The sequence below is a fragment of the Anaeromyxobacter sp. Fw109-5 genome, from assembly GCF_000017505.1.
Taxonomy (GTDB): Bacteria; Myxococcota; Myxococcia; order Myxococcales; family Anaeromyxobacteraceae; genus Anaeromyxobacter.
Window position 1 is genome coordinate 3,972,501 of record NC_009675.1, and the last position, 56,640, is coordinate 4,029,140.

Below are 56,640 nucleotides of genomic sequence, written 5' to 3' on the forward strand. Positions count from 1 at the left end.
TCTTCGCCCGCACGAGCTCGCCGAAGGTCTGCCGGCCGGCGCGCTCCTCCACCACGCCGGTCATGCCGCGGGCGAAGGTGAAGCGGTACTCGCCGTCCTCGAAGCGCAGCACCGGGAAGTCGTCGACCGGGAGCCCCTCGAGCCGCACGTCGCACTTCGGGCTCTCGCCGAGCAGCACGGGCGCCTTCGGCTGGACGAACGTGCCCGCCTCGAGCAGCGTCTCTCCCCACAGCACGCGCAGCTCCACGCCCAGGTCGGACTCGCCGGACAGGTCCTCGACCTCGGCGGCGCCAGCGCGGGCACGCGGCTGCTTCCTCGCGGCGGACGCCGCGTGAGTCGGGGCGCTCGCGGCGGGCGCCGCGGCGACGGGCGCCGGGGCGGGTCGCGCGGGCTCGGCGGCCTCCTGCGGCGCGGGGGCCGCGGCCTCCGGGGCCTCGCGCGACGCGGTCGCCACGGGCGCCTCGACTGCGCGCCCGTTCTTGCCGTTCTTGCCGTTGGCGTGGCCGTTCGTCCTCGCGGGCGCGGGCGCCGCGACGACGGGGGCCGCGACCGCATGGTTCGGCGTCGCGGCGGCCTCGGAGAGCGCGGCGCGGGCGTCGGGCGACTCGAGCACGATGCGCAGCCCGCCGAGCGTGATCTGGTCGCCCATGCGCAGCGTGCCGCGGCTCACCTTCTTGCCGTTGACGAACGTCCCTTCGGCGCTGCCCATGTCGATGATCGAGATCGCGCCGTCGGGCGAGACCTCGATGACCGAGTGGATGCGGGAGATCTTCTCGTCGTCGAGGCAGAGGTGCGCCGACGCGAGCCGCCCGATCTTGATGATCTCCCGGTTGAACTGCTCGCTCCGGACGAGCTCGCTGCCGCGGAAGACCGTGAGGGTGATGGGGGTGGCCATGGGTTCCCTAGAGGTCGCCGGACGCCTGCATCACCTTGTCGCGCCAGTTCTCGCGGATCTTGATGAGGTTCGAGTGATCGACCCGGCGGCGGGCTTCGACGTACTCGCCGTCGGGGCGCTTCAGGTCGCCCTCGATCGTGTCGTCCTCGAAGTTGATGACGGTCTTCTTCTCGTACTCCACCCTCGGCTCCTGCGCGGGCGGCTGCGCCCGCTCGGGCTCGCGCTGCGCGGAGGCGGCGAGCGGGAGCGCGATCGCTGCTACGACGAGAAGGTTACGCATCGTTCGGTTCCTGATCCTCTCGAGAGCTTACCACTAGGCAGAGCGGGCACTAAGTGCTCGCCCCCTCGCCTCATCTCGCTTCCTGCGTCGATGTGGGCGGCACGCCCGCATCGGCGGCACCGGTCGCCTGCTTCCCCGCCTTCTTGGCGGCCTCCTCGGCGGCCTTCCGCTCGGCGTCGAGCTGCATCTGCTTCGCCGCGTCGGCCGCCCGGCGGTTCTCCTCCAGGATCTGCACGCACTCCCGCTCGAGCCGAAGGGCCGGCGAGTCGGCCGCCGCCACCGGTCCCGCGGCCCGCGCGTAGGCGCGGAACGCCTCGACGGCCGGCTTACAGTCGTTCTTCACCCGCATGTACAGCACCCCGCGCGCGAGGTGGACCTCGGGCAGCGCGTCTCCCGCAAGCTTCTCCGCCTCGGCGTAGGACGCGAGCGCCTCGTCGGGCTTCCCGATGTGGCGCCTCGCGACGCCGAGCGCCAGGTGGACCGGGCCGTTCCTCGGCTCCACCCGGAGGATGGCGGACGCGTGCTCCGCGACCGCGCCCCACGCCTGGTTGCGGATCGCAGCCTCCAGGAGGGCATGGCGCGCCGGGAGGTAGTCCCCGGCGAGCGCGAGCGCCTTCCGGTACTGCGCGGCCGCGCCCACCTCGTCGCCCCGGCGGGCGAGCACCAGCCCGGCGACGAAGGGGAGCTCGGGGTCCTTGGGGGCGAGCTTCTGCGTGCGGAGCGCGATGAGGTTGGCGAGATCGAGCTCGCCGCGCTGCAGCGCCACCCGCGCGAGGACCTTGTTCGCGCCCACCGAGGTGGGATCCCGCAAGAGCGCCTCGCGCGCGAGCCGCCACGCCTCGTCGAGCTGTCCCGAGGCGCGGTAGAGCGCCGCGAGCCGCTCGCGCGCGATCGGGTCCTCGGGGAAGTCGCGGACGGCGGCGGCGTAGACGGTGGAGGCGGCGCGGGCGTCGCCCTGCTTCTCGAGCAGGACCCCGAGGTTCACCGCGGCGTGCCGCAGCGAGGGCTTCGCGGCGAGGGCGCGCTCGTAGGCGGCGCGCGCGCCGGCGAGGTCGCCCTGCTGCTCGAGCGCGACGCCGAGGTTGTAGCGAGCCTCGGGGATCTCCTCCGCGTCGAGCACGGCGCGCCACTTGCGCTCGAGGTGCTCCCAGTCCGTGGGGACCCCGAGCTTCTTCTGATCCTCCTGCGCCTTCAGCGCCTCGGCGAAGAGCCGCTGGCCGCGCGGCCCGACCGCTTCGGCGGTGGCCTGCGGCGTCGAGGCCGCCGGCGAGGCCGCGTGCTCCGAGGCGGGATCGGCCTGCCCGCCGGGGCGGGGACCGGAACCGGCGCAGCCGATCGCGCCGGCGAGCAGCATCGCGGGGACGATTCGTCGGGTCGTCGTCACGGCAGCAGGTCCTCGTCTTCCTCGTCGGCCTTCTGGCGGTCCTTCCGCGACGGTAGCGGCGCCTCCTCCACGACCCGCCGCTGCGGGTCCGCGGGCGCGGCGCGCGGATCGCCGCGCTGGGCGGCGGGGGTGACGCGGAGCGGCGGCAGCGCCGGCTCGGCGTGGCGCACCTGCCGCGGCGCGGGCGCGGCCGCCGGCTGGAGCTGCGCGAGGATGCCGTGGCCGTGCGGCGCGTCGCGGAGCTCCGGCTGGGCGATGCGGGGCAGCGCCTCCGGCGACGGCCCGTACTCGTCCGGCTTGTACTTCACCAGGATCGCGGTCGCCTGCTTCGCGCAGTCGTTCACGACGCCGTAGTCGCGCGAGGCGTTCATCGCGAGCTCGAGCCCCTCGACCGCCTTCTGCTCGAGCGGCTCGGCGAACTGCGCGAGCTGCGCCTTGTACTCCTCGACGAGCTCGCGCTGCCCCCGGATCTCGCGGGGGATCGGCGCGGCGAAGAGGGTCTGGGCGAAGTGCTTGTACCCCAGCCCGATCTTGTAGAGGGCGCAGATGGCCGGCTCGGCCTGCTTGAGCTTCACCACCTGGCCGTATCGCTCCTCGAGCTGCTTCAGCTTGCGGCCCTTCACCTGGAGCTGCGCCTTGAGCTGCTTCGGCGCGACGTTCAGCGTGATCCGGCCGTACTCCTCGAAGTCTTGCTCGAGGTCGAGGTACATGGCCTGCGCGACCACGGGCAGGCCGCGCTCCTTCACGCGGCTGCGGTTCCGCTTCCAGTAGCCGAGCGCCTCGGCGTAGGTGTCCCGGGCCAGCCGCGCGCTCCGCGCCTTCTCGTACAGCGCCGCGATCCGCTGGGTGATCGCGAGCCACTCGTCCGGATCCTTCGCGTAGCGGCCCCGGTACTCCTGGAGCTGCTTCAGCTCCTTGGAGGGCTGGCCGCGCCGGCCGTACAGGTCGGCGAGCGAGAGGAAGATGCGCGGAGCGTCGGCGCCCCTGGGCCAGGTCTCGAGGTAGGCCTGGCTCGCGGCCTCCGCCCGGGCCCACTCGCGCAGGCCGGCGCGGATCACCGCCGCGTTGATGATCGCGTCGTTCGCCTTCTTCTCTTCCCAGCGGGCGGTGGCCTCCGCCGCGGGGGCCTTGCCCTTCTTACCGCGCGGGCGCGGCTCGGCGCCGCGCTTCCACTCGCGGAAGTAGCGCTCGTAGAGGTCGGCCGCGCGCGAGAAGTCGGCGATCGCCTCGAACGCCTCGGCGTTGTCGTAGAGCGACTTCGGGGCCAGCTCGTGCCCGGGGTACCGCGCCAGGAACTGCTCGCGCACCTCCATCGCCCGGTCCAGCCGGTGCGCGCGCCCGTAGTCGACGGAGGCGTTGTAGAGCGCGGTGGGCGCGAGGCGCGACTGGGGCCAGTCGCGCGAGAAGGCGATGTACTCCTCGGCGGCGGCCTCGTAGTCGCGCGCCTTCTCCCGCTCCTCGATGATCTTGAACGCGCTCTGCTCGATGACGCGCGCGAGATCGTCCTTCAGCGCCGGGTGGGCCTTCACGAGGGCCGCGTTCGCGTAGAACCGCTTCGCCCAGCCGTTCACGTTGCGCCAGTCGCCGAGCAGGTTGTACGCGTCGAGGACGAGGTTCGTGGAGTAGCCGGCGAGCTCGTGCGACGGGTGGTCGAGCGCGATGCGCGTGAAGAGGTCCGTCGCCTCGGCGAACGCGTTGTGGCGGTAGTGGATGTTCGCCGCCTTGTAGGCGATCTCGACCCACTTCTCGCCCTTCGGCTGGTACTCGAGGTACCGCTCGCAGGAGGCGAGGAGCTTCTGGCGGGCCGGGGCCAGCGGGAGGCGCTTCCTGGGATCGGTGGGGACGCGCTTCTCGGTCTCGTCGAGCTTCTTCGCGACGAGGTCCCACGCGAACACCGCGTTCTCCAGCGCGTCCTTGAAGAACTTGCCCGGCTTCCCGGGGGGCTTCGCGCGGACGGCCTTCACGTCCTGCAGGGCCACCGCCTCGTACTCGGCGCCCGCGCCCTCGAAGTCCGCGAGCGCGTAGCGCAGCTCCGCGTGGAAGAAGCGCATCTCGTACGCGGTCGGCTCGTTCGGGAAGACGTCGAGGTAGTCGCGGTACACCGCGGCGGCGAAGCCCGCCACCGGCTCGTCGCGCGTCTTCTTCCACTCGTTGTGGTACTGGACGGCCAGCACGCGCAGCGTCTGCTCGGCGTCGCGGCGCGCGTCGGCGAGCATCTTCTTGCCGTGCTCGTCCTTGGCCACGGGCGACGCCTCGATGTCCCGCAGCATCTTCACGAACACGTGGGCCTGCTGGACCGCCGCCTCCTTGCGGCCCATGCGTCCCGCGGACGTCACGATGCGCGACTGGTAGTACGGCGCCTCGGGCGCGAGCGGCTTCTCGCGGATGAGGCGCGCGTACACGAGGATCGCGTCCCGGTCCTTGCCGTCCCCGTAGTAGAGGTCGGCGAGGGACCGCAGCATCTCCCACCAGCCCTTCTCGCCGCCGACGCGCCGGAACTCCTCCGCGGCGCCCTCGGCCGAGCCGATGTGGCTGTAGGTCCGGACGTAGTCCTTCCGCGCCTCCTTCACGAGCGCGAGCTTCTTGTCCGCGGGGACGGTGCTCGTCGGGAGCTCGCCGAAGTAGATGACGGCCCGGAAGAGCTCGAGCGACTGGTCGTAGGCGCCGAGGTTGTAGTGCACCCACGCCTGCTTGTAGAGCGCGTAGGCGTAGACCGAGCTCTCCTGGTACTCGGCCGCCTTCTTGTAGGCGTCGAGCGCCTTCGTCAGGTTCCCGGTGCGGTCGCTCTTGTTCGCCTTCTCGAAGTAGTACTCGCCGAACGCCATCCAGGCGTCGGGCACGTAGCGCGAGCTCGGATAGCGCTCGATGAGCGCCCGGTACGCCTTCAGCGCCTCGGGATCGAAGCGGTCGCGCTGGGAGAGGTTCTCCGCGAGGAAGTAGAGCACCTCGTCGAGGCGCGGGTACTTCGGGTACTTCGCGATGATCGCCTTGTAGAGCGCGACCGCCTGCACCTGCAGCTTGCGCGACTGGTCCTCGAGGTCCGCCTTCTCGCTCTTGAGCCGCGCCGCCTCCGCCGGGTTGCCCTTGCCGAGCGCGATGAGCTGGTCGTCCCGCCGGTTCGCCTGGAAGAAGAAGTACTGCGACTCCTCCCACAGCAGCTCGGCGAGCCGGTAGTACCACTGCGGCATCTCGGCCTGGGAGCCGCCGCCGAGGTCGATGAGCTTGCGGAGCGACGCGATCTCCTCGCGGCGCTTGTCGGAGACCTGGATCTCGATGGTCTTGCGGAAGGTCTCGAACGCGAGCGCGGGGCCGCCCGCGTCCTTCGCGCGCGGCCGCGCCGCCTCGAGCGTGCCGCCGAGGGCGGCGTCCGGCGCGATCGACCGCTTCTGGCCGAGGTCCGCCTCGCGCGGCGGCGCCTGGGTGGCCGCACCCGCCGTGGAAGCGCCGAGCGCCATCAAGACGGCGGCGACGAGAGCACGCTGCATGCTCGAGGCTCCTCTCCGGACCGGTTACCGGGCCGCCGCGCGGGACCGCGGCAGGCGGTCCTTGCAGCCCTTCGTGAGGGTGTACGAGTAGGTGCCGAGCTCGTCGCGCCAGAACTCGCCCTGGTAGGGCCAGTACAGGTGCTCGTCCGAGACGGCGGTCGAGTACTTCAGATCGCGCACCACCTCGACCTGGCTCCCCCGCGCGAGCGCGCCCTCGAGGGCCTCGCGCTCCTTGCGGGAGACCTCGATGCGGATGCGCAGCGACTGGGCCAGGAGGGTGCGCAGGGAGTCGCGCTCGTACTCGAGCTTGCCGCGGGCGCGGGCGCCGGCCTCCTGGACGAGCGTGGCCTTGTCCGCGCCGAGCTTGTCGAGCAGCTCCTTCGCGAGCGCCGACTCGCGGAACTCGGGGCGGCGGCCGCCGATGCCCCGATCCATCTCGTCCTCGATCTCGCGGATCGACTCCGCGAGGCGGCGGATGTTCTGGTCGGTGTAGGCGACCTTCAGGATGCGCCGCATGATCGCCCCGCCCTTCTGGCGCGGCGACTGCTCGATCACCTCGAAGTACGCCTCGGGCGTCTGCGGACGCGTGGTGATCCCCGCGAGCTCCTCGTACACCGGCTCGTACAGCCGGGAGAAGGACTCGAGCACGCGGCGCGCCTCGGGGTAGCGGCAGTTCTCGTAGTAGACGATCGCCTCGAGGACGTACGACTCGGGGAAGTACTCGTCCTGGAAGTACGGCGACTGGAGCGTCAGCAGGTTGCCGAGCGTCTTCTCGTAGTCGGCGATCCGGTAGTGGGCGTACGAGGCCTCCCACAGCCCCTCGAGCCAGCGCTCCCCACCCCAGGGCATCTTCCCGTAGTACCAGATGGCGTAGCGGTTCTGCCGGTTCTGGTAGTGGATGCGCGCGAGCTGCAGGAACGCGAGCTCGCGCAGCTCCGGATCCGGGTGGCGGCCGCGCTTCGGGTTCGTGAGGCGCACGACCTCCTTGAACGCCTCGACCGAGGCCTGATCGTCGCCCTGGGCGAACAGCACGAGGCCGTCCACGAAGCGCGCCTTCGCGTAGACGTCGCCGGCGTCGTCCCCGGCGGAGGGGGCGTCGGGCGAGACGGGCGGCTTGGCGCCCGCCTCACGGCGGACCATGGACGCGAGCCGGCGCGCCTCGGCCCACGCGGACTTCGCGTCGGCGGTGCGCCCGGCGTCGGCGAGCGCCCGGCCGCGCTCGAACTCGTACTTCGCGAGGAGGAAGTGGAAGCGGTCCTCGTACGCCGGCGGGAAGCCCCACTGCGCGTGGCGCGCGACCCGGTTCAGCACCGGCTGCTCGTTCTTGAGCTTCCGTCCGACGTGGAACACCCACTCCATCGCGGAGTGGTAGAAGCGCGAGCCGCGCGGCCCCTTCTCGAGGACCTCGTCGAACGCCGCGAGCGCGGAGTGGTGCAGGCCCATCCGCACGAGCGCCTTCGCGCGCTGGTAGCGCGCCTCGTCGTGCACGCCGGCGAAGGTGGGCTCGCGCAGGATCTGGTCGAACGCGAGGGCGGCGGTCTCGGTGGCCTTCTCGTCGAGGAGCTTCTTCGCCGCGGCGAGGCGCTCCTTCGCGATCGCCGTCGCCTTGGGATCGACGGGCGCGAGCTTCAGGCCGGGGAGCTCCTGCGGCTGGGCCGCGGGCTGCTCGGGCGGCTCGCCCGGGAGCGCCTCGACCGGCTTCTCCGGCTCGGGCGCCGGGACCGGCGGCGGCGCCTCGCGAGGCGACTCGGGCTCGGGAGGCTTCGCCGGCGCGGGCTTCTTCGCCGCGGGCTTCTTCACGGGGGGCTTCTTCGCCGCCGGCTTCTTCTTCGCCGGCTTGCGCTCCTCCTTGGGCGGCGCGGACAGATCGATGCCGAGCTGCGCGTGGGCGGCGGGAGCGACGGCGAGCGCCGCGAGGAGGACGGCGAGGCAGCCCTTGGACGGCAGGAGGGGACGACGGGTCGGGCGCGTCATGGGCGGGCTCACGGGAGCGGACGGTTGCTGAACGGAAGGAAGAAGGAGAGTCCGACCTCGGTGAAGATCTGGTTCTGCCAGTCCTTGCCGCTTCCGTTGTTCGGCACCTCCACGCCGTACACGTAGTCCTTCACCTCGAGCCGCACGGCTAACCATTCCGTGAGGAACAGGCGCGCCCCGAGCCCCACGTGACCGCCGACCGTGCTGACGAGCGCAGGGTCGTCGCCGCTCGCCGCGAGCGCCTCGGCCTCGCTCGGGCCGAGCACCTCGTCGTGGGACACGAGGTCGGCCCCGACGAGGATCGACAGGTCGAAGTGGGCGACCTTCTCCGCGAAGACGTTCAGCTTTCCGTACACCGGCGACCAGGCGACCTCCGCGCCGATGATCCGCTGCAGCTTCCCGGGCACCTGCAGCAACATGGCGTCGGCGGCGTCGACGCAGCCGGTGTCCTTCGGGCACACCACGGCGGAGCCCGTCTCGGACGTGGTGCCGGCCGCGGCGTGCAGCGAGACCGACCACGCCTCGCTGAGGTGGTACCCCAGCTTCAGGCCGCCGAAGTACTTCGAGTAGAACGCGTCGTTCAGCGAGAGGTCGCCGGTGGCGGTGAGCTCGAACCGGCCGGCCTTGCGGAACAGCTGGCCGGAGACGGGCGGGATCTTCCCCGCGAACGCGTCCGCTCGGGTCTGCGCGTGGGCGGGGCGAGGCGCGGCCGCGGCCAGCGTGACGAGCGCGGCGAGCGCGAGGACGCTTCTGGAGGCGCGGCGCGCGATCATGGGTAGACGTACTCGAAGCGCGGGGGGAAGAAGAACGACAGGCCGACGTTCGCGACGAACACCTTCTGCACCGTGCCCGGGACCGACAGGATGGGCTGGTCGGGGTACAGCGTCGCCATGAGCCCGAGCTCGAAGGCGAGCCACTCCTTCGGATAGAACCGGACGCCTCCGCCGAGATCGGTGGCGAGGTGCGGACCCTCGTTGCGGGGCTCGCCGCTCGTGGCGCTCCAGACGACCCCGAAGCCGCCCGCGAGGAACAGGTCGAAGTGGAGGATGCTCGATCCGAGGAAGGAAGCCTTCCCGTAGATCGGCGACCAGACGCCGTCCACCATCACCTGTCCGTCGAGCTGGGACGTGAGCAGCTGGCTCTGGAAGGCGATCTTGCCCTCGCGCACGTTGTCGGTGCGGAGCGGCTCGTAGTAGGTGCCGCGGACGGCGATCGCGAAGCTGTCCTGGACGTTGTAGGCGAGCCGCAGGCCGCCGCCGAACTTCTGGTAGAAGGCGTCGTTCACGGTCGCCGAGAACATCGGCGTGAGCTCGAGGCGCCCGCGCTTCAGGAACCCCTTGCGCTGGACCGCCTTGACCCGATCCCCGAGCGCGACGTCCTCGTCGCCGAACGGCAGGAGCGGCCGGCCCTCCTTCCCCTTCTCCTTCTCGGCCGCCGCAGCCGGCTCGCGCGAGGCGGGCGGCTGTGAGAGGTCCATCGGCGGTTGCTCTTCCGGCTCGGAGGGCGGCTGCTGCGCCGGCTCCTCCGCGGGCGGCTGGGACAGATCGATGCCGGGCACCTCCTGCGCGAGCGACCGGGCAGGAGAGAGCACGACCGCAAGCCAGGTAAAGGCGACGAGCGTTCTCATATGAGTTGGCGTGGGCAGCGCCCGGTGGGCATCCTAGCCAAAGGGCGGTGGAGGGGCAACGAACCGGCCCGCCAGAAAACCGCGTCCGTACGCGGCTGTAGGCGCCTGTCGGCAGTCGGGCGCCCTCTCGCCCCCTTCCTTGTCGGAGGGCCGATCGCGTGCTAACGATCCGCCGACCCATGCGCCCTGCCGCCATCAAGCTCGCCGTCGCGCTCGCCACCGTCGCGCTCGCCGCTTGCCAGGATCCGGACGTGGGCGAGCGGTGCCCCCTGCAGTGGGGGACCGACAGCTCGCTCCCCCGCCCGACGCCGGCGACGGCTGCCGGTGATTACTTCGAGTCCGGCAACCCCGCCTGCGACGACCTCGTCTGCATCGTCTCGCCGGCGTCCTCGGGATCGAAGTACGCCGAGTGCGAGGGCGAGAACTGCGGCTACTGCTCGAAGCCGTGCGTCTCGAACGACGACTGCTACACGGACGACACGGGCCTCGTGTGCGATCTCGTCCTGCTGGATCCGGCGTTCCTCGCCGCGCTCGACGCGAGCAACAAGTCGTGCACGACGAGCACCGACTGCGCCGCGGGCCAGCAGTGCGGCGCCGACGGTCAGTGCACCCCCACGGTCCGAGAGCGCTACCTCGGCGACATCGCCTTCTCGTCCTTCTGCGTCGTGCCGAGGTGACGGCTCGCCTCGCGCGCGCGCTCCCGGCGCTGCTCGTCGTCCTCTGCTGCGTGAACGCGAACGGCTCCGATGCGCGCACGCCGGCCCCCCGCGTCCTGGTGGAGACCGCCTCCGGCGCTCGCCACGCCGTGCGCGTCGAGCTGGCGCGCACCGACGCGGAGCGCGCGCGCGGGCTCATGTGGCGCGAGCGGCTGGAGCCGGACGCGGGCATGCTCTTCCTGTTCGAGGAGAGCGCGGCGCACGGGTTCTGGATGAAGAACACGCTCATCCCTCTCGACATGGTCTTCATCGGGGAGGACGGGCGGATCGTCGGAGTCGTCGAGCGCGCCGAGCCGGGGACGACGACGCAGCGAGCCGTGGGCGCGCCGAGCCGCTACGTGCTCGAGGTGAACGGCGGCTGGTGCGCCGCGCGCGGCGTCCGCGCCGGCGACCGGGTGCGGTTCGAGAACGTCCCCAGGTTCTAGCAGCTCGCGCTTCGACGGGCCGGCGCGAGGGGGACCCGTTCGATCAGATCTTCCGCAGGAGCTTCCGCGCGAGCTGCGGGCCGAGGCTCTCCGACATCAGCTGCTCGACGGTCGTCTCGAAGGCGCCCCGCTCGCGCGGATCGGCCCAGACGAAGCGGATGCCCATGCCGGCCGCCTCGCCACCCGCGGCCGCGTGGACCACCTCCCCGGCGAGCTCGAACGGGGCGGGCAGGCCTGGCACGGTGAGCCGGAACAGGAAGCGGGTGCCCACCGGGAGGGCCTTGCGCGTCTTGATGAAGGTGCCGCCCTTGGAGATGTTCTTCGTGTAATCGGCGAAGAAGCTGTTCAGCTTCTTGTAGTCGACCTTGAGCTCGATGGGCGCGCGGGCGTGCTCGCGATTCTCCGTCATCCCGCGCCATGTTATCCCGGGGGCGGCGCGCCCGATAGCTCGCGCCCGGGGGCACTCGCGTGGAGCCGCGCTTCGTCCAGATCGCCGCCGCGCTCGCGCGCCGCCGCGCCGTCCGGGCGGGAGGCGCGCTCCTCCTCGCCGCCGGGTTCGCGGCGGGATCGCTGCCGCTGCTGGACGCCCCGGGTTACGAGCTCGGCCAGGCGGGCGCGCTGCTCGCCGCGGCGCTCGCGCCGCTCCTCGCCGTCCCCGCCGTCCGGATGGAGCGGGCGCGCCCCGACGCGTCCCCCGCGGCGGCCTTCGGGGGCGCCGCGCTCGTGCTGACGGCGCTGCTCGCGCTGCTCCTCGCCGGAGGGGTCGTGCGCGCGGCGCTGGGGCCGTGCTCGGCCTTCACGCCCGCGGCCGCGTTCTTCCCGCTCCTCGCCCTCCCCTCGGCGCTCCTCGCGACCGCGGTCGCGACCCTCTCCGCGCTGGCCGCCCGCGGGCGCGCGCCGCCGGCCGCGCTCCTCTACGCCGCCGCGCTCGCCGCCTCGCTCGCGTGGACCCTCGTCGCCGCCTACCGGGGCCCGGCCGCCTTCCTCTTCGACCCCGTGCTCGGCGCCTGGCCCGGGCCGCTCTACGACGAGGCGCTCCCGGTGGACGCGCGCCTGCTGCTCTTCCGCGGCGAGGCGGCGGCCTGGGCCGCCGCGGCGATCGCGCTCGCCGAGGGCGCGGCGCGGGCGCGGCGCGCCGGGCTCCGCGCCGCCACGACGCCGGCCGTCGTGCTCGCCCTCGCCGCCGGCGCGGCGGTGGCGGCCCGCGCCACGCGAGACGCGCTCGCGCTCTCCGGCGAACGCGAGGGCATAGCCCGCGCGCTCGGCGGGCGACGCGAGGGGCCGCGCTGCACGATCCTGCTCCCGGCCGAGAAGCCGGCCGCCGCCGCGGGCGCGCTGCTCGCCGAGTGCGAGTTCCACGTGGCGGACCTGGCGCGGGCGCTCGGCCTCGCCGCGCCGCCGCGCGTGACCGTGCACGTGTACCGGAGCCCCGCCGAGAAGCGCCGCCTCGTGGGCGCCGCCGCGACCGAGTTCGCGAAGCCGTGGCTCGCGGAGGTGCACGTCGTCGACGCGCCGGCGCCCCACCCATCGCTCCGCCACGAGCTGGTCCACGCGGTGGCCGGCGCGATCGCCGCGGGGCCGCTGCGGATCCCAGCCCGCGCGGGCGTCGTCCCGTCCGCGGGGCTCCTGGAGGGGCTCGCGGTGGCGCTCGAGATCCCGCGCGGCGACTGGACCGTGCACGAGTGGTCGCGCGCGGCCCGGGAGCTCGGGCTCCTGCCCGACGTCGCGGCCATCGTCGGTCCCGCGGGGTTCTGGACGCAGGCGCCCGCGCGCGCCTACACGGCGTCGGGGAGCTTCCTCGCGTTCCTGCTCGAGCGCCACGGCCCGGCGAAGGTCGCCCGCGCCTACCGCGACGGCGACGTCGCCGCCGCGCTCGGCGCTCCGCTCGAGGCGCTCGTCGCCGAGTGGCAGGCGTTCCTCGACGGCGTGGCGGTGCCGCCCGGCCTCGAGGCGGCCGCGCGCGCCCGGCTCGGCCGCAAGAGCCTCTTCGCCCGGCGGTGCGCGCGCGAGGCGGCGGCCCTCGCCGCGGACGCCGCCGCGGCGGCCGGGACCGGGCGCGCGGACGAGGCGTGCCGGCTCTGGCGCCGGTGGGGCGCGCTCGCCGACGCGGCCGCCGCAGAGAAGGCCGCGGGGGACGCGCTCGCGCGCGGCGGCGAGCTCGACGGCGCGTCCGCCGCCTACGCGCGGGCACGGGCGTGGGCGGCGCCGGAGGACGAGGCGCTGCGCGCCTCCCTCGCCTCGGCGGAGGGCGATGTCGCGTGGCGGCGCGGCGATCTCGTGGCGGCCGAGCGCGGCTGGTCCGAGGCGGTCGCCGCGCATCCCGACCGCCCCGAGGCCCGCCTCCTCGCGGCCAAGCGCGCCGCGGTCACCGACCCGGCGCTGGGGGCGGCCGCCCGCGCCTACCTGCTCGCCGAGGGCGACCCTGCGCTCGCGCTCGCGCGGCTCGCCCGCGCGGAGCACCCCCTCGCGGCGTACCTCGTCGGCCGGGCCCTGCTCTCGCGCGGCGAGGTCGGGGCGGCCCTCCCCGAGCTCGCGCGCGCGGACGCGCAGCCGCTCCCTCCGCTCCTCGCCGCGGAGGCGCGCGCGCTGCGGGCAGAGGCGCGCTGCCGCGCTGGGGAGACGGACGCAGGCGCGGGCCAGCTCGCGGCGCTGGCCGCGGCCGCGGACGGGGAGGCCGAGCGGCTGCGAGCCGAGGCGGCGCTACGCCGCTGCCGCTTCGAGGCGTCCGAGCGCGCGGGGCTGGGCGCCGCGCCCGCCGGCGCGCGGCTCCTCCCCTGACCGCCCGGGGGATGTCACGGTCCGTGACGCAGCCGGTCGATCGCCGCCTTCGGGTTCTTCACCCCGTTCTTGAGCAGCCACCAGGTCACCTTCATGCCTCCGACCGCGAGCACGCCGAGGTATCCGTGCCCGAGGAGCTGCGTGGTGGGGGCGTCGATCTTCACGCGCACCTTCAGGGCGGGGTCCCGCTCGAGGACGAGCTTGAAGAACTCCACGCCGAACTCGCCCACGTCCTGGGAGCCGAGCGAGGTGATCCGCTGCACCGCCCCCGCCGGCAGGGTGAGGGTGAAGTCGGGGTCCGCCGCCGCCTCCACCCGCACCTCGGGCGCGCCGCTCTCCATGGTGAAGTGCGCCGGGCCGGAGTCGAGCGCGAGGTTCACGCGCGCACCGCGCGTGAGGGGCCGCGTCGCCTTGCGCGCCGCGGGAGAGGTCTCGAAGAAGGCCTTCAGGGAGTCGAAGCTCGCGCCGGTCATCGTGCGCCCAATCTAAACCGGCCCCGGGGACACGGGGGGTCCCGGCGCGGGGCCTGCGAAGCGCGGTGGCGCTTGACCGGTGCGCTCGCCCGGGCCACAGTCCCGCGCATGACGACCCGCCCCGTGACGCAGCTCGCGCTCTGCGCCGTCATCGCCCTCGCCGCCGCGTGCGGCACGAAGCGGATCCCCGGCACGGACATCCGCGACACGGCGGACAACCGCGCCGTCTACGAGGTGGTCCGCGGGTACCACAGGGCGCTCGAGGCCCGCGACGCCGCCGGCCTCCTCACCCTCGTCTCCCCGGACTACTTCGACTCCGCCGGTACGCCGGACCCCGCAGACGACCTGGATCGCACCCGCCTCGAGCAGACGCTGGCAGCGGATCTCGCACGCCTCGAAGGGGTGCGCGTGGACATGACCCTCCGCAGCATCGAGGTGCAGGGGGACACCGCCACCGCCGAGGTCTTCTACGAAGGCTACTACCGGGTGCAGACGCCGAGCGGCGCGGTGCCGCGCCGGGACGCGGACGTCCACCGGCTCCTGCTGAAGAAGCTCGACGGTCAGTGGAAGATCGCGGCGGGGCTCTAGGCCCGCCGCGGCGACCTCACGCGGGGCCGAGCAGCGCGAGGAACCCGCGCTCGCCCAGCTCGCGCAGCGCGACGAGCCGGTCGCGGTACCGCGTCCAGTCCTTCCGCGCGAGCCGGTCCGCGCCGACCTCCGCGAGGTGGAAGGCGTGGATGCGCGAGGCGGTGAAGCGCAGCGCGGCGTAGCTCGCCCACGCGTGGAGGGCGTCGACGGTCTCGGGCTCGACGCGGCGCTTCGCGCGGTAGCCCTGGACGAGCGCCGCTGCTCGGGCGGGCTCGTAACGATCCGTGTAGCACCACGCGTTCAAAGCGACGGCCAGGTCGTAGGCGAACGGCGCGACGCAGCTCATCTCCCAGTCGAGGATCGCGCTCACCCGGTCGCCGATCCACAGGACGTTGTCGGCGAAGAGGTCGCCGTGGACGAGCCCCTGCGGCGCCCCGGGGAGGTGCGCCGCGCGGGCGAGCTCGTCCTCCAGCAGCGGCAGCGCCGCCGCGAGCGCCGCGTCGGCCTCGGCCTCCTGCCGGAGCGGAGCGATCCAGCCTTCCACGCGGGCGAGGCCGTACGGGTTCTCCCGCGACGCGGTGAACCCGGCGGCGAGATCGTGCAGCCGGCCGAGCTGCTCGCCCACCCGCCGGCAGCGCTCCGGTCCCGCGTCCTGGCGGGAGATCTCCTCGCCCGGCGCGTAGGCGAAGAGCATCGCCTGCTTGCCGGCGACCGGCACGAACGGGCGCCCGTCGGCGGCGAAGTGCAGGCGCGGCACGGGGAAGCGCGCTTCGTGCAGGTAGCGCTGCACCTCCGCCTCGAACCGCACGTCGCCCTCGGTCTTCCCCTCGCTGATGCGCAGGAAGAACCGCTGCCCTCCGGCCCAGAGGTGGAAGTTCGTGTTGACGGCCCCCTTCAGCTCGGGCCGGACCCGCTCGGGCGCGGGGAGGCCGAACGGCCGGACCGCGGCGGCGAGCTCGTCGGGGGAGAGGTCGGTGTAGAGCGCCATGCGGAGTGGGTCGCGAGGATGCCCGCTCGCCGGCGCGCCCGTCAACGACTGGGCGGCGGAGGGCCCGCGATGGCGTCCGCGAGGGAGATGGGACGCCAGCGCGCCCCGGTGACGCGCCAGCCCTCGGGCTCGCGCTCGAAGGCGAGGTCGAAGCGCTGGGCGCTCGCCTCGCCCGGGAGGAGATCGGCGAGCGCCTTGCCGGCGCCGAGCGAGCGCGAGAGGACCGCGTCCGCGACCGCCCTCGCCCGCGCCCCGTCGACCGCGACGGAGACTCCGGAGATCGAGACCCCCACCCACTCTCCCCGCAGGACGTGCGCGGCGACGAGCTGCTTCACTCCTCGCCGATCGAGCCCCTCGCCCCGGAAGCGCTCCGACACGGCGGCGACCACGTCGCCGATGCGCCGCTCCACCGCGGCGCGGGCCGCCTCGTCGAGGAGCGCGCGGATCAGCTCCTCGTCGGTCGGAGGAGGCGGCGCGGCGAGGCGCGCGACGGCCACCGCCCCGAGGGCGGCGGCCAGCGCGAGGACGGCGACGAGCGTGCCACGGCGCATGCTTCCACCTTCCGCTCCCGGGCGTACGTCCGGGCGAGCGCTCGCTCCGCGCGAGCGGGCGCGGACGAGCGAGTTAGATCCGGAGGTGGCATCCGCCGCCCCCGCCGGGTCGAAACACAAGTACACTCCACCGCCGTGAGCCGGGACAAGAAGGACCACATCGCGCTGTCCGACGCGCACAACTCGCGCGGCATCGAGCTGGCCGACCGCGGCTGGCTGGACGAGGCCATCCGGGAGTTCAAGAAGGCGATCGAGCTCGACCCGAGCTCCGCGCACGCGCACGACAACCTCGCGACGGTCTACTCCGAGAAGAAGCTCTTCAGGGAGGCGCTCTCGGAGTACCTCACCGCCATCCAGCTCGAGCCGGAGAGCGCGACCGCCCACTACAACCTCGCCTGCTTCCTCGCCACCCATGGGCACGACATGGCGATCGCCGAGTACCGCGACGCCATCGAGCTCGATCCCGAGTACCCGGACGCCCACCTGAACCTCGGCCTCACGCTCGCCGACCAGGGCAAGGCCGACGAGGCGGTGAAGGAGCTCGAGACCGCGATCCGGCTCGACCCGAAGGACCCGTTCCCGCGGCACGAGCTCGCGGCGCTGCTCATGGACGAGGGCGACTACCGCAGCGCCATCACGCAGCTCAAGGAGGTGGTGCGCCTCGAGCCGGACAACTTCGAGGCGCACCTCGATCTCGGGATCTCCTACGCGCAGAAGGGCTTCTACGCCGAGGCGGAGCGCGCGTACGCGCGGGCGCGCGAGCTGAAGCCCGAGGACCTCCTCCTCAACTACAACGTCTCGGCCCTGTACGCGCTGTGGGGCAAGCCGCGGGACGCGCTCGAGGCGCTCCGCAAGGCGGTCGCCGCGGATCCGCCCAAGGTCCGGGGCTGGCTGCAGTCCGATCCGATGTTCGACGCGCTGAAGGGGACGCCGGACTTCGACGACCTCGCCCACGGCTGAGGGGTTGGTTTCACGGCCTCCGAGCCGGGGTGCGCCCGGGTGGGCGAGTGACCCACGGTGACGTTCGCCCCGCCGTGACGGTTCGGCCTTCACGGATCGTCGCCGTTTGGCTAGGCTCCGCCGCATGCCCGAGCTCGCCTTCTTCCGCCACGGCGAGGAGCTCCTGCGCGTGGCGCTCACCGGCCGGACCGAGATCGGCCGCGCCCCGGAGTGCGACGTGTCGCTCCCGGACCCCGCCCTGTCGCGCGTCCACGCGGTGGTCGAGCCGCGCGGCGGCGGGTGGCTCCTCGTCGATCGATCCGGCCGAGGCGCGCGGATCGGCGGCGCGGAGGTCCCCGAGGCCGTCCTGTCGGACGGCGACGAGATCGCGCTCGGCGCGTGGCGCGCCCTCTTCCGTGCCGCCGCGGCCCTGCCGCCGGAGGAGACGCGCGCCCCCGGCCTCACCCGGGTCCGGGACGGCGGCGCGGCGGGAGCGGCCCCGGCGCGGCTGCGCGTCCGCGCGGGTGGCCGCGAGCGCACCGTGCCGGTGACCGCGGCGGGGGTGGTGGTGGGCAAGGACCCGACCTGCGACGCGCCGATCGACGACCCGTACGTCTCGGCGCGCCACCTGCGCATCGAGCCGCGCGGCGGCCTGTGGCACGTCGTCGATCTCGGCTCCACCAACGGCACGTTCATCTCGGGCGCCCGCGTCTCGCAGGCGCAGCTGCCCCTGGGCGTCCCGGTCTCGCTGGGCGACGCCGAGATCGTCCTCGAGCGGCGAGACGCGCCGGAGCTCGAGCGCCCCGAGGCGTTCGAGGGGATGATCACGTGCGACTCGGGCATGCGGCACGTGTTCGAGCTCGTCGAGCGGGTCGCGGCCTCCGACGCCGCGGTGACCATCCTCGGGGAGACCGGCACCGGCAAGGAGCTCGTCGCGCGCGCCTTGCACGCCCGCTCGGCCCGGCGCGACGGGCCGTTCATCCCGGTGAACTGCTCCGCCATCGCCGAGACGCTCATCGAGTCGGAGCTGTTCGGCCACGAGAAGGGCGCCTTCTCCGGCGCGGAGCGGATGCGCAAGGGAGCCTTCGAGGAGGCCGACCGCGGCACGATCTTCCTCGACGAGATCGGCGAGCTCCCCCTCGATCTGCAGCCGAAGCTGCTGCGCGTCCTCGAGCTCGGCGAGGTGAAGCGCGTCGGCGCGTCGCGTCCGCTCCAGGTGAACGTGCGGATCGTCGCCGCGACGCACCGGGACCTGCGCGCCCAGGTCCGGGCGGGCCGCTTTCGCGAGGACCTCTTCTACCGGCTCTGCGTCGTCCCCGTCACCGTCCCGCCGCTCCGCCAGCGGAGGGGCGACGTCCGCGCGCTCGCCGAGACGTTCCTCGCCCGCGCAGCGCCGCGCGGGCTCCCCCTGCGCTGGGCCCCCGAGGCGCTCGCCAAGCTCGAGGGCTACGACTGGCCCGGGAACGTCCGCCAGCTGAGGAACGTGGTGCAGCGCGCCCTCCTGTTCCGCGGAGAGGGGCAGTGCGTCTCCGCCGACGCCGTGACGTTCGAGGACACGCGCGCCGCGCCGGGCCCGGGCGGCGACGATGACACCCTGTACCTGCCCGGTCTCACGCTGGAGGACATCGAGCGGGAGGCGATCCGGCTCTCGCTGCGCCGGAACAAGGGCAAGCGGGCGGCGGTGGTGAAGGAGCTCCACATCGCGAAGAGCACGGTGCTGAAGCGGATCGGCCAGTGGGGGCTGCACCACGAGGGACGCGCGGCGGGAGAAGCAGGAGAAGGGGAGGATGACGGGGAGTAACGACCGCGACCGCGACCCCCGTCGGATCTCCTGAGGCCGGCCACCCTGAGCCCTTCGACTCCGCCCGACCGCGCGACCGCGGTGGGCACGCGCGAGGGAGCAGTACGAGCGAGGGAATGCGGGCTACGAGGAGGCCGGAGGGGGCGACGTCGCCGCGCGTCCGCCGCGTCGCCGGAACGCGCTGCGGTCGGTCTTGCTCCCGTTCCGCCGACCGCGGTCACGTTGCCCACAAGCCCTCCTGAATGGCAGCTGGCGCGGTGCCGGCATGCCCCGTCCGCTCGGCGAGGTTTCCGCGCCGGAAGCGGTCCATGTGCTCGCGCCCGTAGGTCTGTTCGGCGTGCAACAGGTTGTGCGACTTGCAGGCGACTCGGAGGTTCTCGACCGTCGAGGGTCCGCCCAGGGCCTGCGGCTGGATGTGGTCGAGCTCCAGCTGCCAGCGGCTGTCGCAGCGCCGCCCGTCCGGAGCGACCCAGGCGCAGCGTCCGCCGTCGCGCTTCCAGACCTCGCGCCGCACTATCGCCGGGATCGTGCTCGTGGGCGCGGCGGGCTCGGCAGAGGGCCGTGGGTCCCGGTCCGCCTTCCGCTGACGCTGCAGCTGCGGCGCGACCGCGCCCTTGCGCTTGCCGTGCGTCTCGATGGCGCAGCAAATGGCCTCGCGGAGCACCGCCGCGAGATCGCCGTCCGGGATCTTGTGCGAGAGCAGCGCGGTGAGCGTCTCGAGGTCCTCCTTGCAGCCCCGGTCGATGGTGACCCGCAGCGACCAGCCGCTCTCGCTCACGGCGCGGGTCTCCGCCCGCGCCTTCGGGCGAGGAACGTCGGGCAGCGCGGAGACCGTGGGCGGCAGCGACCCACCAGCCGCCGCCGGCGCGGGGATCGCCTCCTGCGGCTCGGCAGGTCCGGCATGGACTGTCGCCAGCGGCAGCGCCGGGGCGCTCGCGGCTGAGGCGCGGTCGGGCAGCTTGCGCAGGCCCGTCCGCGGAGCCGTGCGCGCCTGGAGCGAGGCGACGAGGTGATCCACCTCGGCCTTGGTGCGGTAGGCGGCCCGGGCGACGAGGTCGGGCAGGTTCTCCTCGGTCAGCACCTGGCCGAGCAGCTGGACGGTGGAGATGCAAAGGCGGCCATCCCGAAGCGCGCCCTCGAGGCTGGGGAACCGGCGCAGCACCCGCATCGCCTGGATGCGTCGCCCCGCAGCGCCCTCGCGCAGGTGGAGCACCTCCAGGCAATACGCCCAGAGCGAGGGGTACCCGGCGTCCACGTACGCGCGGCGGCGATCGAACACCTCGAGGTGGAGGAGGAACTCGACCTGGACGTCGCGCTCCTGGCCTGCGAGCTCGCGCAGCCGCTGGGCGAGCAGGGTCGGGTCCAGGGCGGAAGGGGCGATCGCGGGCATGGTGCACCTCCTGTGCACCCTTCGTAACACGCGATTTCCGCACCTCCTGAGACGCGCCAGGATCGCGCCTGCGCCGCTTTCCGGGCCGCCCCTTCGCCGTCCACGCGGCGCGCCGGACGCGCACGGCGCGGCCTGCCTGCGCTCGCGAGGTACGTGCTCTCGACGTACCGCGGACGTCGTGCGGCATACGACCCACGCGCGCGCGCGTGCTGTCGCCGTGGGATGGGGCGCGACGAGACCTCGACCCCGACCTCGACCCCGACCTCGACCCCGACCTCGACCCCGACCTCGACCCCGACCTCGACCCCGACCTCGACCCCGACCTCGACCCCGACCTCGACCCCGACCTCGACCCCGACCTCGACCCCGACCTCGACCCCGACCTCGACCCCGACCTCGACCCCGACCTCGACCCCGACCTCGACCCCGACCTCGACCCCGACCTCGACCCCGACCTCGACCCCGACCTCGACCCCGACCTCGACCCCGACCTCGACCCCGACCTCGACCCCGACCTCGACCCCGACCTCGACCCCGACCTCGACCCCGACCTCGACCCCGACCCCGACCTCGACCCCGACGCCGACCCCGACCTCGACCCCGACCTCCTTCCCGCGCCCGGGCGGCTACTTCACGTCCGTGTCCGGATCCGGCGGAACGGGAGGCGGTCCGTAGCGGTCGAGCACCGCTCGCTGCTCCTCGAGGAGCGGCGCGTCGTCGCCCACCTCGGCCGTGAGCGGGAGCAGCCGGCTGTCGTAGAGGCGGCCGCTGGGGCGCACCTGGGTGCGGGCCTCGGCCTCCTTCGCCCGCCGCTCCTGGTTCGCGATGAGCTCGCGGAGCGCGCGCCGGTCCTCCTCGGTCGTCACGCGCTCGTGGCGGCGGCGGGCGAGATCGAGGGAGCGACGGATCGAGGCGAGCTCCGCTTCCGCCTTGCGCGGGGCGCCCGCGTCCGCCCAGGCGCCGCGCGTGGCGGGCCAGAGCGTGAGGATGCCGAGCGCGCGCCCGCGCTCCCCGGCGGCGGCGACGAGCGTCGCGCCCACCGGCGCCGCGTCCAGCGGCCGCGCGTCGTGCGCGAGCACCGCCGCGTCGATTCCGGGCGCTCCTCGGAGGAGCGCGCGCGCCTCGGCCTCGGGCAGGTGCGCCAGCGCGAGGACGACCGTCGCGCCGCTCGCGCGCAGCGCCTCGGCGGCGTCGCGGGCAGCGGCGAGGGGGTCCGAGGCGACGAGGCCGCCGGGGTACTCGCCCGCCGCGGCGACGGCCAGCAGCCCCACCCGCTCGTCGCCCACCTCGACGATGCGGGTGCCACGGAACGGCCGCGTCCCGTCCGGCGCGGCGAGGTTGAGCGAGAGCACCGGTACGCCGGCGGCGGCGGCCTCGCGCGCGAGCCACCCGGGACCGAGCGCCAGATCGCGCTCCCCGACCGCCAGGGCGGCGTAGCCCATGCGTCCCATCGCGGAGAGGACGAGCCGCGCGCGCGCCGCCGCCGCCCCGGTGTCCGCGTCTCCGAGCGCCGCGGCGTGGAAGAGCGCGTCGCCAGCGTCCACGAGCAGCGCCGGAGCGTCGCGACGCGCGGCCTCCACCGCGCTCGCTCGACGGGCAAGACCGCCCGCCCGCGTCACGCGTCAGCCGCAGGGGCCGATCTCCCCGTGCGCGTCGCCCGAGAAGAGCACCTGCAGCCGCCGCTCCTCGGGAGCGGCGGGTCGCCCGGAGTGGGCGCAGGCGGCGGCGAGGAGGAGGGCGGCGAGGACGATTCGCACGGCCGGAACTTAACACCGGGGCGAGCCCCGGGCCGGCGCCAGGCCGGGGCGCCCGCGCGCCGCGAAAAGGCGAGGGCGGCGCCGCGGGCTCCCCGCGCGCGCCGCCCCCGTACGACCGTGGCTCCCTACCGGCTGCGACGTGGCGCGGGGGGCTTCTTCTTCGCGCTCGGCGGCGTCAGCGCGGCGAGCCGCTCCTTCGCGGTCTTCGCGGCGTCGGAGCGCGGGTACCGCTCGAGCAGCTGCTCGAGGACCGCCTTCGCCTCCGTCTTCATCTCGAGCTTCACCATCGCGTCGGCCGCGCCCAGCATGGCGTCCGGCGCGCGGGCGGACTTCGGGAACTCCTCGGCGACCTTGCCGTACGCGAGGAGCGCCTCCCGGAAGCGCTTCTGATCGAAGAGCAGCTCGCCGGCGCGGTAGCCCGCGTCCGACGCGCGCGGGTCCGCCGGCCACCGGCGGACGTACTCCTCGTACAGCTCGCGCGCGACCCCCTTGTTGCCGGCCTCGTCCTCGCTCTTCGCGAGCGAGAAGAAGGCCGCCTTGTCGTCCGGGCGCTGGAGCGTGGCCAGCCGCTGCTTCGCCTCGAACGCCTCGAGGGCCCCCGCGCCGCGCAACGCGGCGAAGCGCCCCTCGGTCTCGGTGCGCAGCGTGTCGACGTTCTTCTCGATCTGCCCGAGCCGGTGCTGCTCGACCTCGACGTCGCCCTTGAACTTGGCGAAGTCGTCCTGCAGGCGCTGGAGAGAGACGCCGAGGTCCGCGCCGCTGCGGCGAGCGGCGCGGTTCAGCTCGTCGATCTTCGCCTGCACCTCGACGATCTTCTGGTCGACCTTCGCCACCCGCTCGCGGACGAGCTCACGCTGCTCGTCTAGGCGCCGCCGCTGCTCGGCGTTCTGCACCTCGAGCTGCTGGAGGCGAGCCTCCATCTGGCGCCCCTTCTCCAGGGGCACCCAGCAGCCGGCGAGGAGCGCGAGCCCGAGCGGCGCCGCGCGGCGGAGAATCGTCACTGCTACCGCTCCACCTGGAACTCGACGCGCCGGTTCTGCTCCCAGCAGGACTCGGTCGCCTCGCTGCACAGCGCGTTCTCCTCGCCGAAGCTCACCGTCTCGGTCTTGCCACCGACGCCGAGGTCCTCGAGGTACTTGCGGGCGGACTCGGCGCGGCGGTTGCCGAGCGCGACGTTGTACTGCGCCGTGCCGCGCTCGTCCGCGTAGCCCTGCGCCACGACGCGCTTCGCCGGGGTCGCCTTCAGGCAGTCGGCGAGCTTCTGCAGCGTGCCCTGCGAGTCGGCCGTGAGGTTCGCCTGGTCGAAGCCGAAGCGGACGGTGAAGGCGCCGGCGTCGGCGCACTCGCTCGAGGCCTGCGGCGCGCGCGCGGCGCAGCGGCCGTCCTGGCACTGCTCATCGGGGCCGCAGTCGCGATCCGAGGCGCAGGTGCCGGCCTCGCGCGCCACGCACTGCTCGTTCTGGCAGGACTGGCCCGGGGGGCACTGCTCGTCGGAGGTGCACTGCGGCTTCGGCTCGCACCGGCTGTCACGGCACACGAAGCCGTCCTTGCAGTCCGTGTCCGCGGCGCACTCCTGGCAGCGGCCCTCCACGCAGACCTTGCCGTAGCCCTCCTGCTTCTCGCAGTCCGCGCTGGACTTGCACTCCCCGGGCTTCACCTTCGGCTTGCAGGCTCCGAACGCGAGGACGCCAGTGACACAGAGTGAAAGAAAGAGAACGCGTCGCATGTGACCTCCGAGAGCTTCCGTTCGATATCGATGAGGTGGGGGGGACCCGGGCCATGAAACTCGATCCGGGACCGATGTCAAAGCTTTTCCGCCGCGGCGCATTAACATCGCCCCAATGGCAGCCACGATCCTCGTCGTGGACGACGAGAAGAACATACAGCTGACGCTCTCGCGCGCCCTTTCGATGGAGGGGTATGTGGTCGAAGCTGCGAGCGGCGGACGCGAGGCGCTCGACAAGATTGCCGCCCTCCCGGTGGACGCCGTCGTGATGGACGTGCGCATGCCGGATCTCGACGGGCTCGAGGTGCTGAGGCGCGCGCGCGAGACGCGCCCCGATCTCCCGGTCGTGATCATGTCGGGCCACGGCTCGCTCGAGACGGTGCGCAGCGCCTTCAAGCTGGGCGCCTTCGATTACCTCGAGAAGCCGATCACCGAGAAGGACAAGCTGCTCGTCGCGGTGAAGAACGCGCTCGCGCTGCGCACCCTGCGGGAGGAGAACGCGGAGCTCCGCCGGGCGGCGGGCCCGGCCGAGATGGTGGGCAGCGGACCCGCGATGCAGCGCCTGTTCGAGCTCATCCGCCGGGCGGCCCCGTCGGAGGGCCGCGTGCTCGTCACGGGAGAGAACGGGACCGGCAAGGAGCTCGTCGCCCGCGCCATCCACGAGAGCTCGCGGCGCAAGGCCGGCCCCTTCGTGAAGCTGAACTGCGCCGCCGTGCCGGCCGAGCTCATCGAGAGCGAGCTCTTCGGCCACGAGCGGGGGGCGTTCACGGGGGCCGTCGCCGCGCGGCGCGGCAAGTTCGAGCTCGCCGACGGCGGCACGCTCTTCCTCGACGAGGTGGGGGACATGCCCGCCGCGATGCAGGCCAAGGTCCTGCGCGTGCTCCAGGAGGGAGAGTTCGAGCGGGTGGGCGGGGCGCACACGCTGAAGGTGGACGTGCGCGTCGTGGCCGCGACGAACAAGGACCTCGCGGCGGAGGTCCAGGCGGGCCGCTTCCGCGAGGATCTGTTCTACCGGCTGAGCGTCGTCCCCGTGCACGCGCCGCCGCTGCGCGAGCGGAAGGAGGACATCCCCGAGCTCGCGACGCGCTTCCTCGCGGAGGCGTGCGACCGGAACGGCCGGCGGCCGATGCGCCTCCCGCGCGAGGCGCTCGCGGCGCTGCAGGGGCACGAGTGGCCCGGCAACGTCCGCGAGCTGCGGAACCTCGTCGAGCGGCTCGCGATCCTCTGCGACGGCCCGGAGATCTCCGCCCAGGACGTGGCCGCGGTGCTGCCCGGCGCGCGCCGCCCCCGCCCCGATCGCTTCCGCGCCGGCGCCTCGTTCCACGATCTCGTGGAGGAGGCGGAGCGCGAGATCATCCTCGGCGCCCTGGACGCGCACGACGACAACGTCTCGGAGACCGCGCGCGATCTGGGCCTCGAGCGGAGCCACCTGTACAAGAAGATGCGTGCGCTCGGAGTGAGGCGGGGCGGCGACTCCCAGTGACGCAGGGCCGGCGCTCCGCTGGCCCTTCGGCAGGCTCGGTAGCGGCGTCGTCTCCGTCGCGGAGCGTGTCCCCTCCCCCACACCCGTCCGTGTCCCCCTTGCCACGCCGGGCCGGAATGCCCCGCCCGCCCGCCTGTTCCCGGCATGGCACGCGGGCTGCTGTGTCGGCGGCCCGATGCCCCACCGCCCGCGGCCGGCTTTGCCCCTCGACGGACCCGGCGCTATCGTTCGGCCCTCCGCCGTGCAGACTTCCACCCCAGACGGCGCCCCCCCGCCCGCCTCCCAGGCAGGCGACCGGGCGCCACCGGAGCCCGATCGCGTGCGTCGCCTCTCCCCCCGCGCCCGCCGCCTGCTGCGCTACGGCGGCGTCACCGCCCTCGTCCTCGCGCTGCTCGGCGGGGGCCTCCTGTTCGCGTGGACCTGGGAGCTGCCGGCGTTCGACACGCTCAAGGACTACCAGCCGCTCGTCTCCACGCGCGTGTTCGGCGCCGACGGCGAGGAGGTGTTCCAGTTCGCGCGCGAGCGGCGCACGGTGGTGCCGCTCGAGGAGATCCCGCCCATCGTCCGCAAGGCGGTCCTCGCCGCCGAGGACGCCGGCTTCTACGAGCACGAGGGCGTGAACTACCTCGCCATCGCCCGCTGCGCGGTGAAGGGGGTGCTGCGCGGCGGGGTCGCCTGCGGCGGCTCGACGATCACGCAGCAGGTCGTGAAGACGTTCCTGCTCGCGTCCGACTGGAAGGTGAAGCGCAAGGTGAAGGAGCTCGTCCTCGCGCCGCGGCTCGAGGAGAACCTGACGAAGGACGAGATCCTCTACCTCTACCTGAACCAGATCTACCTCGGTCACCTCCGCTACGGCGTCGAGGAGGCGAGCCGCTTCTACTTCGGGAAGAGCGTGCGGCAGCTCTCGCTGGGCGAGGCGGCGACCCTCGCCGGGATCGTGCAGTCGCCGATGCGGCTCTCGCCGATGAACCACCCCGACCGCGCGAAGGAGCGGCAGCGCTACGTGCTGCGCCGGATGGAGGAGGAGGGGTTCATCACTCCGCAGCAGGCCGCCGCGGAGGTGGCGCGGCCCATCGTCGTGCGGCGGCAGGAGGCAGATCCGCCGGGCGCGTGGTACGCCGACGCCGTCCGCAGGGTGCTCGACGAGAGGTACGGCGCGGAGGCGGTCGAGACGGAGGGCCTCCAGGTCGACGTGGCGATGGACGCGGGGATGCAGCGCGCCGCCGAGAAGGCCCTCGAGGCGGCGCTCCGCGCGGTGGACAAGCGCCAGGGGTACCGCGGGCCGATCGTCCACCTGGAGCAGCCGCAGGTGGACGCGGCCATGCCGCTCTGGCGCGAGCGGCTGGCCGGCGTGCGCGCCCGGCCCGACCAGGTCCACGTGTGGGATCTCGCGTCCGTGAACGCGGAGGAGCTCGAGCCCGGCGGCGAGCAGGAGAGGGACGTGGCGCGGAGGGTGCGCGCGCGGCCGCTCGAGACCGGCGAGGTGTACGCGGGGCTCGTGACGGCCGTGGACGACCGGAGCGCCACCGTGGATCTCGGCGGCGCGCGCGGGACCATCGCCCTCTCGGAGGCGCAGTGGGCGCGCAAGTGGAACCCGACCTCGGCCACCGCCACGCCGCGCAAGCTGAGCGCGGTGGTGCGCGTGGGCGACGTGGTCCCGGTGCGCGTCCTGCCCGCGAAGCTCCCCCCGCAGCGCGCGGCGCGCGAGGGCAAGCCCCTCGCGCTCGCCCTCGAGCAGACGCCGAAGGTGCAGGGCGCGCTCGTCGCCATCGATCCGGTCACCCGCGGCGTGCGCGCGCTCGTCGGGGGCTACGACTTCCGCACGTCGCAGTTCAACCGCGCCACGCAGGCGCGCCGCCAGCCCGGCAGCGCGATGAAGCCGTTCGTGTGGGGCGCGGCGATCGAGTCGCGGCGCTTCACCCCCGGCACCATCGTCTACGACACGCCCGACCTCTACCGCGATCCCTGGACGGGCAAGGAGTGGAAGCCGCGCAACTTCGAGAAGGACTCGTTCGACGGGCCGATGCTCCTCTCCACCGCCCTCGCCCAGTCGAAGAACACGGTGTCCGTGAAGCTGGTGGATTCGCTCGGCGTCGACGCGGTGATCGACTTCGGGCGCCGGATGGGGCTCCGCTCGGAGCTGCCGCGGAACCTCACGCTCGCGCTGGGCACCGGCGAGGTGTTCCCGATCGAGGTCGTGAACGCCTACGCCTCGATCGCCGCGCGCGGCTTCTTCGCCGAGCCGACGATCGTCCTGCGCGTGCGCGACCGGCACGGCAACGTCCTCGAGGAGCACGCGCCGATCCCGCCGCCGGCGGCGCCCGCGGCGGAGCTCGAGCCGGCGGCGTTCGCCGACGGGACCGAGGCCGCCGACGAGCAGCCCGCCCCCGGGTCGCCGCCCCCCGACTTCACGGTCCCGGCGGAGGGGACGCGGCCCGACGTCGCGTTCGTGCTCCAGGGGATGATGCGGTCGGTGGTGGAGGGTGGGACGGGCGCGGGCGCGCGCGCGCTCGGGCGCCCCGTCGCGGCGAAGACGGGGACGGCGCAGGAGCACCGCGACGCCTGGTTCGTCGGGTTCACGCCGGAGCTCGTCGCGGGCGTATGGATCGGGTTCGACGATCACACGCCGCTCGGGCCGCGCGAGACCGGAGGAGGCGCGGCGCTGCCCGCGTGGCTCGCGTTCATGCAGGCGGCCGTCGGAGGACGGCCCGTGTCCGAGTTCGGAGCCGTGCCGGGGATCGAGCTCGCGCGCATCGATCCGGCGACGGGGCTGCTCGCGAGCGAGGGCGCCGAGGCCCCGCTCCTCGCGTTCCTCCAGGGCACGGCCCCGGCCGAATCGGCGCAGGGGGACGGGGGCGCGGCGCCCGCCAACTTCTTCATGGACGATCGCTGATTTTCGTGGTCGTGCTGACGGCGATGCGCCTCGCCGCCGCCGCGCTCGTCCTGCTCGCCGCCCTCCCCGCGGCCGCGGCGACCGCGCTCTCCGCCGCGGCGGAGGCCCTGGCGGCCGAGATCGGCCCGCCCACCGAGGCGCGGCGCGCGCTCGCCCTGGCCGTCGAGACCCGCGCTCCCGCCCTCGCGCGCCCGCTCGAGGCCGCGCTCGAGCGCGCGCTGGCCGGCGCGGGCTACGCGGTGACGCCCATCCGCGGGACGGCCGACGCCGAGGGCGCGGCGCGCGCCGGCGGGCAGGACTGGCTCGTGCGCGTCCAGGGCGGCCTCGTCCCGGGGCGACACGAGCTCGCGCTCGTCGCCGAGGTGATCCCGACCTGGTCTTCGTTCTTCCTCCAGCGCCGTCCCGGCGCGCGCGCCGTCCCGCCCCGGCTCGCGTCCGCTCGCGCCCCGGCGGACGCGGAGGCCCTGGTCCTCGCCCGCGAGGGGAGGCCTCCCGGCGCTCCGTTCGCGACGGTGCGCCCGCTCGCGCGCATTCCCGGCCGCGTCCTGGCCCTGGCCGTGGGCGAGCCGGTCGCCGGGGGCGGGCCGGCGATCGCGGCCGCGCTGCCCGACGCGGTGGTGCTCCTCTCTCCGAGCGGCGCTCCCGTCGCGCGGCTGCCGGTCGACCCCGCCGCGCGCGCTCCGATGCGCGATCCCGCCGCGACGATCGCGATCGGCGCCTTCGGACCCGGACGCATCGGCGTCGCCTACGCGGGCGGCTCGCCCGAGGTGCTCGCGCTCCACGACGGCGCGCTCGAGCGGACCGCGGCGCTCGGCGCGGCGCCGCTCTGCGCGGGGGAGGCCGGCCCGGTCTTCGGCGCGTTCGCCCCCGCCACCGGCGTCCTCCTCGACGCGCTCGCCCTGTCGGCCGGGTCCCTCCCCCGCGCGCGCTCCGCGCGGCTCCTCTATTCCCTCGCCGCCGCGCCGCGCGGCGGCCCCGTCGCGTTCGCGGCGCTCGGCACGGACCTGCGCCTCGAGCTGCTCGGGGCGGATCTGCAACCAGCAGACGTCTCGGCGGCGCCCCCGGGCCGGACGGACGCCCACGACCGGGGCGGCGCGGCCTCGGCCGCGGAGCGGGGCCGCGGCTCGACCCCCACCGCCCTCGCCTCCATCGGCACCGGGTTCGCGCTCGCCGATCTCGACGGAGACGGCCTCGCCGAGGTCGTCGCGTCGGCGCCGGTGGTGGTCCCGCCCGACCGCGTCCGCGTGCTCCCCGCACGCCCCGGCGCGGCGCCGCTCCTCGAGTCGAGTCCGATCGACGGGCTGATCCTGGCCGGCGCGGGAGGTGACCTGACCGGGGATGGCGTGGACGACGCCGTGCTGGCGACGCTCGTGAAGGGCGCGGAAGGGCTCGCCACGGAGCTGCTCCTCGTCACCGCCGATCCGCGGGAGGGACGATGAGGCGCGCCATCCGGCTCCACGCCGCGGTCGCGCTCGCGCTCGCGCCGGCGCTCGCGCTCGCGCCGGCGCTCGCGCTCGCCGGCCTCCGCCCGGCGCCCGGTGGCACCGCGACGATCGCGCTCCCGGGCGAGGCGCGGACCGGCGATCCCGCGCGCGCGGAGGACCCGGCCGACCTGGTCCTCGCGCGCGCCACGAGCGCGCCGCTGCTGGAGCGCGATCCCCAGGGCCGGCTCGCTCCGGCGGTCCTCGCGGAGATCCCCAGCTCCGAGGACGGCGGACGTACCTGGCGGCTGCGGCTGCGCGAAGGGATCGCGACGGCCGCGGGATCGCCGGTGGGCGCCGCGGAGCTGGCCGCGGTGGTCTCGCGACTCCTCTCTCCCTTCTCGCCGCACGCATGGGCCGCCCTCCCCATCGCCGGCGCCGACGAGGTGCTCGCGGGCCGCGCCGCGGCGCCCGCGGGCCTGCGCGTCCTCTCCGGCAGCGAGGTGGAGCTCGCGCTGGCGTTCCCCCTGCCGGAGCTGCCGGAGCTCCTCGCCGCGCTCCCCCTGGCCGTCCCGCGCGCCGGTCCCTTCGAGGGCGCCGCGCCCCGCAGCGGCGCGCCGCTGCTGCTGCGCGCGAACGCCAACGCCCCCACCGGCCGGCCGTTCCTCGACGCGCTCGCGCTCCGCGCCGCGGACGGCCGCGCCGCCGCGCGGCTCCTCGCCCAGGGGCAGGTGGACCTCGTGCTCCGCCCCGAGTCCGCCGGGGGGACGGCGGGCCCCGCCCTGCCCGCCGTTCGAGTCGTGGTAGCCGCCCTCGGCGCGGGCCTCGCCTCCGGCGCCGGAGCCCGCGTCCGCCAGGCGCTCGCGTCGCTCGACCGGGCCGCCCTCGCCCGCCGGTTCGTGCGCGGGGCGGCGGTGCCGCTCGACACGCTGGTGCCGCCCGCCCTCCTCGCAGGAGCCTCCCATCCAGCCGCGGCGTCGCCGCTCGCGCCGCGCGACGGCGGCGCGGCCCCGGTCCGCGTGCGGATCCTCGTCCGCCGCGACGGCGCCGATCCGCGCGCGATCGCCGACCGCCTCCAGGTGACGCTCTTCGACCGGGGCGTCTCCGCCGCCGTCGAGGCGGTGGAGCGGGAGCGCTTCGCCGCGCGCCTCGCCGCGGGCGACTACGAGCTCGCGCTCGTCGAGGTGCACGTGCTCGGGACGCGCCCCGCGCTCGCGGCGGGACAGCTCGCCTACGCGACGCGTGGCGCCGCCGCGGCGCGGCGCGCGATGAAGGCGCTCGCCGGGCTCGGGGGGGACGCCGCGGCTGCAGCGGCCGAGCGGCTCGGGCGCGAGCTCGATCTCGTCCCGCTCGTCGCCACCGCGCCGCGCGCGTCCGTCTCGCCGCGGCTCCAGGGGATCGCGCCGGGTCCAGAGGGGCTCGTCGATCCCGCCGCGCTGTGGCGCCCCGGCGGGGCGGCGAGCGCGCCATGATGCTCCGCACCCGCCTCGCCCTCGCCTTCGCGCTGTTCGCGGCCGTGCCGCTCGCCGCCGCGCTGTGGCCGGTGTCGCACGCCCTCTCCGGCGCCCTCTCCACCGAGCACGCGGCGCGCCTCGACGGCGCCGCCCGCGCCCTGGACGGCGAGCTCGCCCGCCTCGCCCGCGAGGCCGGGACGGCCGTCGACGAGCTGGCGCGCTCGGCGGACGCGGAGGCGCTCGCGCGGGAGCTCGGGACGGGCGCGCTCGCGCCCGCCGACGCCGCGCCGCGCGCGCGCGAGTGGATGGAAGCGCGGGGCCTCGACGTGCTCGCGGTGGCCGAGCCGGACGGACGCGTCGTCTCCTCGGGGCACCTGCCCGGCCGCGCCGGCGACGTGGACGCCGAGGTCGCCGCCCTGCTCGCGACGCCCCCCTCGCGCGCGGCGCCGCACCGGGTGATGCGGGCCGGGCCCGACGGCGTGGAGCCCGTGCTCGCGCTGGTGGCCTGGGCGCCCGTCCCGGGAGACCCGCTCCGCGTCGCGGGGGGGCTCGCGCTCGGGCCCGAGCGGGCCGCGCGCCTCGCCGCGCTCACGGGCGGCGCCATCGCCATCCGCGCGCCCGACGGCGCGCTCCTCGCGGACGCCGCCGCGCCGGGGAGCCCCGCCTCCGGCGGCGCACCCGACCTCGCCGACCGGCTCTCGGCGCGCCTCGGGGCGCTCGGGACGCCGGTCCGATCCCTCGCGCTCGGCCCGCCGGACGCGCCCGTCGCGACGGTCGAGGTCCGGCTCGCCTCCGCCGGGCTGGCGCGCGCGCGGCTCGTCGTCGTCGCGACGTTCCTCGCCGCGCTCGTCGCGGGCGTGCTCGCCGCGGCCGCGGTGGGGGCCTTCCTCGCCTCGCGCGTCACGCGGCCCGTCGAGGCGCTGCGCGCCGCCGCGCTGCGGGTCGCCGCGGGCGACCTCGGCGCCCGGGTCGAGGCGCGCGCCACGGGCGAGGTGGCGGAGCTCGTGCGCGCGTTCAACGCGATGACCGCCGACCTCGCGGCGAGCCGCGCCCGTCTCGCGCAGGCGGAGCGCGTCGCCGCCTGGCGCGAGGTGGCGCGACGGCTCGCCCACGAGATCAAGAACCCGCTCACCCCCATCGCCATGAGCGTCGAGACGCTGCGCGACGCGCACGCCCGCGCGCGGCCGGACTTCGGGGAGATCTTCGACGAGGGGACGCGCGCCATCGGCGAGGAGGTCCGCCGGCTGAAGCGCATCGTCGACGAGTTCAGCCGCTTCGCCCGGCTGCCCGCGCCCGAGCGCACCCCGGTCGCGCCCGACGAGCTCGTCCAGTCGGTGCTCGCGCTCTTCCCATCGGCGCCGGCCGGCGTGGTCGTCGCGCGCGAGGTCGAGGCGGGGCTCCCCGCGGTGCTGGCCGATCGCGACCAGGTGGTGCAGGTGCTGCTCAACCTCGTGCGGAACGCGCTCGACGCGATGCCCGGCGGCGGCACCCTGCGCGTCGCGGCGCGCGGCGAGGGAAGCGCGGTGGCGTTCTCGGTGTCCGACACCGGCCCGGGAGTGCGCCCGGAGGACCGGCCGCGCGTCTTCGAGCCCTACTTCACCACGAAGGAGGGCGGCACCGGGCTCGGCCTCGCCATCGCGCAGCGGATCGCCGAGGAGCACGGCGGCACGCTGGAGCTCCGGTCGGCGCCAGGCGAGGGCGCGACGTTCACGCTGACCTTGCCGGCGGTGTCCTGAACGACAGGCCGTGTCCTGCGATTTTGGGGGCTTCAGGCGAGAGGCTTCGGACTTCAGGGGAAATAAGCGCCGGGGTCCCGGAGCCTGCAGCCCGGAGCCTGTAGCCCCTTCGTCGCCGATCGCGATCGGCCGTTCAGCGGACGGGGGTAGCCTTGAGGGCCGCCTTGCCTTCCTTCACGTACACCTGGAAGCGAACCGTCCGGCACCCGTACTTCGCGACGAGGGCCGACTTGTTCGAGGCCAGCTTCTGCGCGAAGCGCTCGAAGGTGAGTCCGCCGGAGGCCTCGCCGCATTCGCCGCGGGTCCGCAGGAAGTCGGAGAAGACCTGGCGCCAGTGGGCCTGCTCGTCGTCGTCCGCCGCGTCGGGCGGGACGGCCTGGGCCGCCGCCTGCAGCAGCTCGGCGGGCGCCGCGACCGGCTCCTGGGCGGCGGGCGGCGGCGGGACGATCACCGCCGGCCGCTCCGGCTCCGGCGCGGGCGGCGCCGGCAGCACGGCGTCCCCGGCGGCGCCCTCCGCGGTCGCGGCCGCGCCAGCCGCCGGCCGCGGCGGGAACTCGAACGCGGAGGGGTCCGCCTCCGCGGGACGCGCGGCGCGCGCGAACATGTCCTCCGCGGGCGGCGCCGGCGCGGCGGGCGCGGCGGAGGCCGCCTCCGCGGCGCGGTTGAGCGCGGCGGCCACCGTCCCGAGCTGTCCGGCGAGCTCCGGGACGCGCGCGGCGAACTCGCCCTTGGCGATGCGCGTGGCGGCGGAGACGAGCGGCTCGGGCAGCATCGGCGCGGGCTCGGCGGCCCGCACCAGCAGGCCGAAGAGCGCGGCGAGCACGAGCGCCACGGCGAGCCCCGCGATGGCCTGCCACTGCAGCACGGCGATCGGCGCGAGGCCCGGAGCGGTCGGAGCGGCGGCGATCACCACCGCGCCCTTCACGCCCTCGAGCGCGACCGCGTGGACGCGGAACGCGGGGGCGGCGCCGCCGAGGAGCGGCGCCCTGGGGAGCTTCACGGACGCGGTCCCGAGGTCCACCGGGCCCAGCCGACCCGCGCTCGCGGTCACGCCGGAGACTTTGGCCGCCTCGACGAGGGCGGGCCGATCCGCGACCGGGACGCTCCCCGTGAAGACCGGCTTCGCGTCCGGCGCGGACACCAGCACCGCCACGTCCACCGCCGCGGCGATGCCGCGCGCGAAGGCGGCGTCGACGGGCGCGAGCACGACCAGCCCGCGGCCCTCGCCGACCGGTGCCGCGGCCGCGTACCGGACGTCGCCGCCCACGCGGACGTAGCCGCGCGGCGACGCGCCCTCCACCGCGGCGCGGAGGAGCGGAGCGGCGCCGCCGGCCGCCGTCTCGCGACGCTCGAGCGTCTCGCGCGTGGCGGTCAGGACCAGGGTGCCATCCGGCAGGCGGAAGCCGAGCGCGCGCTCCGCCGCGGCGAGCGCCGCACGGCCCGCGCGCTCCGCCGCCGTGTCCTCGGCGGCGGGGTCCACCGACGTCTCCGGGGCGACGCGCGCGCGGCGCCCGCGGCCGGCGGCCGCGAGGGGCTCGGCCCCCGCGAACGCGGGCGCCAGCGACGGATCGCGCGCCACGAGCGCTGCGGCGGCCGCGGCGTCGTGCGCGAGGCCGTTCTTCGCGGCCACGATCTGCTCCGCAGCGGCCGCGAGCCGGGCGTCCACGGCCTCGAGCGCATCCTCCCGGAGCGTGCGGGTGTGGAGGTACACCGCCACGCCCGCGGCCGCGACGACGACGAGCGCGAAGAGCCAGAGCTTGAGCCGGTTCATTGCCCTTCGTATAGGCCGCCGGTCGAATGGGTGTCAAACCTCCGGCCGGCGGTGCGATCGGTCGCTATCACCCGGAAGGACTGGCGAAATCCCCGCTCGCGCAGCGGGCGATCACGCGTCCGATCCCCTGGGCGAGCTCGTGGGGCTGGGGCAGCAGCGAGATGACGAGGTGACCCGGCCGCTCGAAGTCGTAGAAGAACCCGGGCTGCACCACGACGCCGTCGTCGAGGAGCGCGAGGCAGAGCGCCTCCTCGTCCACGGTCTGTCCGATGCGGAGCACCGCCGTCCACCCGCCCGCGGACGGCAGCGCGCCCACCGGCGCGTCGCGGAGGTCCGCCAAGGTGGCCCGGTTCGCGGCGAGGCGGGCGCGCAGCGGCGCGAGGAAGCGCTCGCGGCGCGCGAGGAGCGGCGCGAGCGCGAGCTGCGCCGGGCCGGAGACCGAGAGGTAGGCGTCGGCGACGACCTCGAGCCGCGCGAGCGCCGGACCGACCCGCGCCTCCGGGCCGGCGGCGGCGATCCAGGCCGCCTTGAGCTGCGGGAGGCCGCAGATCTTGGACAGGCCCGCCAGGTGGAAGGCGAGCGCCTCGCGGCGGCCCGCGACGACGCTCGGGCAGGGGCCGAGGGCCGTGTCCGCGAACACCTCGTCGCCGAGGAGCGCGAGGTCGTTCGCGGCGCAGAGCCGGTCCAGCGCGGCGAGCTCCGCCGCGTCGTGCACGGCGCCGGTCGGGTTCGAGGGCGAGACCACCAGCACCGCGCGCGTGCGCGGGCCGATCGCCGCCTCCAGGGCGGCGAGGTCGAGGTGCCATCCGCCCTCGTCGCGCAGCGGGTAGCGCACCAGCCGGACCGCCTCGAGATCGGCCAGGAGGTCGAGGAGCGGATACGCCGGGGCGGGTACGAGCACCTCGTCGCCGGGATCGCAGAGGAGCTTGAAGAGGAGCGCGTAGGCCTCGCTCGTCGAGGCGGTCAGGAGGATGCGGCCGGCGTCCACCGGCGCGCCCCGCGCGGCGAGGTACTCCGCGACCGCCTCGCGCGCCTCGGGGAGGCCCACCGGCGTCGGCTCGTACGTCGCGACGCGCCGGTCGGCCAGCACGGCGGCGAGCTCGGCCGGATCCCAGGCGAGCCCGACGCGGGTGGGGTTCGACTCGGCGAGATCCAGGTGAGGCCGGCCGCTCGCGCGGAGCGCGTCGACCCGCGCCGCGAGCGCGTTGGCCGAGAGGTCCCAGGCGGTGCGGGAGGAGAGCCCCACGAGGCGGATCCTACCGCGCCCAGGACGGGCTGGAGCGCGCCTCGCGTCACGTTCAGGCTGCCTTGACTCCCCGACACGCCGGCCCTATGACGCGGCCACCGGGGCGGGCCGCCTCGGCGCTCTCTCCCCGGAGGCACACCGACATGAAGAGACTGGCCGTCGCGCTCGCCCTGATCGCGCCGCTCGCCGCGGCGGCGGACGAGGGCATGTGGACGTATGACGCCTTCCCCGCCGACAAGGTCGAGAAGAAGTACGGGTTCCGGCCCAGCGACGCCTGGCTCGAGAACGCGCGGCTCTCCTCGGCGCGGCTCGCTGGCGGCTGCTCGGCGAGCTTCGTCTCCGAGGACGGCCTCGTGATGACGAACCACCACTGCGCGCACGAATGCATCGAGCAGCTCTCGACCGCGCAGAAGGACTTCGTGAAGAGCGGCTTCTACGCGAAGACGCTCCCCGACGAGGTGAAGTGCCCGACGGTGGAGGTGAACCAGCTCGTCCAGATCACCGACGTCACGCAGCGCATCCGCGCCGCGACGAAGGGGCTCGAGGGCGAGGCCTACCACAAGGCGCTGCAGGGCGAGATGGCAAAGGCGGAGAAGGAGTGCCAGACCTCCGACGAGCTCCGCTGCGACGTCGTGACCCTGTACCAGGGCGGCGTGTACGACCTGTACAAGTACCGGCGCTTCCAGGACGTCCGCCTCGTGTTCGCCCCGGAGTTCGCCATCGCCTTCTTCGGCGGCGACCCCGACAACTTCATGTTCCCGCGCTACGACCTCGACGTCGCGTTCCTGCGCGTGTACCAGGGCGGCAAGCCGGCCAAGATGAAGAACTTCTTCCGCTGGTCCGCGAAGGGCGCCGAGGCGGGAGAGCTGACGCTCGTCTCTGGCCACCCGGGCGGCACGGATCGCGGGCTCACCACGGCGCAGCTCGCCATGCAGCGCGACGTGGTGCTGCCCGACCGGCTGCAGAGCCTCGCCGAGCTGCGCGGCCTGCTCACCGGGTATCAGCTGCTCGGCCCCGAGCAGAAGCGCACCTCGAACGCGCTCCTGTTCTACGTGGAGAACGGCTACAAGGCGCTGCGCGGGCGGCACCTGGCGCTCCAGGATCGCGCCTTCTTCCGCTCCCTCGTGGAGAGCGAGGAGACGCTGAAGGCGCAGCTCGCGAAGGCCCCGGCGGGCAAGGACGCGCTCGCCGCGTTCGACGCCATCGCCCAGGCGCAGCAGCGGCTGCTCCAGATCCGCGACGAGTACAACGCGCTCGAGGGCGGCTTCCGCAACAGCACGCTGTTCGGGATGGCGCGCGACCTCGTCCGCGGCGCGGTCGAGCGGCCGAAGCCCAACCCGGATCGCCTGCGCGAGTTCCGCGAGTCCAACCTGCCGGCGCTCACGCAGGAGCTCTTCAGCCAGGCGCCCATCTACCCCGAGTTCGAGGCGCTGCTGCTCGGCCACTCGCTCACGAAGATCCGCGAGCGGCTCGGCACGGACCACCCCACCGTGAAGAAGCTCCTCGGCAAGGAGTCGCCGCAGGAGGTCGCGAAGCGCGTGGTCGAAGGGACGAAGCTCCGGGACGTCGCCGTCCGCAAGCGGCTCTGGGAGGGCGGCGAGGCGGCCGTGAAGGGCGCGAACGACCCGCTCCTCGCCCTCGCCGCGGCGGTGGACGCGGACGCGCGCGCCATCCGCCGCACGTTCGAGGACGAGGTGGACTCGGTCGTGAAGAAGAACCACGAGCGCATCGCCGAGGCGCGCTTCGCGGTGCAGGGCCGGACGAACTACCCGGACGCGACGTTCACGCTGCGGCTGTCCTACGGCGCGGTCGAGGGCTGGCTCGAGAAGGGCACGCCGGTCGAGCCCTTCACCGTGTTCGCGGGCGCGTACGAGCGGCACACCGGGCGCGATCCCTACGCCCTGCCGGAGAGCTGGCTCACCGCCAAGGAACGGCTCGACCTCCGGACGCGGTTCAACTTCGTGACCACCAACGACATCATCGGCGGGAACTCCGGGTCCCCCATGATCAACGAGAAGGCCGAGATCGTGGGCCTCGTCTTCGACGGCAACATCCACTCGCTGGGCGGCGACTACGGCTTCGACCCGGCGGTGAACCGCACCGTGGCGGTCCACTCCGACGCCATCGTCGAGGCGCTCACCAAGATCTACGGCGCCGAGCGCGTCGTGCAGGAGCTGCGGCCCGCCGCGAGCAAGGGCGGCAAGCCGTCGGGCCGCGCGCGCCGCTAGCGGAGTCGCGCGGCGGGACCGGCCCGGGCGCTCGACAGGGCGTCCGGGCCGCGCCCTCTTCGCCGGTGACCGGCGGGGGCCCCTGCTATCCTCCGCCGCCTCGCATCACCCTACCGCCACGAGAATCGCATGAGCCCCAACCCTCAGCCGGCGGCCACGGCCGGCGCCCTGGATCGCTTCTTCGGCCTCACCGCGCGCGGCACCACCGTCCGCCGCGAGATCCTGGCCGGCGCCACGACGTTCGTGACGATGGCGTACATCCTGTTCGTCAACCCCGAGATCCTGCACGGCGCCGCCGGGGGGCCCCGGATGTTCGGGCCGCTGCTGACCTCCACCGCGCTCGTCGGGGCGGTGGCGACCATCGCCATGGGGCTCGCCTCGAACCTGCCGCTCGCGCTCGCCTCCGGCATGGGGCTCAACGCGGTGGTCGCCTTCCAGCTCGCGGGCGCGATGAAGCTCTCCTACGCGCAGGCCATGGGCGTCATCGTGGCCGAGGGCCTCGTCATCACCGCGCTCGTGGCGACGGGGCTGCGCCAGGCGGTGGTGCGGGCGGTGCCCATGGCGCTGAAGCGCGCCATCGGCATCGGCATCGGCCTCTTCCTCGCGATCATCGGCTTCAAGAACGCCGGGTTCGTGTCCGCGGGCGGCGGGCTGCTGACCCTGGGCGAGCACGGCCGGCTCACCGGGTTCCCCGTCCTGCTCTTCGTGCTCACGCTCCTCTTCACCGCGTGGCTCGTGGCGAAGAACGTCCGCGGCGCGCTCCTCATCGGCATCGGGGTGTCCACCGCCGTCGCGGTGAGCGCGAAGGCGGCGTTCGGCGGCGCCGGGTTCGGGCCGCAGGTCGCGAACGTCCCGGCCTCGTTCATCGCGATGCCCGACTTCTCGCTGGTGGGCACCGTGGACTTCTCCTTCGTCGCCGTGCTCGGCGTGGTGCCCGCCGCCCTGGCGGTGTTCTCGATCATGCTGTCCGACTTCTTCGACACGGTCGGCACGGTGGTCGCGGTCGGGCAGGAGGCGAAGTACCTCGACGAGGACGGCAACTTCCCCCGCCCGAGCGCGGTCCTGCTCGTGGACTCGCTCGCCGCGATCGCGGGCGGCGCCGCGGGGGCCTCGTCGGCCACGACCTACGTCGAGAGCGCCTCCGGCGCCGCCGCGGGGGGCCGCACCGGCCTCACCTCGGTGGTGACCGGGGCCCTCTTCGCGCTCTGCCTCTTCATCTCGCCGCTCGCGGGCGTGGTCCCGCCGCACGCGACGGGCGCGATCCTCGTCCTGGTCGGCTTCATGATGATGCGCGAGGTCGGCGCCATCGCGTGGGACGACCCCACCGAGGCGATCCCGGCGTTCCTCACGCTGAGCGTGATGCCGTTCACCTACTCGATCACGAACGGCATCGGGGCGGGCTTCGTCTCCTTCGTCGTGCTGAAGGCGCTCCGCGGCCGCGGCCGCGAGATCCACCCGCTCATGGCGGGGTCGGCGATCGCCTTCGTGCTCTACTTCGCGATCGGCGGGTAGCCGCGGCGCACGTACCGGTGGTCAGGCGTCCCTCGGTACCGCGATCATCCGCTCCAGCGCGCGCCGCGCCCCCTCGGCCACGTCCTGGGGGACGTGGATCTCGTGCTTGCCGCGGCGGAGCGCGTCGCGGACCATGACGAGGTCGATCATCTTCATGTACGGACAGTGCATGCGACAGCCGATGCAGCCGTCCGCGACGATGAACTCCCTGTCGGGCCAGCGCTTCTTCAGCTGGTAGACGATGCCGTGCTCGGTCGCGACGATGAAGGTGCGGGCCTGCGGGTGCCGCTCGACCGCGGTGAGCATGGCGGTGGTCGAGCAGACCTCGTCGGCGATCTCGATCACGTCGGCGCGGCACTCGGGGTGCGCGATCACCACCGCGTCGGGCTTCGCGTCCTTGACGCGGTTCACGTTCGCGGAGCGCAGCACGTCGTGCACGGGGCAGCAGCCGTCGTAGACGACGATCTCCTTCTCGGGCACCTTCCCCTTCACCCAGTCGCCGAGGTTCCGGTCCGGCGTGAACAGGATCTTCTGCTGCGGCAGGGAGCGGACCACCGAGGCCGCATTGGCGCTGGTGCAGCAGATGTCGGAGAGCGCCTTCACCTCGGCGGTGGAGTTCACGTAGGTGACCACCGCGTGGTCCGGGTAGCGCTCCTTCCAGTCCTCGAGCGACTCGGGCGTGATCGAGTCCGCGAGCGAGCAGCCGGCGGAGAGGTTGGGGAGGAGCACCCGCTTCTCCGGCGCGAGCACCTTCGCCGACTCCGCCATGAAGTGCACGCCGCAGAAGACGATGGTGGACTGGGGGACCTTCTTCCCGGTGATCGCGAGCTGCAGGGAGTCGCCGACGTGGTCGGCGATCTTCTGGATCTCTGGGAGCTGGTAGTTGTGGGCGAGGATGACCGCGTCCTTCTCCTTCGCCAGCGCGCGGATCTCGTCCTCGAGCTCGCGCACGTCGCCGGCGGGAAGGTCGCTGCCGGCCTCCGGGCTCGCGACGGGGTCGTGGATGGGGAAGACAGGGAGGGTCATGCTTTCACCCGGGCGCCGCGCGCGGGCTTGATGTCGCCCGTGCCGGCGGGAAAGAGGCGCCAGAACTCGCGGCGGACGAGCCCGACGAGCGTCGCGGACTTGGAGAACCCGTGGTAGCGGGCGACGGCCTCCAGCATGGCCGCGTCCTCGTCCGTGGCCGAGAAGCTGCGGACCTTCGCGGCGCGCCCGTTCGCCTTCCTCGTGACCATTCGCGATTTCTTATATAAGCCTTGAGTAGCGGGGGCAAGGGCCCGCCGCCCCCAGTCCGATGAAGCTCGCCGTCACCACCCCGCTCCGCCCCTCCCCCGCCGAGGAGGCCGCCGCCCGCGCGGCCGCGGCGCGCCACGCGCTGCCGTTCACGCCGCGCGGCCACCGCTCGCTCGAGGCGGCGCGCGCGGAGGCGGGGGCCGACGCGCTGCTCGTGCTGTCGGCGCGCCACGCCGCGCTCGTGGTGGACGGGGAGGAGCGGCGCTGGTCGCCGGGCATGGGGGCGCTCAGGGCGAAGCGCGGCGCGGGCTCCGGCCCGCCCGACCCTTTCCTCGCCGCCACCGGGATCGGCCCCGGCGACGCGGTCCTGGACTGCACCCTCGGGCTCGGCGCGGACGCGCTGGTCGCCGCGGTCGCGGCGGGCCCGCGCGGCCGCGTCGTCGGGCTGGAGGCCTCCCCCGCGCTCGCCGCGTGGGTGGCGGAGGGGCTCGCCCGGCACCCCGACCCCGCCGCGCGTCGGGTGGAGGTGCGCGCGGCGGAGCACCGGGCCGCGCTCGCGGCGCTCCCGCCCCGCAGCTTCGACGTGGTGGTGTTCGACCCGATGTTCCGCCACGCCCGCGCCGAGCCCGGCGGCTTCGATCTCGTCCGCCGGCTGGCCCAGGCGAGCCCGCTCGCGGCCGAGGCGCTGCGGGACGCCCGCCGCGTGGCGCGACGCTGGGTGGTCGTGAAGGACGGCGCGCCGGGCTGGGATCTCGCGCGCCTCGGCCTCGTGCCGCTGCCGAGCGCGCGCGGCGCCCACCGGTACTACGCGCGCGTCCCGCCGGCGTGAGCCTGCACGACGGCGCCCTCGGCGAACGCGACCGGAGGCGCCCGCTCACCGTCAGAACCCCAGCAGCTCGCGGACGCGGGAGAGGTGGCGGCGGCTGATCGGGACCGTGTGTCCCGAGCGGGTGCGGATGGTCGCGTTCGAGCCGTCGCCGAGGGAGACCTCGTCGATGGCCGCGGCGTTCACCAGGTACTGCTTGTGGCACCGCAGGAGCCCGGCGCGCTCCTCCAGCACCTGCAGCGTCAGCTCGGTGCCAAACTCGCCCTGACCGCTCACCACGTACACGCCGGAGATCGTCGACTTGACGATCTCGACGTCCGTCACGTTGACCAGCTTGATGGTGCGCTTGCCCGCGCACGGGACGCGCGTGATGGGGGCGCTCGCGAACGGCGGGCGGCCGGACGGCGCGGAGCGCTGCTTCAGCCGCTCGACCGTCCGGGCGAGGCGCTCGGGGGACACCGGCTTCAGCAGGTAGTCGACCGCGTCCTCGTCGAAGGCGCGGATCGCGAACTCGTCGTGCGCGGTCACGAACACCACCTGCGGCATCACCTCGTCCTCGATCATCGAGAGGAGGTCGAACCCGCTCACGCCTGGCATCCTGACGTCGAGGAACACGACGTCGGGACGCTCGCGCCGGATCGCCGCGAGGGCCTCCACCCCGTCCTCGGCCTCCCCCACCACCACGAACTCCCCCGTCGCCTTCAGCAGCAGCGCCAGCTCCTCGCGCGGGAGCAGCTCGTCGTCCACGATCAGCGCGCGCATCATCATCGGCGCACCCCCTCGACCGGCAGGAGGACCGTCACGCGGGTCAGCTCGTCGGGGACGCACGCGACGCTCACGCCGTATTCGGGCCCGAGCAGCTGCTTGATCCGCCGGTCGACGATCTTCATCCCGAGCCCGTCGCCGCCGGGGCGCTCGGCGTAGGCCCCGGCGTCGTCCTCGATCTCGATCACCGCCGCGCCGTCCCGCCGGTACGCCCGGATCCGCGCCGTGCCCGCCCCGACCGCCGCGGAGACCCCGTGCTTGATGGCATTCTCGATGAGCGGCTGGAGCGTGAAGGTCGGCAGCCTCATGTCGAGCAGGGACGCGTCCACGTCGGTCTCCACCACGAGCCGGTGCTGGAAGCGGGCCTTCTCGATCTCGAGGTACGAGCCGACGTGCTCCAGCTCCTCCCTGAGCGTCGACAGCTCACCGCTCCGCTTCAGGTTCTTCCGGAAGAAGTTCGAGAGGTGGCTCAGCAGCTCGCGGGCGCGCGGCGCGTCCCGCCGCGTCACCGCCATGATGGTGGTGAGCGCGTTGAACAGGAAGTGCGGGTTCACCTGAGCGTGCACGAGCTTCAGCTCCGCCTGGAGCAGCAGGTTCTTCTGCTCCTGGTAGCGCGTGACGAGGAGCTGGCTCGACAGGAGCGCGCCGATGCCCTCGCCGAGGGTCCGGTTCATGTTGAGGAAGCGACGGTCGCGCGGCTCGAACAGCTGCACCGTCCCGACGACGGCGCCGTCGATCTGCAGCGGCACCACGATCACCGAGTTGAGCGGGCACTCCGGCGAGATGCGGCAGTCGTACGACTGGTGGACGCCGTCCGCGAACGTCACCGCGTTGGCCGAGATCGACTGACGCGTGAAGGGCGACATGATCGGGCCGCCGGGGGCGTGGTGGTCGCCGCCGAGGCCCGCCCACGCCAGGACCCGCTCCGTGTCGGTCACGCCGACCGCCCCGACGCCCGTCTCCTCCTTCACGATGTCGGCCAGCTCCTTCGCGAGCTCCGGGCCGAAGCCGCGCGCCATGAGCCCGAGCGTCCGCTCCGCCACCTTCAGGGCGCGCGCCGAGGACGCGGCCGCGACGCGATCGTGCTCTCGCTGGCGCTCGTTGAGCACCGCCATGAAGAGGGCGGCGCCCACGGGGTTCGCGAGGATCATCGGCAGCCCGATCACTCGCACGACCTCCACCGCCTGACCGAAGGGACGCGTGAGGAGGAGCACGATGCCCATGTGCAGGATCTCGCCCGCGAAGGTCGTCGCGAACGCGACCGCGCGCGTCATGAGGCGCTCCGGCCTGCGCCGCAGCGCGACGTGCACGAGGCCGCCCAGGAGCCCCTCCAGCGTGGTCGCCACCGCCCCCGCGAGCGCGGCGGCGCCGCCCAGCGCCGTCACGCGGTGGACGCCCGCGGTCGCGCCGACGAGGAGCCCGAGGAGCGGCCCGCCCAGGAGCCCGGCCAGCGTCGCGCCCACGGCTCGCGTGTTGACGATCGCCTCGCCGTCGAGCACCGGGATCCCGAGGTAGTTCCCCAGCACCGCGATGCCGGTGAACACGAGGTAGAGGCGCACCTTCCCGCGCGGCCGCGGCCACTCGGCCCTGAGCGGCCGGAACGCGGGCGACCGGCAGTACAGGTAGAAGATGACGAGGAAGACGGAGAGCGCCTCGACGAGCTGGACCAGCAGACGCATCCCGGGCTCCGGGCGAGGCGGCGCCCCGGGCCGCCGTCGCGGCCGCCATTATGCCCGCCCGGCGCGGGGTGCGCACGACGGCCGGGCGAGAGGCGCGCGAGCCGCAGCGTCCCTCCCCCGCCGCGCCGCGCAGACGCGACGAGGCCGGGCGCCCGCGCGGGCGTCCGGCCTCGTTACCTCCGAGGGAGCGGCTCAGAGGTCGTGAAACATTCCCGAGCCGTCGCGAGACGCGCGATGCCGACGACGAGCGGGGCACACGACGACCGAGCAGCGCAGGCGTGCCTGTGAGGCACGTCGAGCAGCGCAGGGAGGAGTCTGCCCCGCGCAGGCAGGCAGCGTGCGTCGCAGCAGGCGTCGGGATTGTTTCACGGCCTCTTAAGCCTGGGCCGCCGCCTCCGGATGCTCCGGCGCCGACGCCTCCGGCGCGCGACGCAGGAACGTGTCGGCGTGCTCGAGCACGAGCGCCTCGCGCAGCACGTCGTCGGCGTGGTCCACGCACACGATCTGCAGCCGCTCGCGGACCTTCTTCGGGATCTCGCGGATGTCCTTCTCGTTCTCCTTCGGGATGAGGACCTTCTTGATCCCGCCGCGGTGCGCCGCGAGCACCTTCTCCTTCAGCCCGCCGATGGGCAGGACCCGCCCGCGCAGCGTGATCTCGCCGGTCATCGCGACGTCCTTGCGGACGGGGAAGCGGCAGAGCGCCGACACGAGCGTGGTCGCCATGGTGATGCCGGCGGACGGGCCGTCCTTCGGGATGGCGCCCTCCGGGACGTGCACGTGGATGTCGACGTTCTCGAGGAAGCGCTTGTCGAGCCCGAGCAGATCCGCGCGGGAGCGCACGTAGCTCATGGCCGCCTGGGCGGACTCCTGCATGACCTCGCCCAGCTTGCCGGTGATCATGAGCTTGCCCTTGCCGGGCATCACCTGGGCCTCGACGGTGAGCAGCTCACCGCCGAGCTCGGTCCAGGCGAGCCCGGTGGTGAGGCCGATCTGATCCTTCTCCTCCGCGGTGCCGTAGCGGTAGCGCGGCGGCCCCAGGTACTTCTGCACGGCCTTCTCGGTGACCACGTACTGCTTGCCGTCCAGCGAGTCCTGCTTCAGGACGTCCTTGGCGATCTTGCGGAAGACGGAGCCGACCTCGCGCTCCAGCGAGCGGACCCCGGACTCCTTCGTGTACTTGTGGATCAGCGCCTTGAGCGCGCTGCGCTTGAACTCCACGGGCACCTTCTCGAGCCCGTTCACCTCGCGCTGCTTCGGGATGAGGTAGCGCTGCGCGATGGAGAGCTTCTCGAGGTCGGTGTACCCCGCGATGCGGATGACCTCCATGCGGTCCTGCAGCGGCCCGGGGATCCCGCCCATCGTGTTGGCCGTGCAGATGAACATGACCTTCGAGAGGTCGTAGTCGAGGTCGAGGTAGTGGTCGTTGAAGTTGTGGTTCTGCTCGGGGTCGAGGACCTCGAGGAGCGCGGCGGAGGGATCGCCCCGGAAGTCGGTGGACATCTTGTCCACCTCGTCGAGGAGGAACACCGGGTTCCCCGAGCCGGCCTTCTTCAGCGACTGGATGATCTTGCCGGGCAGCGCGCCGATGTAGGTGCGCCGGTGGCCGCGGATCTCGGCCTCGTCGCGGACGCCGCCGAGGCTGATGCGGACGAACTTCCGGTTCATGGCGCGGGCGATGGAGCGCGCCAGCGAGGTCTTGCCCACGCCGGGCGGGCCGACGAAGCAGAGGATGGGGCCCTTGATCTTCTCGACGAGCTTCTGGACGGCGAGGTACTCGAGGATGCGGTCCTTGGGCTTGCGGAGCCCGTAGTGATCCTCGTCGAGGATCCGCTCCGCCTCGGGGATCTCGAGCTTGTCCTCGGTGTACTCGTACCAGGGGAGCGTGAGGATCCAGTCGATGTAGTTGCGCACCACCGTGGCCTCGGCGCTCATCGGGCTCATCATCTTGAGCTTCTTGAGCTCCTTCTTGGCCTTGAGGGTGGCCTCCTTCGACATCTTCTTGTTCTTGATCTTCTCCTCGAGCTCCTGGATCTCGTTCTTGAACTCGTCGCGCTCACCCAGCTCCTTCTGGATGGCCTGCATCTGCTCGTTTAGGTAGTACTCCTTCTGCGTCTTCTCCATCTGCTTCTTGACGCGCGTCCGGATCTTCTTCTCGACCTGCAGGATCTCGATCTCGCCCTGCATCAGCTCGTAGAGCTTCTCGAGCCGCTTGGTGGGCGACTCGGTCTCGAGGATCGACTGCTTGTCGTTCAGCTTGAGGGAGAGGTGCGCGACGATGGTGTCGGCGAGGCGCGCCGGGTCGTCGATCGACGCGACGCTGGTGAGCATCTCCGGCGGGATCCGCTTGTTCAGCTTGACGTAGGCCTCGAAGGTCGACTGCACCGAGCGCATCAGCGCCTCGAGCTCGACGGTGCGATCGCTGGTCTCCTCGATCTCCTCCGCCTCGGCGAGCAGGAAGCGCTCGGAGTCGAGGAAGCGCTTCACGCGCGCGCGGAGCTTGCCCTCGACGAGCACCTTCACCGTGCCGTCCGGCAGCCGGAGCAGCTGGATGATCGTCCCGATCGTCCCGACCGCGAAGATGTCCTCGGCGGACGGCTCGTTCGTCTTCGCCTTCTTCTGGGCGCACAGGAGGATGGCCTTGTCATGGGCCATCGCCTCCTCGAGCGCCGCGATCGACTTCTGCCGGCCGACGAAGAGCGGCACCACCATGTGCGGGAACACGATGATGTCGCGGAGCGGAAGGAGCGGGAGGCTGCGGGTCCTCTTCCCGTCCCTCCTGCCGTCGTCGTTGCGCGAGAAGATGGGCACGTCTGTCGGCTCCTTGGCGGCCAGGCGGGGGAACCCGCCGGCGGGTTCGAGATTTCTACCACCATGTAACAGCGGACCGGCCGGGCTTCTTCGAGCCGAACCGTGCACACCACACAGGGACTTCGCGCGCCCGCCCGGACGCGCCACGTGCGCCCGCCGGGGCGTCGAGGAGGAGCCCCGTCCCGCCCGGGAGCGAGGCGCCGCGCGGCGATCGGGCGGCGGCCCGGCGCTGACGCGAGGCCGTCCGGTCGCCTGGCGGTCCGCCCTCCGGGCGGCTACAACCGAGCGCCATGACGTTCGCCGAGGCCACCGCCCTCCTTCGCGCGTCCGAGATCGGCCGCCGCACGTTCGTCCAGTCGCCGCTCGGCCCCCGCCTCGTCACCTACGCCGACCTCACCGCCTCCGGGCGCGCGCTCTCGTTCGTCGAGGCGCGCGTGGCCTCGGCGCGGCCCCTCTACGCCAACACGCACACGGCCCTCTCGACGACCGGCCGGGCCATGACGCGCCTGCGCGAGGACGCCCGCGCCGCCATCGCCCGCTGCGTCCACGCCTCGGAGGAGGACGTGGTGCTGTTCGTCGGGAGCGGAGCGACCGCCGCGGTGAACAAGCTCGTCGGGCTGCTCGGGCTGCGGATCTCCGAGCCGCTCGAGCGCCGCTACCGCCTCTCGGGTGCGATCCCCGACGGCGAGCGACCCGTCGTGCTCGTCTCGCCGTACGAGCACCACTCGAACGAGCTGCCCTGGCTCGAGTCGGTGGCCGACGTGGTCGAGGTGGAGCTCGACGCCGCCGGGCGGCTCGACCTCGACGACCTCGCCCGCAAGGCCCGGGCGCACGCCGGCCGGCCGCTGCGAATCGGGGCGTTCTCCGCCGCCTCCAACGTCTCCGGCGCCCTGTCCGACGTGCGGGGCATCGCGCGGGTGCTCCACGCCCACGCCTTCCTCGCCTGCGCGGACTACGCCGCCGCGGGGCCGTACGTGCCGATCGACATGCACCCGCCCGATCCGGCGGAGCGGCTGGACGCCATCTTCGTCTCCACCCACAAGTTCCTCGGCGGACCGGAGGGCTCCGGGATCCTCGTGGCGCACCGCGCGCTGTTCCGCAGCCGCGCGCCGGAGCGCCCCGGCGGCGGCACCGTCGACTACGTGGGCCCCGGCGAGGCCCCCGGCCCCGCCGCGCCCGCGCGCCTCTCCGTCGACTACACGGGTCGGCTCGCGGAGCGCGAGGAGGGCGGCACGCCCGACATCCTCGGGGACGTGCGCGCCGGGCTCGCCTTCCTGGTGAAGGAGCTCGTCGGGCCCGAGCGCATCCTCGCCCACGACGTCGCGCTCGCAGAGGCCGCGGTCGCGCGGCTACGACGGCAACCGCGCGTGCGGCTCTACGGCCCGTCCACCGGGCCGCGCCTGCCCATCCTGTCGTTCAACGTCGAGGGCCTGCACCATGCCCTCGTGGCGACGCTCCTCGACGATCTCTTCGGGATCCAGAGCCGGGCGGGCTGCTCGTGCGCCGGGCCTTACGGCCACCGGCTCCTCGGCATCGGCCCGGAGCGCTCCGCGGAGTTCCGCCGCGCGATCGCCGCCGGCGTGCAGGCGCTGAAGCCGGGCTGGGTGCGCATCTCGCTCCCCTACCACGCCACCCCGGCCGAGGTGGACTTCCTCCTGTCGGCCATCGAGCTCCTCGCCGAGGAGGGCGAGGCGTTCGTGCCGCTCTACCGGCTGGGCTGGATGGACGGCACCTGGCGCCGCGCGGCGGGAGCGCCCCCGGAGCCGTGTCCGGTGGACCTGCGAGTGGGATCGCTCGCCGACCTCGCCGCTCCGGGCGCCGCCCCCGAGCCGCCGCTCTCCGACGAGGAGGCCGACGCGCTGCGGACCGGCTACCTCGCCGAGGCCCGCCGGCTCGCGGGCGAGCTGCGCGCGCGCTGGGCGGCGGCGCCGCCGCGCTGGAACGCCCCGACGGGCGAGCCGCTCGCCGACCGGCTCACCTGGTTCCGCTACGTGCACGCGTCCTGAGCGGGGGGACGCCCCGCCAACGCGAACGGGGCCGCCGAGGCGGCCCCGTCCCGGAGGCGAGGGCGGCGACGAGCGGCTACGCGCTCTCCGCCTCCTTCTGCATCACCACGAGCGGCGCTTCCTTCTTGTCGATCACGTCCTCGGAGATCACGATCTCCCGGACGTTCCGGCGGCTCGGCACGTCGTACATGATGTCGAGCATCGCGCTCTCGAGGATGGCGCGGAGCCCGCGGGCGCCCGCCTTGTTCTTCGTCGCCGCGCGCGCGATGGCCTTGAGCGCGCCGTCCGTGAACTTGAGCGAGACCCCGTCCATCTCGAGCAGCCGCTTGTACTGCTTCACGAGGGCGTTGCGCGGCTTGGTGAGGATCTCGATCAGCGCGGGCTCGTCGAGCTCCTCGAGGCTCGTGATCACCGGCAGGCGGCCCACGAACTCCGGGATCATCCCGAACTTGAGGAGGTCGTCGGGCTCCACCATCGCGAGCAGCTCCCCGATGTTCTTCTCGCTCTTGGAGGTGACGTCGGAGCCGAAGCCCAGGCTGCGGCCGCCGGAGCGGCGCTCGATGATCTGCTCGAGGCCGCAGAAGGCGCCGCCGCAGATGAAGAGGATGTTGGTCGTGTCGACCTGCAGGAACTCCTGCTGGGGGTGCTTGCGGCCGCCCTTCGGCGGGACGTTCGCGACCGTGCCCTCGATGATCTTGAGGAGCGCCTGCTGCACGCCCTCCCCCGACACGTCGCGGGTGATCGACGGGTTCTCGCTCTTGCGGGCGATCTTGTCGATCTCGTCGATGTAGACGATGCCCTTCTGCGCCCGCTCGATGTCGTGATCGGCGGCCTGCAGCAGGTTCACGATGATGTTCTCGACGTCCTCGCCGACGTAGCCGGCCTCGGTGAGGGTCGTCGCGTCGGCGATCGTGAACGGGACGTTCAGGATCTTGGCGAGCGTCTGCGCGAGCAGCGTCTTGCCCGAGCCGGTGGGGCCGAGGAGCAGGATGTTCGACTTCTGCAGCTCGACGTCGTCGATCGAGACGCGGCTCTCGATCCGCTTGTAGTGGTTGTGGACCGCGACCGCGAGCGTCTTCTTGGCTCGCTCCTGGCCCACCACGTACTCGTCGAGGATCGTCTTGATCTCCGACGGGCGCGGGACGCGGAGCTTCTGCTCGCGCTTCTCCTCGCCGGCGATCTCCTCCGCGATGATGTCGTTGCAGAGGCCGATGCACTCATCGCAGATGTAGACCGTCGGCCCAGCGATGAGCTTCTTGACCTCCTTCTGCGACTTCCCGCAGAAGCTGCAGCTCAAGGTCTCGCGCTTCTCCAAAGCCTACCTCCTCGTCACGAGCACGCTCACCCGGCTGCTGCCCCCCAGGGTACCCCGGCGCGACCGCCCTCTCGAAAATCTTACTGCGCCTTCTTCTCCGTCGCCTTCGGCTTGTGCACGATCACTTCGTCGATGAGGCCGTACTCCTTGGCCTCGCCGGCCCCCATGAAGTAGTCGCGATCGGTGTCCTTCTCGATCCGCTCCAGCGGCTGCTTCGTGTGCTTCGCGAGGATGTCGTTCAGCTTCGCCTTGAGCCGAAGGATCTCGCGGGCCTGGATGTCGATGTCGGTGGCCTGTCCCTGGAACCCGCCCATCGGCTGGTGGATCATGATGCGCGCGTTCGGGACGGCGAACCGCTTGCCCGCCGCGCCCCCGGCCAGGAGGAACGCGCCCATGCTGGCCGCCTGGCCGAGGCAGATGGTGGACACCTGCGGCTTCACGTACTGCATGGTGTCGTAGATCGCGAGGCCGGAGGTCACCGAACCGCCCGGGCTGTTGATGTAGAGGCTGATGTCCTTGTCCGGGTCCTCGGACTCGAGGAACAGCAGCTGCGCGATCACCACGTTCGCGACGTCGTCGTCGATCGGGGTCCCGAGGAAGACGATCCGATCCTTGAGCAGGCGCGAGTAGATGTCGTAGCTCCGCTCACCGCGGTGCGTCTGCTCGACGACGTAGGGCATCGGGATGTAGGGCATGGGACCGGGTTCCTAGGCGGGCTGGATGTTCGCGGCCGAGGACAGCAGGGCGAGCGCCTTGTCCTCCCGCACCTTGTTCTTTAGTGCTTCGCGCGCGTCCTTGCCGCGCATCTGCTGCTGGACCTTCGCAAGGGGCGCCCCCAGCTCCTCCGCGATGCGGGCGGCCTCCGCCTGCAAGTCCTCATCCGTGACCTCGATCTTCTCCGCGTCGGCGATGGCCTCGAGCAGGAGCGCCCCGCGCACCTGCAGCAGGGCCTGCTCCCGCATGTCGGCGCGCATCTTGGCGAAGTCGAGCTCCAGGCGCCGGATGTCGATCCCCGAGCGGGCGAACCGCTCCGCGGCCCCCTCGAGCATCGAGTCGATGGCGCGCTCGACGAGCGCGGGGGGGACCTCGAACTCGTTCTTCGCGAGCGCCGCCTTGACCAGCGCGTCCTTCACCTCCGACTCGGCGCGACGCTTCTCGCGCTTCTCGAGGTCCGCGCGGATGCGCGCCCGCAGGGCGTCGAGCGTCTCGATGCCCTCCACCCCGGCCTCCTTCGCGAGCGCGTCGTCCAGCGCCGGGAGCTGGCGCGTCTTGAGCGCCTTCAGCGTCACCTTCATGTGGGCGGTCTTGCCGCGCAGCTGCTCGACCCGGTGATCCTCCGGGAACGGCTCGTCCAGCTCGACCGTCTCGCCCAGCTTCTTGCCCTTCAGGGCCTCGAGGTTCCCGTCGGAGATGGCGCCCGGGGCGACCTTCACCGTGACGCCCTCGGCCTTGCCGCCCTCGAACGGCTTGCCGTCGATCGTCCCCTCGTGGTCGATCACGGCCCAGTCGTCTTCCTGCGCCTCGAACCGACCCTCCACCGGGACGAGCTGCGCCAGCGAGTCCTGCAGCCGGCTCAGCTCGTCCGAGACCATCTGGTCCGTGACCTCGGGCGCCTTCCGCGTGACCTCGAGTCCCCGGTAGTCCTTCGGCGCGATGGCGGGCTTGACCTCGACCCGGGCGGTGTAGCGGATCGGCTTGCCGTCCGCGACGCCCTCGGAGACGGAGACGTGCGGCGGCGCCACGAGCGGGAGCGACTCGACCTTCACCGCCTCGGCGAACGTCTGCTGGACGATCTTCTCGAGGACCTCGCTCTCGACCTCGGCGCGGAACTGACGCTCGAGCACCTTGCGCGGCGCCTTGCCCGGCCGGAAGCCGCGCAGCTTCACCCGCCGCCCGAGCCCTGCGTAGGCGCGCTCGAGCTCCTGGGCGACTCGGTCGGGGTCGACCTCGATGCTGACCTTCCTCTCGACGGGGGAGACGTTCTCGACCTGGATCTTCATGTCGTTTCGGGCCCTTCTGGCGGATCGCGGAAAGCCGGTAGTGCTATGTGCGTGGGGCGGGGGTGGTCAAGCGCGAAATGGGCGGGGAGGGACTCGAACCCTCACGCCTCTCGGCGCCAGATCCTAAGTCTGGTGCGTCTGCCAGTTCCGCCACCCGCCCGATGGCGACGACCTTTACCACGCCCGCCGCAGACGACGGCCCGGGTTTGTAGTACGAGATGGCCCCGTGACGGTCGCTCACCAGCATGCCCCGGAAGAGAAGTGCCTGCCCGGCTGCCCGGCGTGGGCGGAGGGGGTGCTCGAGCTCTACGCGGTCCAGCACCGCTACGCCGAGATGCTGGAGGCCTGCCGCGCGGCCCAGGCGATCGAGTGCGTGATCGTCGCGCCGAACGCGTTGGGCGTGAAGCTCCCCGAGTACCTGAAGGACGAGGAGCTCGTCCGGCTGAACCTGGTGGTGGAGCGAGACACCCCCGAGGTGCTGCTCGACGAGTGGGGCGCGCGCGCCGAGCTGACGTTCCGCGGGCGCCGCTTCGAGTGCGCCCTGCCCTGGCCCTCGATCAAGGCCGGCATCCTGCGTCCCCCCGAGCGCAAGCGCCCCCGTTTCGGCGTCATCGAGGGCGGCAAGAAGGACTGAGGAAGAAGGCTTCCGGCCACGGGCTTAGGGCTACGGAGAGGCTCGCGACGGCCGCTTCCCGACGTCTCGGGCCCGTAGCCTCACGCTCCGGCTGCGGGCCGCTCACGCGCCACGAAAGTCGACGGGGACCCGGCTTTCGCCAGATCCCCGTCGTGTGAGCGCGGAAGGAATCGAACCTTCAACCTATGGATTAAGAGTCCATTGCTCTGCCAGTTGAGCTACGCGCCCGAGTGCTGCTCGGGATGGCCGAGGGGCCGCGTATCTAGCAGCCTCCCCGCAGCATGTCAACGCCGGTTCGCGCTCCGGCGCAGCCTCATCCGGCTGCGCCTCCGCGCCGGACGGTTGGCACGCCCGGAGGGAGTCGAACCCCCGACCCGCGGCTTAGAAGGCCGCTGCTCTATCCAGCTGAGCTACGGGCGCAGGTGCCCTTCGAAAACGAATGGGGTGAGTAAAGGGGCTCGAACCCTTAACCCCCGGATCCACAGTCCAGTGCTCTACCGATTGAGCTATACTCACCGTAAACCAAAAAGTCGGCGCGCCCGGAGGTCGCGCCGTGCGTGGCGCGCCCGGAGGGAATCGAACCCCCGACCTGCGGCTTCGAAGGCCGACGCTCTATCCAACTGAGCTACGGGCGCCATGCTGCTTGGGATCGCCGCGAGCTTCCTCGGCGTCCCGGCCATCCCATGCTGTCAAAGATCGGGGCGGCGGGATTCGGACCCGCGACCTCCTGCGCCCAAGGCAGGCGCGCTACCAGGCTGCGCTACGCCCCGGAACACCAGAAGGCCCGAGGCCGCCGTTTCCGAGAACGCCCGTCTCTAGCCTCTCGCCGTGCTGGCGTCAAGCGCCCTCGCGCGCGAGCCGCTCGAGCAGCGAGCGAATCCTCCGGAAGGCGTCGCCGCGGTGCGAGATCGCGTCCTTCTCCTCCGCCGAGAGCTCCGCCATCGTCCGCCCGCCCTGCCCGTCCGGAACGAAGAGCGGGTCGTAGCCGAACCCGCCCGTCCCGCGGCGGGCGTGGCCGATCCGTCCGCGGCAGACCCCCGCCACGCTCGCCACCAAAGAGCCGTCCGCGCGGGCCACCGCGAGCACCGCCTCGTACTGCGCGCCGCGCCGCTCGTCCGGCAGCCCGGCGAGGGAGCGGAGCAGCTTGTCGTTGTTCCGCTCGTCGCGCGCCCCGCGCCCGGCGACCGGGCCCAGCTCCGCTGCGGCCGCCTCGGCGAGGTCGCACACGGGGCTCGCCGGCGCCGGCCCTGGCTCCTCGTCCGACCAGCGCGCGGAGCGGACCCCAGGGGCTCCTCCGAGCGCGTCCACGGCGAGGCCCGAGTCGTCGGCGAGGGCGGCCATCCCCGCGAGCCGCGCGTAGGTGGAGGCCTTCTTCTCGGCGTTCGCCTGGAACGTGGCGCCGTCCTCCTCGACCTCCGGGAGGGCGCGCGGCAGCTCGTCGGGCGACACGACGCGGATGGGCAGCCCCGCGACGAGCCGCCGGAGCTCCTTCAGCTTGCCGGGGTTCGTCGAGGCGAAGAGGAGATCCACGGCGTTCAGCCCCGCAGCGCCTGCTCCTGGCGCTCCTTGAGACGCCCGATGGCCTCGAGCGCCGCGTCCACCATCCGGTCGAGATCGGACCGCGGGAACGGCTTGCCCTCCGCCGTGCCCTGCACCTCGACGAGCGCGCCGTCGCCGGTCGCGACGACGTTCATGTCCACCTCCGCCGTCGAGTCCTCCCCGTAGTCGAGATCCACGCAGACCTCGCCCTCGACGAGGCCGACGGACACGGCCGCGACGCTGCGCGCGAGCGGGTTGCGCGAGAGGGTCTTCCGCTGCTGGAGCCCCCGCAGCGCGAGCGCGAGCGCCACGTAACCGCCGGTGATGGCGGCCGTCCGCGTGCCCCCGTCCGCCTGGATGACGTCGCAGTCGAGCGTGACGGTGCGCGTGCCCAGGGCGCGCAGGTCCACGGCGGCGCGGAGCGCGCGGCCGATGAGGCGCTGGATCTCGAGCGTGCGGCCGCCCTGCTTGCCGCGCGCCGCCTCCCGTGCCATCCGCTCGTGCGTCGAGCGCGGCAGCATCCCGTACTCGGCGGTGACCCAGCCCGCGCCCGTACCGTAGACGTGCGGCGGGACCTTCTCGTCCACCGAGGCGGTGCAGAGCACGTGCGTGTCGCCGAAGCGCGCGAGGCAGGAGCCCTCGGCGTGCTTCGACACGCCGGGCTCGAGGACGACGTTCCGGAGATCCCGCGGGCCGCGACCGTTCGTGCGCATGGGGCGGCGAGATAGCACGAGCGTGAGCCCGCCGCCACGGCTTCGGGCCCGACCTCACCTACTCGCCCGGCGCGCCGCGTTCCGCCAGGCCGCGATCCCCTCCGCGATCGCGGCGGCGATCCGCTCCTGGTACTCGGGCGCCCGCAGCCGGGCGGCCTCGCCCTCGTGAGAGATGAAGCCGACCTCGAGGAGCACCGCCGGCATCCGCGCCCCCGCGAGCACGTAGAACGGCGCCTGCTTCACGCCGCGATCCTCCGCGCCGAGCCCTCCGACGAGCTGATCGTGGATCGCGTACGCGAGCCGCGACGACCCCGCGAGCGCGTCCTGGTCCTCGAGATCCTGCAGGATCGCCGCGACCGGATCGGCGGGATCGAGCTCCGGCTCCCCGGCGAGGCGATCGGCGTTCTCGCGGGCGGCCACCGCCGTGGCGGAGGCGTCGGTCGCGTCGGGTGAGAGGAAGTAGGTCTCCACGCCGGCGGAGTGCCTGCGGGCCTCCGCCGTCGGCATCGAGTTGAGGTGCACCGAGACGAACAGGTCTGCGCGGAGCGCGTTCGCCACGGCGGCGCGGTTCGCGAGCGGGACGGCGATGTCGCCCGTGCGGGTGAGCACCACCTTGCCGCCGACGGCGCGCAGCCGCGCGGCGACGCGGCGCGCGATCTCGAGCGCGAGATCCTTCTCCTTCTCGCCGGAGGGCGAGAGCGCGCCCTCCTGGTCGCCCCCGTGGCCTGGATCCACCACCGCGACGAACGCGGGGCGAGGCGCGGCGGCGAGGAGGAGGGCGGCGGCGATCCCGGCGAGCATCGGCGCCGATTCTAGCAGACGATCTCACGAGCGCTGCGCCGCCGCCCCGCCGACCTGGCCCTGGCAAAGGGCGTCGGCGCCGCCGTACCCGCTCGCAGGGTCCGTGCGCCACCGCGGGCGGCTCCGCTCGCCTCCCGGACTAGAAGACCTCGATCCGCGGCGGGTCACCCTCGGCCACCTCGCCGATGGCCACCGCCTGCACGCCGGCGGCCCGCAGCGCCTCGAGCAGCGTGCCGGCGCGGGCGCCCTCCACCGCGGCGAGCAGCCCGCCGTTCGTCTGCGCGTCGGCGAGGACGATGGGCGTCGTGGGGTGGAGCCCCTCGGCGAAGAGCACGTTCGGCCGGATCCAGCTCAGGTTCGCGCGCGAGCCGCCGGGCACCACGTCCTGCGCCGCGAGGTCGCGGACGCCGGGCAGGACGGGGATCGCCTCCGCGCGCAGCCTCAGGCTCACCCCCGAGCCCTCCGCCATCTCCCAGCCGTGGCCGAGGAGGCCGAAGCCGGTGACGTCCGTGAGCGCGTGCACGGCGCCGCTCGCCGCGAGGAGCTCGCCCGCCGTGCGGTTGAGCGCGCTCATCACCTCGATGGCGCGCTCGATGAGCGCCGCGTCGGCCTTCTCGCGCTTGATGGCGGTCGTCGCGATGCCGCTCCCGAGCGGCTTCGTGAGGAGGAGGACGTCGCCCGGGCGCGCGCCGACGTTGCGGAGCACGCGGTCGGGGTGGACGATCCCGGTGACGGCCATGCCGTACTTCGGCTCGGGGTCGTCGATCGAGTGGCCCCCGAGGATGGGCGCCCCCGCGAGC

The 56,640-nt window shown here is 73.7% G+C and carries 47 protein-coding genes and 6 tRNA genes (2 of these 53 running past the window's edge); 17 read left to right on the top strand and 36 right to left on the bottom strand.

Annotation, left to right across the window (positions count from 1 at the left end; genetic code table 11):
• From gltG to ANAE109_RS17390, 7 genes are all read right to left on the bottom strand, one after another.
• Positions 1-895, bottom strand: the 5' end (the start) of a protein-coding gene (gltG, locus tag ANAE109_RS17360) for an adventurous gliding motility protein GltG (RefSeq protein ID WP_012098187.1). Its footprint begins 1,109 nt before the window's first position; only the first 895 of its 2,004 coding nucleotides appear in the window; its start codon is at positions 893-895; its stop codon lies off the left edge, out of view.
• 7 nt (positions 896-902) lie between these two features.
• The gene (gene cglF, locus ANAE109_RS17365; RefSeq protein ID WP_012098188.1) at positions 903-1,175 is read right to left on the bottom strand and encodes an adventurous gliding motility protein CglF; all 273 of its coding nucleotides are present in this window, start codon (positions 1,173-1,175) and stop codon (positions 903-905) included.
• Positions 1,176-1,245: 70 nt separating this feature from the next.
• Positions 1,246-2,559 (bottom strand): adventurous gliding motility TPR repeat lipoprotein GltE, encoded by a 1,314-nt coding sequence (gene gltE, locus ANAE109_RS17370; RefSeq protein WP_234945171.1) that lies wholly within the window; start codon positions 2,557-2,559, stop codon positions 1,246-1,248.
• Positions 2,556-6,044 carry a tetratricopeptide repeat protein gene (locus tag ANAE109_RS17375; protein WP_012098190.1) on the bottom strand — a complete coding sequence of 1,163 codons (3,489 nt, stop codon included), beginning with the start codon at positions 6,042-6,044 and terminating at the stop codon, positions 2,556-2,558. The genes gltE and ANAE109_RS17375 overlap by 4 nt, the downstream gene beginning before the upstream one ends.
• Before the next feature lie 24 nt (positions 6,045-6,068).
• A complete protein-coding gene (gene gltC / locus ANAE109_RS17380; RefSeq protein ID WP_012098191.1) occupies positions 6,069-8,018 on the bottom strand; it encodes an adventurous gliding motility protein GltC in 1,950 nt (649 codons plus the stop codon).
• 8 nt (positions 8,019-8,026) lie between these two features.
• Positions 8,027-8,791, bottom strand: a complete 765-nt coding sequence (locus ANAE109_RS17385; RefSeq protein WP_012098192.1) for an outer membrane beta-barrel domain-containing protein — start codon at positions 8,789-8,791, stop codon at positions 8,027-8,029.
• A complete protein-coding gene (locus tag ANAE109_RS17390) occupies positions 8,788-9,609 on the bottom strand; it encodes an outer membrane beta-barrel domain-containing protein (protein ID WP_234945172.1) in 822 nt (273 codons plus the stop codon). The genes ANAE109_RS17385 and ANAE109_RS17390 overlap by 4 nt, the downstream gene beginning before the upstream one ends.
• A 215-nt stretch (positions 9,610-9,824) precedes the next feature.
• On the opposite strand from ANAE109_RS17390, the gene cglC reads away from it, so the two are divergent.
• Positions 9,825-10,322, top strand: a complete 498-nt coding sequence (cglC, locus tag ANAE109_RS17395) for an adventurous gliding motility lipoprotein CglC (protein WP_041448468.1) — start codon at positions 9,825-9,827, stop codon at positions 10,320-10,322.
• On the top strand, positions 10,319-10,786 hold the full coding sequence (locus ANAE109_RS17400; protein WP_012098195.1) for a DUF192 domain-containing protein: 468 nt from the start codon (positions 10,319-10,321) through the stop codon (positions 10,784-10,786). The genes cglC and ANAE109_RS17400 overlap by 4 nt, the downstream gene beginning before the upstream one ends.
• Positions 10,787-10,829: 43 nt before the next feature.
• On the opposite strand, the gene ANAE109_RS17405 is transcribed toward ANAE109_RS17400, so the two are convergent.
• Positions 10,830-11,195, bottom strand: coding sequence for a TIGR02266 family protein (locus ANAE109_RS17405; RefSeq protein ID WP_012098196.1), 366 nt, complete (start codon positions 11,193-11,195; stop codon positions 10,830-10,832).
• Positions 11,196-11,254: 59 nt separating this feature from the next.
• On the opposite strand from ANAE109_RS17405, the gene ANAE109_RS17410 reads away from it, so the two are divergent.
• Complete coding sequence (locus ANAE109_RS17410; protein WP_012098197.1) at positions 11,255-13,564, top strand: type VI secretion system protein; 2,310 nt, start codon at positions 11,255-11,257, stop codon at positions 13,562-13,564.
• 14 nt (positions 13,565-13,578) lie between these two features.
• Here the strand turns inward: ANAE109_RS17410 and ANAE109_RS17415 are convergent, their stop codons facing one another.
• On the bottom strand, positions 13,579-14,037 hold the full coding sequence (locus ANAE109_RS17415; RefSeq protein WP_041448469.1) for a hypothetical protein: 459 nt from the start codon (positions 14,035-14,037) through the stop codon (positions 13,579-13,581).
• Positions 14,038-14,145: 108 nt separating this feature from the next.
• On the opposite strand from ANAE109_RS17415, the gene ANAE109_RS17420 reads away from it, so the two are divergent.
• Complete coding sequence (locus ANAE109_RS17420; RefSeq protein ID WP_041448470.1) at positions 14,146-14,625, top strand: DUF4440 domain-containing protein; 480 nt, start codon at positions 14,146-14,148, stop codon at positions 14,623-14,625.
• A gap of 16 nt (positions 14,626-14,641) precedes the next feature.
• Here the strand turns inward: ANAE109_RS17420 and ANAE109_RS17425 are convergent, their stop codons facing one another.
• Together ANAE109_RS17425 and ANAE109_RS17430 are read right to left on the bottom strand one after the other, a co-directional pair.
• Positions 14,642-15,613, bottom strand: a complete 972-nt coding sequence (locus tag ANAE109_RS17425) for a homoserine kinase (RefSeq protein WP_012098200.1) — start codon at positions 15,611-15,613, stop codon at positions 14,642-14,644.
• Between the two features lie 41 nt (positions 15,614-15,654).
• Positions 15,655-16,164 carry a hypothetical protein gene (locus ANAE109_RS17430; RefSeq protein ID WP_012098201.1) on the bottom strand — a complete coding sequence of 170 codons (510 nt, stop codon included), beginning with the start codon at positions 16,162-16,164 and terminating at the stop codon, positions 15,655-15,657.
• A 135-nt stretch (positions 16,165-16,299) separates the two neighbouring features.
• Here ANAE109_RS17430 and ANAE109_RS17435 point away from each other — a divergent pair, with 135 nt between their 5' ends.
• Positions 16,300-17,124, top strand: a complete 825-nt coding sequence (locus ANAE109_RS17435) for a lipopolysaccharide assembly protein LapB (RefSeq protein WP_012098202.1) — start codon at positions 16,300-16,302, stop codon at positions 17,122-17,124.
• 124 nt (positions 17,125-17,248) lie between these two features.
• Positions 17,249-18,904 (top strand): sigma 54-interacting transcriptional regulator, encoded by a 1,656-nt coding sequence (locus tag ANAE109_RS17440; RefSeq protein ID WP_041448471.1) that lies wholly within the window; start codon positions 17,249-17,251, stop codon positions 18,902-18,904.
• 217 nt (positions 18,905-19,121) lie between these two features.
• On the opposite strand, the gene ANAE109_RS17445 is transcribed toward ANAE109_RS17440, so the two are convergent.
• Positions 19,122-20,294, bottom strand: coding sequence for an HNH endonuclease (locus tag ANAE109_RS17445; protein ID WP_012098204.1), 1,173 nt, complete (start codon positions 20,292-20,294; stop codon positions 19,122-19,124).
• Positions 20,295-20,516: 222 nt separating this feature from the next.
• Between ANAE109_RS17445 and ANAE109_RS24335 the strand changes: the two genes are divergently transcribed.
• On the top strand, positions 20,517-20,969 hold the full coding sequence (locus tag ANAE109_RS24335) for a hypothetical protein (protein ID WP_200860871.1): 453 nt from the start codon (positions 20,517-20,519) through the stop codon (positions 20,967-20,969).
• Here the strand turns inward: ANAE109_RS24335 and ANAE109_RS17450 are convergent.
• The 4 genes from ANAE109_RS17450 to ANAE109_RS17460 form a co-directional block, all read right to left on the bottom strand.
• Positions 20,921-21,874 (bottom strand): hypothetical protein, encoded by a 954-nt coding sequence (locus ANAE109_RS17450; protein WP_041448472.1) that lies wholly within the window; start codon positions 21,872-21,874, stop codon positions 20,921-20,923. The two genes, ANAE109_RS24335 and ANAE109_RS17450, sit on opposite strands and share 49 nt — an antisense overlap.
• Before the next feature lie 42 nt (positions 21,875-21,916).
• Positions 21,917-22,051 (bottom strand): hypothetical protein, encoded by a 135-nt coding sequence (locus tag ANAE109_RS26020; RefSeq protein WP_255342586.1) that lies wholly within the window; start codon positions 22,049-22,051, stop codon positions 21,917-21,919.
• Between the two features lie 125 nt (positions 22,052-22,176).
• The gene (locus tag ANAE109_RS17455) at positions 22,177-23,052 is read right to left on the bottom strand and encodes a tetratricopeptide repeat protein (protein WP_012098206.1); all 876 of its coding nucleotides are present in this window, start codon (positions 23,050-23,052) and stop codon (positions 22,177-22,179) included.
• 2 nt (positions 23,053-23,054) lie between these two features.
• Positions 23,055-23,777, bottom strand: a complete 723-nt coding sequence (locus ANAE109_RS17460; protein WP_041448473.1) for an OmpA family protein — start codon at positions 23,775-23,777, stop codon at positions 23,055-23,057.
• A gap of 115 nt (positions 23,778-23,892) precedes the next feature.
• Between ANAE109_RS17460 and ANAE109_RS17465 the strand changes: the two genes are divergently transcribed.
• The 5 genes from ANAE109_RS17465 to ANAE109_RS17485 all read left to right on the top strand — a co-directional run bounded on the left by ANAE109_RS17465 (position 23,893) and on the right by ANAE109_RS17485 (position 32,764).
• The gene (locus ANAE109_RS17465; protein ID WP_012098208.1) at positions 23,893-25,260 is read left to right on the top strand and encodes a sigma-54 dependent transcriptional regulator; all 1,368 of its coding nucleotides are present in this window, start codon (positions 23,893-23,895) and stop codon (positions 25,258-25,260) included.
• Positions 25,261-25,579: 319 nt separating this feature from the next.
• Positions 25,580-28,153, top strand: a complete 2,574-nt coding sequence (locus tag ANAE109_RS17470; RefSeq protein WP_012098209.1) for a penicillin-binding protein 1A — start codon at positions 25,580-25,582, stop codon at positions 28,151-28,153.
• A 5-nt stretch (positions 28,154-28,158) separates the two neighbouring features.
• Entirely contained in the window at positions 28,159-29,592 is a 1,434-nt protein-coding gene (locus ANAE109_RS17475) for a VCBS repeat-containing protein (protein WP_234945173.1), read from the top strand.
• Entirely contained in the window at positions 29,589-31,046 is a 1,458-nt protein-coding gene (locus tag ANAE109_RS17480; protein ID WP_012098211.1) for an ABC transporter substrate-binding protein, read from the top strand. Before ANAE109_RS17475 ends, ANAE109_RS17480 begins: the two co-directional genes overlap by 4 nt.
• On the top strand, positions 31,043-32,764 hold the full coding sequence (locus ANAE109_RS17485) for a HAMP domain-containing sensor histidine kinase (RefSeq protein WP_012098212.1): 1,722 nt from the start codon (positions 31,043-31,045) through the stop codon (positions 32,762-32,764). The genes ANAE109_RS17480 and ANAE109_RS17485 overlap by 4 nt, the downstream gene beginning before the upstream one ends.
• Positions 32,765-32,897: 133 nt before the next feature.
• On the opposite strand, the gene ANAE109_RS17490 is transcribed toward ANAE109_RS17485, so the two are convergent.
• On the bottom strand, positions 32,898-34,535 hold the full coding sequence (locus tag ANAE109_RS17490) for an MXAN_5187 family protein (RefSeq protein WP_012098213.1): 1,638 nt from the start codon (positions 34,533-34,535) through the stop codon (positions 32,898-32,900).
• Positions 34,536-34,602: 67 nt separating this feature from the next.
• Positions 34,603-35,781 carry a pyridoxal phosphate-dependent aminotransferase gene (locus ANAE109_RS17495; RefSeq protein WP_012098214.1) on the bottom strand — a complete coding sequence of 393 codons (1,179 nt, stop codon included), beginning with the start codon at positions 35,779-35,781 and terminating at the stop codon, positions 34,603-34,605.
• Between the two features lie 143 nt (positions 35,782-35,924).
• Here ANAE109_RS17495 and ANAE109_RS17500 point away from each other — a divergent pair, with 143 nt between their 5' ends.
• Positions 35,925-38,009, top strand: a complete 2,085-nt coding sequence (locus ANAE109_RS17500; protein ID WP_041448474.1) for a S46 family peptidase — start codon at positions 35,925-35,927, stop codon at positions 38,007-38,009.
• Between the two features lie 129 nt (positions 38,010-38,138).
• A complete protein-coding gene (locus tag ANAE109_RS17505; RefSeq protein ID WP_012098216.1) occupies positions 38,139-39,521 on the top strand; it encodes an NCS2 family permease in 1,383 nt (460 codons plus the stop codon).
• Between the two features lie 21 nt (positions 39,522-39,542).
• Here ANAE109_RS17505 and nadA read toward each other — a convergent pair whose 3' ends face one another.
• Together nadA and ANAE109_RS17515 are read right to left on the bottom strand one after the other, a co-directional pair.
• Positions 39,543-40,547 (bottom strand): quinolinate synthase NadA, encoded by a 1,005-nt coding sequence (nadA, locus tag ANAE109_RS17510; protein ID WP_012098217.1) that lies wholly within the window; start codon positions 40,545-40,547, stop codon positions 39,543-39,545.
• Positions 40,544-40,756: a hypothetical protein gene (locus ANAE109_RS17515; RefSeq protein WP_012098218.1), complete on the bottom strand. Its 213-nt coding sequence runs from the start codon at positions 40,754-40,756 to the stop codon at positions 40,544-40,546. Before ANAE109_RS17515 ends, nadA begins: the two co-directional genes overlap by 4 nt.
• A 59-nt stretch (positions 40,757-40,815) precedes the next feature.
• On the opposite strand from ANAE109_RS17515, the gene ANAE109_RS17520 reads away from it, so the two are divergent.
• Entirely contained in the window at positions 40,816-41,583 is a 768-nt protein-coding gene (locus tag ANAE109_RS17520) for a class I SAM-dependent methyltransferase (RefSeq protein WP_012098219.1), read from the top strand.
• A gap of 51 nt (positions 41,584-41,634) precedes the next feature.
• Here the strand turns inward: ANAE109_RS17520 and btsR are convergent, their stop codons facing one another.
• The 3 genes from btsR to lon form a co-directional block, all read right to left on the bottom strand.
• Complete coding sequence (gene btsR / locus ANAE109_RS17525; RefSeq protein ID WP_012098220.1) at positions 41,635-42,348, bottom strand: two-component system response regulator BtsR; 714 nt, start codon at positions 42,346-42,348, stop codon at positions 41,635-41,637.
• Entirely contained in the window at positions 42,345-44,024 is a 1,680-nt protein-coding gene (locus ANAE109_RS17530; protein ID WP_012098221.1) for a LytS/YhcK type 5TM receptor domain-containing protein, read from the bottom strand. Before ANAE109_RS17530 ends, btsR begins: the two co-directional genes overlap by 4 nt.
• A gap of 375 nt (positions 44,025-44,399) precedes the next feature.
• Positions 44,400-46,832 (bottom strand): endopeptidase La, encoded by a 2,433-nt coding sequence (gene lon / locus ANAE109_RS17535; protein WP_012098222.1) that lies wholly within the window; start codon positions 46,830-46,832, stop codon positions 44,400-44,402.
• Positions 46,833-47,122: 290 nt separating this feature from the next.
• On the opposite strand from lon, the gene ANAE109_RS17540 reads away from it, so the two are divergent.
• Positions 47,123-48,838, top strand: a complete 1,716-nt coding sequence (locus ANAE109_RS17540) for an aminotransferase class V-fold PLP-dependent enzyme (protein WP_012098223.1) — start codon at positions 47,123-47,125, stop codon at positions 48,836-48,838.
• 76 nt (positions 48,839-48,914) lie between these two features.
• Here the strand turns inward: ANAE109_RS17540 and clpX are convergent, their stop codons facing one another.
• From clpX to ANAE109_RS17560, 4 genes are all read right to left on the bottom strand, one after another.
• On the bottom strand, positions 48,915-50,153 hold the full coding sequence (gene clpX, locus ANAE109_RS17545; RefSeq protein ID WP_012098224.1) for an ATP-dependent Clp protease ATP-binding subunit ClpX: 1,239 nt from the start codon (positions 50,151-50,153) through the stop codon (positions 48,915-48,917).
• An 80-nt stretch (positions 50,154-50,233) separates the two neighbouring features.
• Entirely contained in the window at positions 50,234-50,848 is a 615-nt protein-coding gene (clpP, locus tag ANAE109_RS17550) for an ATP-dependent Clp endopeptidase proteolytic subunit ClpP (RefSeq protein WP_012098225.1), read from the bottom strand.
• Positions 50,849-50,860: 12 nt separating this feature from the next.
• Positions 50,861-52,153 carry a trigger factor gene (tig, locus tag ANAE109_RS17555; protein ID WP_012098226.1) on the bottom strand — a complete coding sequence of 431 codons (1,293 nt, stop codon included), beginning with the start codon at positions 52,151-52,153 and terminating at the stop codon, positions 50,861-50,863.
• A gap of 78 nt (positions 52,154-52,231) precedes the next feature.
• A tRNA-Leu gene (locus ANAE109_RS17560) sits at positions 52,232-52,313 on the bottom strand.
• A gap of 66 nt (positions 52,314-52,379) precedes the next feature.
• On the opposite strand from ANAE109_RS17560, the gene ANAE109_RS17565 reads away from it, so the two are divergent.
• Positions 52,380-52,787 carry a hypothetical protein gene (locus ANAE109_RS17565; protein ID WP_012098227.1) on the top strand — a complete coding sequence of 136 codons (408 nt, stop codon included), beginning with the start codon at positions 52,380-52,382 and terminating at the stop codon, positions 52,785-52,787.
• Positions 52,788-52,942: 155 nt separating this feature from the next.
• Here the strand turns inward: ANAE109_RS17565 and ANAE109_RS17570 are convergent.
• The 9 genes from ANAE109_RS17570 to selD form a co-directional block, all read right to left on the bottom strand.
• Positions 52,943-53,015 (bottom strand) — tRNA-Lys (locus ANAE109_RS17570).
• A 115-nt stretch (positions 53,016-53,130) separates the two neighbouring features.
• Positions 53,131-53,207, bottom strand: a tRNA-Arg gene (locus ANAE109_RS17575).
• A 20-nt stretch (positions 53,208-53,227) separates the two neighbouring features.
• Positions 53,228-53,303: transfer RNA gene (locus tag ANAE109_RS17580), tRNA-His, on the bottom strand.
• A 42-nt stretch (positions 53,304-53,345) separates the two neighbouring features.
• Positions 53,346-53,422 (bottom strand) — tRNA-Arg (locus tag ANAE109_RS17585).
• A 61-nt stretch (positions 53,423-53,483) separates the two neighbouring features.
• Positions 53,484-53,557 (bottom strand) — tRNA-Pro (locus tag ANAE109_RS17590).
• A 67-nt stretch (positions 53,558-53,624) separates the two neighbouring features.
• Complete coding sequence (gene rdgB, locus ANAE109_RS17595) at positions 53,625-54,317, bottom strand: RdgB/HAM1 family non-canonical purine NTP pyrophosphatase (protein ID WP_012098228.1); 693 nt, start codon at positions 54,315-54,317, stop codon at positions 53,625-53,627.
• A 5-nt stretch (positions 54,318-54,322) separates the two neighbouring features.
• The gene (rph, locus tag ANAE109_RS17600) at positions 54,323-55,039 is read right to left on the bottom strand and encodes a ribonuclease PH (protein WP_012098229.1); all 717 of its coding nucleotides are present in this window, start codon (positions 55,037-55,039) and stop codon (positions 54,323-54,325) included.
• A gap of 54 nt (positions 55,040-55,093) precedes the next feature.
• Entirely contained in the window at positions 55,094-55,840 is a 747-nt protein-coding gene (locus tag ANAE109_RS17605) for an N-acetylmuramoyl-L-alanine amidase (RefSeq protein WP_012098230.1), read from the bottom strand.
• Positions 55,841-55,979: 139 nt separating this feature from the next.
• Positions 55,980-56,640, bottom strand: partial view of a selenide, water dikinase SelD gene (gene selD, locus ANAE109_RS17610; protein ID WP_083776950.1) — the 3' portion only. 386 nt of this gene lie beyond the right edge of the window; only the last 661 of its 1,047 coding nucleotides appear in the window; its start codon lies beyond the right edge, outside the window — the gene reads right to left on this strand; the stop codon is at positions 55,980-55,982.

Coding starts and splice junctions, on each gene's coding strand:
- cglF (WP_012098188.1), bottom strand. CDS start 1,175: ATGCGTAACCTTCTCGTCGTAGCAGCGATCGCGCTCCCGCTCGCCGCC.
- ANAE109_RS17375 (WP_012098190.1), bottom strand. CDS start 6,044: ATGCAGCGTGCTCTCGTCGCCGCCGTCTTGATGGCGCTCGGCGCTTCC.
- gltC (WP_012098191.1), bottom strand. CDS start 8,018: ATGACGCGCCCGACCCGTCGTCCCCTCCTGCCGTCCAAGGGCTGCCTC.
- ANAE109_RS17385 (WP_012098192.1), bottom strand. CDS start 8,791: ATGATCGCGCGCCGCGCCTCCAGAAGCGTCCTCGCGCTCGCCGCGCTC.
- cglC (WP_041448468.1), top strand. CDS start 9,825: ATGCGCCCTGCCGCCATCAAGCTCGCCGTCGCGCTCGCCACCGTCGCG.
- ANAE109_RS17405 (WP_012098196.1), bottom strand. CDS start 11,195: ATGACGGAGAATCGCGAGCACGCCCGCGCGCCCATCGAGCTCAAGGTC.
- ANAE109_RS17415 (WP_041448469.1), bottom strand. CDS start 14,037: ATGACCGGCGCGAGCTTCGACTCCCTGAAGGCCTTCTTCGAGACCTCT.
- ANAE109_RS17420 (WP_041448470.1), top strand. CDS start 14,146: ATGACGACCCGCCCCGTGACGCAGCTCGCGCTCTGCGCCGTCATCGCC.
- ANAE109_RS17425 (WP_012098200.1), bottom strand. CDS start 15,613: ATGGCGCTCTACACCGACCTCTCCCCCGACGAGCTCGCCGCCGCGGTC.
- ANAE109_RS17430 (WP_012098201.1), bottom strand. CDS start 16,164: ATGCGCCGTGGCACGCTCGTCGCCGTCCTCGCGCTGGCCGCCGCCCTC.
- ANAE109_RS17440 (WP_041448471.1), top strand. CDS start 17,249: ATGCCCGAGCTCGCCTTCTTCCGCCACGGCGAGGAGCTCCTGCGCGTG.
- ANAE109_RS17445 (WP_012098204.1), bottom strand. CDS start 20,294: ATGCCCGCGATCGCCCCTTCCGCCCTGGACCCGACCCTGCTCGCCCAG.
- ANAE109_RS24335 (WP_200860871.1), top strand. CDS start 20,517: ATGGGGCGCGACGAGACCTCGACCCCGACCTCGACCCCGACCTCGACC.
- ANAE109_RS17460 (WP_041448473.1), bottom strand. CDS start 23,777: ATGCGACGCGTTCTCTTTCTTTCACTCTGTGTCACTGGCGTCCTCGCG.
- ANAE109_RS17465 (WP_012098208.1), top strand. CDS start 23,893: ATGGCAGCCACGATCCTCGTCGTGGACGACGAGAAGAACATACAGCTG.
- ANAE109_RS17480 (WP_012098211.1), top strand. CDS start 29,589: ATGAGGCGCGCCATCCGGCTCCACGCCGCGGTCGCGCTCGCGCTCGCG.
- ANAE109_RS17485 (WP_012098212.1), top strand. CDS start 31,043: ATGATGCTCCGCACCCGCCTCGCCCTCGCCTTCGCGCTGTTCGCGGCC.
- ANAE109_RS17490 (WP_012098213.1), bottom strand. CDS start 34,535: ATGAACCGGCTCAAGCTCTGGCTCTTCGCGCTCGTCGTCGTCGCGGCC.
- ANAE109_RS17500 (WP_041448474.1), top strand. CDS start 35,925: ATGAAGAGACTGGCCGTCGCGCTCGCCCTGATCGCGCCGCTCGCCGCG.
- ANAE109_RS17505 (WP_012098216.1), top strand. CDS start 38,139: ATGAGCCCCAACCCTCAGCCGGCGGCCACGGCCGGCGCCCTGGATCGC.
- nadA (WP_012098217.1), bottom strand. CDS start 40,547: ATGACCCTCCCTGTCTTCCCCATCCACGACCCCGTCGCGAGCCCGGAG.
- ANAE109_RS17515 (WP_012098218.1), bottom strand. CDS start 40,756: ATGGTCACGAGGAAGGCGAACGGGCGCGCCGCGAAGGTCCGCAGCTTC.
- ANAE109_RS17520 (WP_012098219.1), top strand. CDS start 40,816: ATGAAGCTCGCCGTCACCACCCCGCTCCGCCCCTCCCCCGCCGAGGAG.
- btsR (WP_012098220.1), bottom strand. CDS start 42,348: ATGATGATGCGCGCGCTGATCGTGGACGACGAGCTGCTCCCGCGCGAG.
- ANAE109_RS17530 (WP_012098221.1), bottom strand. CDS start 44,024: ATGCGTCTGCTGGTCCAGCTCGTCGAGGCGCTCTCCGTCTTCCTCGTC.
- ANAE109_RS17540 (WP_012098223.1), top strand. CDS start 47,123: ATGACGTTCGCCGAGGCCACCGCCCTCCTTCGCGCGTCCGAGATCGGC.
- clpP (WP_012098225.1), bottom strand. CDS start 50,848: ATGCCCTACATCCCGATGCCCTACGTCGTCGAGCAGACGCACCGCGGT.
- tig (WP_012098226.1), bottom strand. CDS start 52,153: ATGAAGATCCAGGTCGAGAACGTCTCCCCCGTCGAGAGGAAGGTCAGC.
- rph (WP_012098229.1), bottom strand. CDS start 55,039: ATGCGCACGAACGGTCGCGGCCCGCGGGATCTCCGGAACGTCGTCCTC.
- ANAE109_RS17605 (WP_012098230.1), bottom strand. CDS start 55,840: ATGCTCGCCGGGATCGCCGCCGCCCTCCTCCTCGCCGCCGCGCCTCGC.